We start from the raw sequence: 41,865 nt of genomic DNA, 5'->3' as shown, positions 1-41,865 counted from the left end.
ACGAGCCGTGTGCCATGAAACCCCCAACTTTGGAGCTACTGCCTGGCACGCGGGGTGCATCGACATATTTTCCGCCACGATGCGATCTTCCACGAGACGGACCACACGATCCTTTGCATCCTGGTCAAATTTTCTCGGCACGTTCCAGATTTTCCCATCTACTCAAACGGAACAAAACCTGGGACACTTCAGTATATGAGAATCAGGGAAGTATTTTCTTCTGAGTCTGATTCCGTAGTCGCTCCGCTTGAAATTGACTACATGGAGAACATGGGGCAGTACCCAGCCGCAAAGTCTGCTTGCGAAACTATTTATCGCAGCACAAATCGGTCGGTAATGGTAGTTCGACCCGGTCTGATCGCCGGCTACGGCGACGAAACAGGGCGCAGTGGTTACTATCCGTGGCGCTTCGCGCATCCCACGGGTGAGAACGTGATCGTCCCAGACCTGGCGTTTCCCGTCGCTATGATTGATGTGAAAGACCTTGCAGGCTGGATAGTTGAGTCTGCAGAAGTTGGGACTTTCGGAACCTTTAACGCTACGGGGTTTGCTACTTCCTTGTCCGATGTGTTCAAGATTTCGCGTGAGTTAACCGCATCGGAGGCTACGGAACGACCTTGCTCTGATGAACTGCTTCTCGCTAATGATGTAACCCCGTGGATGGGCCCAAAATCGTTGCCGTTGTGGGTACCAGGTGAACAGTTTCGCAACATCGCGCTACTCGATTGCGCCGCAGCCTACGAAGCTGGCCTGCGGATTCGCCCGTTGAAAGAAACATTGGCGGATGCGCTGCGATTCGAAGAAGAACATCAGGGGGAAAGACTCACTGGGCTCAGCGATGAAGAGGAAGTCGTGCTTCGCCAGCGGTTAGAAGATGGTATTTAGTTTCGGCAGGACCAGTTTTAGTTGCAGTCGGGACCGCGCTGAGTTGGTTTTCGCCCCGCGACTGACTGTGAGAATGAGTCCGAATCAGACTTGAGCGCAACTTCTGCGGTGCTAGCTCTTCGTAACGGGGAGCGATCTTGTCTTCTTTCGCCCCTCCGTGGAGTTCTGTTTCGTCATATAACCTCTGGTGTATGTGAAAGGTCGCGAGCAGACCTATTGCAGCAACCCCTTGACACCGCGCAATGGGTAAGCTGAATGAGCAAACGGTTAGAGCGATCGTGGGGAGGAGCCTCGGCATGAGTCTGAAAGATGACCTGGAGGAGTACGTCCAGAAGACCGTCGACGAACAGTGGGAACGTCGCGCAGGCCAGAAGGTGCCCGACGCCGATGACCTTCCGCTGAAGAACCTTGCTGTCGAGCTCGACGCAACTGTCCTCTACGCGGATCTTGCGTCGTCGACGAAGATGGTCAAGGGGTACAAGGACTGGTTCGCTGCGGAGGTCTACAAGAGCTATCTCTATTGTGCAGCTAAGATCATTCGAGCGCGGGGTGGTATCATCACGGCCTACGATGGGGACCGTGTCATGGGTGTGTTCATCGGGGACTCGAAGAACACCGCTGCCGCGAAGTGTGGGCTCCAGATCAACTGGGCGTCGAAGAATATCGTGGCAGCGAAAATCGCTGAGAAGTACCCGAAGAGCACCTTCGTGCTCAAGCAGCGGGTCGGCATCGATACCTCGAAGCTTTTCGTCGCCCGAACAGGCATCCGAGGCAGCAATGACTTGGTGTGGGTTGGGAACGCAGCAAACAATGCGGCGAAGCTGGCTGCGCTCGATCCTCGCTACCCGACCTACATCACCGCCGACGTCTACAACAGGCTGAATGAGACCTCGAAGCTAGGGGGTAACCCGAAGCAGAACATGTGGACTGACCTGGGGACCTCCGACATGGGCTATCGGATCTATGGGTCGACGTTCTGGTGGTCTGTCTGACGGGAGATGTCAACTGAGGGAGCTGATCCACTCGTCCATCTGCGGGATGATGGGATTTCCCTGGTACACGGTTCCGATGCCGGGCATCCCCTGCGGCCGGAGTAGGCCTTGGTTGTGATCGTTCAGGTTCGAGTAGAAGACGCCTCCGACGACAACCGGGCTCGATCCCCAACCGCGCCCCGCTAGGTGCGCTAGATGGGCTGCCCTGTTGACGACGTCGCCCATGTATACGACGTCGTTGATCGTGCTGCCGCTATAACCCGCCTTGATCATGAGGACCCGCCCGTACTCAACGCCTATGCCGATGCTGAGCTGGGTGATCCCTGCTTTCTCGTAGTGGTGGTTGAGGAGGTCTAGGAGGGTATTGGCCTGCGCTGCTGTAGCGAACACATCGTCGATGTGGTTGACCTGCGTCGTCTTGTAGGAGGCCCACACGCAGTCGCCGACGATATTGACCTCGCGCACATTAGAGTTGGAGTTTAGGACTGCGACCATTTCCGAGATAAACGACCGGTAGATCTTCGCAAGAACGGGTCTCTTGTGCTTCGATGTCAGGCCGGACGAATCTCGGATGTCAATGAAGATCGCCGAGCACATGCCGTAGAAGCCGTTAGAGAACGTGAGCTTGTCTCGGTCAGGGAGTCCGTCTACCTCCTCATACGCTCCTGCCGGCTGGTCCAGGATCGCTTGGATCCGTGCCGAGCTGGCCTTCCAGTCATACGGTCTATAGTTGCCGTCCATTTGCGTCCTAACTGTTCGTGATACCGACAACGAGGGACAGGACTGCGATAGCGGCTCCTGCAGCGAGAGCGTACCGGATGGCCCACTTTGCGGCGGATGCTTTTACCGTGGCAATCCGAGCATTGACATGTATCTGGTCAGCGAGATCTTTCGTCAGCTCAACAGGGTTAGAGGTCAGTACATGGAGCACCTCGCTGTACTCATGCCTCTTGCCCCTGAAATTTCGATCGATGCTTCCAAAAAACAGTCTGTTGATCGCGTCTCGATCTGCATCCTTGTCCTTGACTCTCGGTGTCAGTGTCCATCCGCACCAAGCGCCGGTAATAAAAAGCAACAAGCAGGTCAACCCAACGAGAGTGTCGAACAATACAGTCCGGGAAGTAACGTCCTTTGCGAGGTTGTATGTCATTGTTGCCATCACCCCGGTGAAGGCAAGTGTCACGCTGGCCTTCGCATCTGAGTGGCGAATCCACTCGTTCACCAATGCGAGTGTCTTCCATGCGTGATCTGGGTTAGGTTCGGGTGAGCTGGCGAGCGTGGTCGCGTCGTGCGGATGGCCCTCGGTGGTCCGTCGTCCACCGCGCCGAAACGGCATTCGAAACATAGCTCTAGAGTACAAAGGTTTACATAGATACTTCAGGAACGTCCATTACACGCGAGTCTCAAATGGGCCCACGAGCTGGCAGTCACGGGTAGAGCTTGAAGACGGTTTACGCTCCTGCCCCCGCAGCTGCCGGGGCGACTGCGGCGGAAGCGCTACCTATCGATTAGGAGGTTACCCTGTACTGAAACGTGGTCGAGTTCAAATTAAACGTGTAACGCGGGGCGTTGATGACGCTTCGCGTTATTGGGGGTAGGTTGAAGCGCGGTCTGTTCGTTCGCCGACGCGGCCGCCGCCGGATTCTCGGCGGCGATTCCGGCCCGAACCTCGGGGACATCCCCCATCTTCGATAGCTTGAGTGAGCACGACCATCTGATCTGGTGCGCTGGTTTTCGTTCGGCTCTCGGTCTATTCCGCCACCTCATGCGCGGCCGCGAAACCGCGGTGAAGAATCTGCATCTAGTCAGTTACGGCAACTGGAACGGCGAGGGCTCGGCAACGCTGATGAGGGTGGGGTCCTTTGTCAAACACACTGCCCAGGTAGTCGCGGGCTGTGTCGATGAGACTCGGCAGCACTCCGAATGGATGTCCGTGGTATCAAGGCCGCTGAACTATTCAAGTTGCGGGACGAAAAGAGTCTCGCAGTGACGCTTGGTCCCTGAGCAAGTTCGATCCTTCCACGATCTGCACTGGAGACGCCAAGCGCTCGGGGCCCTTGACCGGCTGGGGCACGTGCCGGGTGGTGGCTCGCCCACAGCCCCCGTGCCCACACGCACCGAGAACGGACAGGCCACCGGGTACGATCCCAATTCCACGGAGACGGACCGTGAACTCGAATGACGTGCCTGGCCCAAGGTGTGTCCGCTCGGCGTGTGGTTTAACCCCTATGAGACTTGCCGGTCACAGCCTCAGCGCTTCGCTTGCGCAGCCCGCAGGCCGTTCAAGATCACGATCACTTCGGCGACCTCGTGAACCAACACGACGGCGGCCAGACCCAGCACGCCGCTGATCGCCAGTGGCATCAACACGATGATGATGGCCAGAGACAGCACGATGTTCTGGTTGATGATCCGGCTTCCTCGGCGGGCGTGCTGCAGCGCCTTCGGGATTAGCCGGAGGTCGTGGCCGGTGAAGGCGACGTCAGCAGACTCGATCGCGGCGTCAGAGCCGGTCGCTCCCATCGCTATGCCCACCGTCGCACCCGCCAGTGCCGGCGCGTCATTGATGCCGTCGCCGATCATCGCCGTCGGCGTCTTGGAGGAGAATTCAGCGACGATGCTTGCCTTGTCCTCAGGGCGCAGCTCGGCGCGCACGTCGTCGATTCCGGCGATTCCAGCCAGCGCCCGGGCGGTGCGAGTGTTGTCGCCGGTGAGCATGCTTACTTCCACATCGTTGGCGTGCAGGGCCTGCACGGCTTCGGGCACCTCGGGCCGCAACTCATCACGGACCCCGATCGCCCCGGCGAGAGCGTCATCGACGGTGACCAGGACGCAGGTCTGGCCCTCGGACTCCATGCGCTCAACGTCTGCTTTCAGTGGCCCGGCGTCGATCCATCGGGGGCTGCCCACCAGCACCCGTCGGCCTTCGACGGTGCCGCCGATGCCATGCCCAGCTTCCTCGCTGATGTCCGAGGCGGTGGGCGCTTCGGGCCCCGCTGCCGCGATCGCTGCGGCGAGGGGGTGTGTCGATTGCTGCTCAACTGCTGCCGCGAAGGAAAGCACCTGCGGCCGATCGAATCCGTCTGCCGGGACCACTCCGGTAACCTCAGGCTGGTTGCGGGTAAGGGTTCCGGTTTTGTCCACTGCCAGGTGACGGATGCCGCCGAGCCGCTCGAACGCCGCGCCGGACTTGATGACCACTCCGAACTGGCTGGCCGCGCCGATCGCGGCCACGACCGTCAGCGGCACGGAGATTGCCAGCGCGCACGGCGACGCTGCGACCAGGACTACCAGCGCACGGGTGATCCACGTCTCAGGGTCGCCCAGCAGCGAGCCGATAACGCCGACCAGCACCGCCAGGATCATCACCCCGGGCACTAGGGGTTGGGCAATCCGGTCGGCGATCCGGGCGCGGTCGCCCTTTTCCGCCTGCGCTTGCTCGACTAGGTCCACGAGTGTGGTCAGCGAGTTGTCCGTTCCAGCTGCGGTCGTCTCGACCTCCAGCACCCCGGCGGAGTTGATCGCTCCCGCAGGCACTTCGTCGCCGGGCGCAACCTCCTCCGGAATGGATTCTCCGGTGATCGCTGAGGTGTCAAGGCTGGAGCGCCCGGACCGAATGATGCCGTCCGTGGCGATCCGCTCCCCGGGGCGCACGAGCATTAGCTCGCCAACCTCGAGGTCCTTCGCTGCGACCTCGGCCGCTGTGCCGTCGCGCAGCACCGTCGCGGTCTGCGGTACCAGCTTCAACAGTGCCCGCAGTCCGCCTTGGGCCCGGTCCATCGCCTTGTCTTCCAGTGCCTCGGCGATCGAGTACAGGAACGCTAGCGCCGCGGCCTCTCCGACGAATCCGAGGATCACCGCGCCGACCGCGCTGATCGTCATTAGCAAGCCAATGCCGAGCTTGCGCTTCGTGACAAGGTTTCGGATCGCTCCAGGCGCGAACGTGTAAGCGCCCAACAGCAGGCCAACCCAATACAGTACCGTCGCGGGCGTCTCCAAGTCGGACCAGTCCAGCGCCAGTCCTGTTATGAGGGCTACGCCGGAGAAGATCGGCAGCAGTAGCTCAGGGTCCTTCCACCATGGCCGATCGAGCTCGTCAATCTCCGTGCCGGTTTCGTGTTCGCATCCACATGCTGAACTCATGCGTTCTTTCCTTTCTCGCCGCAGTCGGGCACCGAGCACTCAGTGTCGATACAGGGGGCATTCTCGTCGACGGCCAGCGTCGCGTGGACCAGCGCTTCGAGCGCTGCCGCGAGGTGGGGATCGGCGATTTCGTAGCGGGTCTTGCGGCCCTCCGGCTCAGCTACGACAATGCCACAATCGCGCAGGCAGGATAGGTGGTTCGAGACGTTCGAGCGGGTCAGATCCAAGCTTTGCGCGAGCACGGCCGGGTAGCTCGGACCGTCTAGTAGGGTTAGCAGGATTCGGGAGCGCGTCGGATCAGCCATGGCCCGGCCGAGCCGGTTCATGACGTCGAGGCGCGAAGCAATAGTCAGCATGCGCTGAATTATACAGTATGCGATGAACTATTTAAAATGGGGTGAACTAACAGTCACGCGAAAGTCCCGCCACCTGCAAGAATTAGTCGATGGGATAGCCGATGACTGGTCCTTCGCGGTTCGGCTGCCAACCCAACGCGGGGGGGCGTGGGCGGCGAAGTTCTCCAGAATCTTCACGTGGATGTCCACACCCACCCCTGTGGGGATGGTGATGAACAGGGTGTCGGCGGACATGACGGCGGCGTAGGTGCGGCCAGCGACACTGACACCAGGTTCTCCATCAAGGGCTAGACACTCACGGACATTGCGTACGGGTCGAACCACACGTAGCGAAGCTTTCTAATAGCCAAATGACTAACTCTTTTCGCTGGTATCCGGGAATGATACTTACTTGAAGTCGGCGGTGTTGGCTACCCCGCGTACAAAGTACTGGCACTGCTGCTTGGAAACCACTTTGATCTACGAAGCCATAGCCCTTCAAGCTACATCGCAGGAAAATTCCATTTCACGGTCGGTATGGGCCTTTTGCAGTTGGTTAATTCGAAATTCGTTCACTATCTCCTTAGCCACCCGCACGATTAACGCGGTGTTTCGCCATCTTCGCGCGAGGCGAGTAGTTCCTTTAAGTGCGCATCGATGTCATCGAGCTTTTTAATAACGGCAACGGCGAAAACGATACTAATGACTAGAGCGATAATGCTGAGCATCAATGCCCTCCTTTACTCTGGCGGCCCATTACAGTGGACCTGGTTCCTTGCGAGGCGATTAAATCATGGTTCTGGTCAGGCGTAGGGGTGCGCGGTGGGAAGGGGGGACGTCGGCAAGCAAAAGCGCCGCGCCCCCAGGAAAAGGGAACGCGGCGCTACAGCCATCCGGCGGGAGGGTGCTTAGTGGTCAGCGCCCTGGATGGAGTGCTTGTGATCGCGGACTGCTTCGCCCTCAGCGTAGAGCGGCATATCCTGCTTGGCCTTGTACCACTCAGCGTGGTTTGGCTCCAGCGGGGTACGGCCGGCGATGAGGTCGGCAGCCTTCTCGCCCACCATCATGGTTGGGGCGTAGATATTGCCGTTGGTCACGGACGGGAAGACGGAGGCATCCGCAATGTAGAGGCCTTCGACGCCCCATACACCCATGGTGTCTGGGTTAACCACGGCCATAGGATCGGACTCATCGCCCATCTTGGCGGTGCAGGATGGGTGCAGTGCGGTCTCGCCGTCATTGCGGACCCACTCCAAGATTTCCTCATCGCTCTGGACCTCTGGGCCCGGGCTGAACTCTCGGGCGCCAACTTCCTCCATTGCCTTGGTATCCAGCAAGGAGCGGGCGACGCGGACGGCTTCTACCCATTCGCGGCGGTCCTGCTCGGTGCGCAGGTAATTAAAGAGGATGGAGGGCTTTTGCCGGATATCGGAGCTCTTGATGTGGACGTGGCCCTTGGTATCGGAGAACATCGGGCCAACGTGCCACTGGAAGCCGTGCTTAACGTCAGCCTTTTGGCCGTCATAGCGCACCGCCATGGGCAGGAAGTGGAACATCAAGTTCGGGTAGGCCTCATCCTCGTTGGAGCGCACGAAACCGCCGCCCTCAAAGTGCGAGGTAGCCACTGGGCCCTTCTTCGTCAGCAGCCACTGCAAGCCCATGAATGGCCAACGCCACTTATCCAGGTAGGGCTGGGAGGAAGCGGTGGACTTGGTGGTCTCGTACTGGATGTAGACCTCGAGGTGGTCCTGCAGGTTCTCACCCACACCTGGCAGGTGCTTGACCACATCGATACCGTGCTTTTCCAAGATCTCACGGTCACCCACGCCAGAGACCTCTAGGAGCTGCGGGGTATTGATGGCACCGGCGGACAAGACGATCTTGTCTGCGAAGACGCGGTGGGTACCACCCTGCCACTCGTATTCCACGCCCACTGCCTTGGTGCCCTCAAAGAGGATCTTGGTGGTAAATGCGCGGGTACGCACCTCAAGGTTGTCGCGGTCCTGGTTGGGGTACAGGTAGGCGCGGGCAGCGGACCAGCGCTTGCCGTGCTTGATATTGCGATCGAAGGGGGCAAAACCTTCCTGGCGGTAACCGTTGACGTCATTGGTCAAGTTATAGCCTGCTTCTTGTACCGACTTGAATAGCGCCTGGAAAAGCTGCGAGGTAGCCGGACCGCGGGACAGGTAGAGCGGGCCATCATGACCGCGGCGCGGATCATCGTCTTCTGCGGCAGCGGTGGTTTCCATGCGGTTGAAATACGGCAAGCAGTGGGCAAAGTCCCAGTTATCCATGCCTGGGTTCTGGCCCCACTTTTCGTAGTCCATGGGGTTGCCGCGCTGATAGATCATGCCGTTGATGGAAGAGGAACCGCCAAGCACCTTGCCACGGGCGTGGTAGATGCGGCGACCATTCATTTCCGGTTCCGGATCGGATTCATACATCCAGTCATAGTTTTTAGCCCCGATGGGGAAAGAGAAACCGGAAGGCATGTGGATGAATAGGTCCCACAGGGAATCCGGACGGCCGGCCTCAAGAACGAGCACGCGGGTGTCTTTGTCCTCGGTCAGACGAGCAGCGATGACGGAGCCAGCGGAGCCGCCGCCGACGACGACCACATCGCTGACTTCATCCGTGGCCCTTTTTGTCGAGCGCTTCTTAGTCAACTTGTCCACAATACCCATAAATCCCCTTCCTTCTGTGAGCCATCTCACGCGTAGTTCTCACCGTATTTACGGCAGATCCATTGTATGGTGCGCAAAAAATCTGCGCTTTTCCGCTTTCATTTATGCACAATGGCGACCCCAGAATACACACCTGGTGGACGTTTTCCCAGATTAATGTATATTTACGGTGTTCGGGTATGCATCTGAGTAGATGAAATCCGGGGTCTTTACGCATAGATTGCTCGCATATGATTTATGCCACCAACCTATCTCTCACCCCTCTTTTCGGGGGACTGTGGGGCACTCTTGCGAAAGATTCGGCACTTAATCGATCAAGACTAGGAGAAGTAGATGGCTAACCGTGGTCCGCACGACCATGAAGAGTCCCGCACAGGGGATTCCGACACCTCTCTCGCTCACTCCCCTGGGGAGACGCACCCGGCTGGGGACAAGGGTCATAAACCGCGCAACCAAGTACGCGCCATCGTCGGCAGCTATAAGGCCGAAACCGGCGATGATGTCGGCGCAGACGAGGTGGCTGCGCCCAAACCCAATTGGCCGGTCTTTATCATTTCCGGTGTGCTGATTATCGCCATGGCCCTGTATGCGGGCTTCGGGCAAGAATCCGCGGCGAATACCCTCGCCAGCGTCACCGGATGGATCGGCACGAACCTGGGATGGTTCTACGTCCTGACCGCCACCATCGCCGTGGTCTTCGTCCTCTACATCGCCTTTTCCAATACCGGCAGCATCCGCATGGGCCCGGACCACTCCCGGCCCAAATTCAATACCTTCTCGTGGGTATCCATGCTCTTTGCCGCCGGCATCGGCGTGGACCTCATGTTCTTCGCGGTGGCCGAGCCGGTCACGATGTACATGGATCCGCCGTTGGGCGATGGTGAAACCATGGAGGCCGCCAAAGAGGCCGTGGTCTATGCCATGTTCCACTACGGGCTTACCGGCTGGGCACTCTATGCGCTGATGGGCATGGCCTTTGGTTACTTCGCCTACCGCCTGAATATGCCGTTGGCTATTCGCTCGGCGCTGTACCCGCTCATCGGCAAGCGCGTGCACGGACCCATTGGTTCGGCGGTGGACATTGCCGCCATGCTGGGCACCGTCTTCGGCGTTACCGCGTCCCTGGGCATCGGCGTGGTGCAGCTGTCCTACGGCTTCCACCTCATCTTTGGCATCGAGCAGGGGCTGGGGCTGCAATCCGCACTCATCATTGTCGCGGTGGTCATTGCGACGCTATCGGCCGTATCCGGCGTGGATAAGGGCATTCGCTTCCTCTCTGAGCTCAACGTGTACCTGGCCATCGCGCTGATGGTCTACGTCGTGGTCTTTGGCAAGACCGCCTACCTCTTCGATGCCATCGTCACCAATATCGGTGATTACGTCTCCAAGTTCCCTTCCTGGACGCTAGAGACCTTCGCCTTTGCTGAGGACCAAGCCAGCGTGGATACCTGGATGCAGTCTTGGACCCTCTTCTTCTGGGCCTGGTGGATTGCCTGGGCAACCTTCGTCGGCCTATTCCTGGCCCGCATTTCCCGCGGCCGCACGCTGCGCCAGTTCATCCTGGGCACGCTGACCTTCCCCTTCCTGTTCATCCTGATGTGGATGTCCTTCTTTGGAAATACCGCCCTGGACATGGTGCGCTCTGGTGATTATCCGGAGTTTGCGGAAAACGCCATTAACGTTCCGGAGCAGGGTTTCTACGACATGCTCCAGGAATTCCCTGGCTCCGCCATCGTCATCTTCCTGACCACCTTCATCGGCCTGCTGCTGTATATCACCTCGGCGGACTCCGGTGCGCTGGTCATGTCCAACTTCACCTCCCGCATCACGGATAACCGGCAAGATGGCGCCCGGTGGCTGCGCATCTTCTGGTCCATTACCGTCGGCGCGCTCACCCTGGCATTGCTGCAGCTCGATGGCATTGCCACCGTGCAGTCCGCAACCGTGGTCATGGGCCTGCCCTTCGCGTTCGTGGTCTACCTCATCATGTTCTCTCTCTGGAAGTCGCTGCGCCTGGAAATCCTCCAGCGCGAGGCCCGTAAAACCGCATTGCACAGTGCCATCAGCAGCCGCACCGAGCGCGAACCGAGCGATGCCAACCTGTGGAAGAACCGCCTGGACCGAGCCAATTCCTTCCCCACCAAGCAGGACATGGATGACTACCTGCGGGGAACTGCCGCCTACGCCCTCGAGCAGGTGGCCACGCAAATGCGCACCCGCGGCTATGACGCCATCTTGCTCACCAGTGAGCTTCCCGATGCCGAACTGCCCCAGCTCGATCTCGAGGTCCGGCTGCACAACGAGCGCCAATTCCGCTACCAGCTCTTCCCGGTTTCCGCGGAGCGCCCGGACTTCTGCGAGGGCGACGGCGAGTACTACCGCCTCGAGGTCTACGACATGACCGGTTCGCTGGGCTATGACGTTTACGGCTACTCCGAAAACCAGGTCATCAATAACGTGCTGGACCTGTACGAGCGCCACCTGGCTTTCCTCTACATGCAGCAAAGCCAGCCGGGCGATTCCGATGTCTCCGATGGCGCCGAGCCGGAACGCACCTGGCGCGAAGATAGTTAAACTGGCGGGCGATACCGCCTCAATTAGAGAAAGGTTGCTTGCACTTTGAGCACCCAGAACACCTTGTTCGATCCCACCACCACCGAATTGCTCCAGGGCGTGCACTCCGGTGATGCCCCGAAGTCGCTCTTCATCAACGGCCAGTGGGAGGCCGCCCAGGATGGCGAGACCCGCACCATTGTCTGCCCTGCCGATGGCTCCACCGTCGGCGTCGTCTCCGAGGCATCCGAGGCAGATACCCTGCGCGCCATCGAGGTTGCACGTGAAACATTCGATAAGGGCGAGTGGGCCGCAACGCCGTCCGCCGAGCGCGGCAAGATCGTCATCCGCCTGGCGGATTTCATCCGTGAGCACAAGGAACTTTTCGCTCAAGCCGAATCCGCGGATACCGGCAAGCGCTACGAGGAATCCCTGGGCGATATGGACGATATTGCCAATGCTTTCGAGTACTTTGGCACCTTGGCCCAGCACCAAGCTGGCCGCGTGGTCGACCCGCAAGATCCCAACCTGCGCTCACGCATCGATGCCGAGCCGGTGGGCGTCTGCGGCCTGATTACCCCGTGGAATTACCCGCTGCTGCAGGTGTCCTGGAAGGTAGGCCCGGCCCTTGCTGCCGGCAATACCTTCGTGCTCAAGCAGGCGGAGCTGACCCCGCACACCGCCATGCTGCTCATGGCTGCGCTGAAGGAATGCGGCCTGCCAGATGGCGTGGGCAATCTCATCACCGGCGCCGGCGCTAACTGCGGCAATCCACTCTCCCAGCACCCCGACGTGGACATGGTCTCCTTCACCGGCGGCCTCGTTACCGGCAAGCTGATTGCAAAGAACGCGGCCGAAACCGTCAAGCGCACGGCGCTAGAGCTCGGCGGCAAGAACCCGAACGTTATCTTTGCTGATGCCAACTTCGACGTCGCCGTGGATAATGCGCTCAATGGCGCCTTCTTCCACTCCGGCCAGGTCTGCTCCGCCGGCTCGCGCATCGTGGTGGAAGAGTCCCTGCACGATAAGTTCGTTGCCGCACTGGTCGAGCGCGCCGAGAAGATCAAGATCGGTGGACCCACCGATGACAAGGCCGAGACCGGCCCGCTCATCTCCGCTGAGCACCGCGAGAAGGTGGCGGCCTACGTGGACAAGGCCCGCGAGCAAGGCGCCAAGATCCTCACCGGCGGCCGCGCCGCCACCAGCGAAGACACCAATGGCCAGCACGGCACCGGCACCACGGATCTGGGCCAGGGCGTGTACTACCTACCCACGATTATCGATGGCGCTACCCGCGAGATGGACTGCGTCCACGACGAGGCCTTCGGTCCGACCGTGACCATCGAAACCTTCACCACCGAAGAAGAGGCCATCGAGATCGCAAACGATACCGAGTATGGCCTGGCCGGCGCGGTGTACACCTCCGATGCCGGCCGCGCCGAGCGCGTTGCCCGCGCCCTGCGCCACGGCACCATTTGGATCAACGATTTCCACCCGTACCTGCCGCAGGCGGAATGGGGCGGCTACAAGCAGTCCGGCAATGGACGCGAGCTAGGCCCAACCGGCCTAGCCGAGTACCAGGAACACAAGCACGTGTACCAGAACCTGGCCCCTGCCGCATGGGATCAGTTCGGTCTGCAATAAGGCTCAAGCAGGAAGATAAAGCCTAGGCCCCGCCCCGTCGCCGCTCTTTTTAAGAGCCCCGCGGGGCCTTAGCTTTGCGTGCGCGGCTTAATGGTCATCGTATCCACGTTGACGTGGGCCGGTTGGGCGGCAACCCAGCGGATGGCCTCAGCAATATCCTCTGCCACGAGGTTGAGCTGGCCATCGTAAACCGCGGCCGCGCGCTTTTCATCGCCCTTAAAGCGCACCAAGGAAAAGTCCGTGGCCACGCGACCAGGATCAATCTCGGTAACGCGCACATCGTGGTTTTCTAGCCGCAGCGCGCGGGAAATCACGCGCACGCCGTGCTTAGCGGTGTTATAGCCGGAACCGCCTTCGTACACGGTCCAGCCAGCAATGGAACCGACGTTAATAATCAACCCGGACAGATCCGGCACCCGCTCTAGCTTGGGCATGAGTGCCTGAATCATGCGCACGGTGCCGAGCACATTGGTCTCATACATCCACTGCCAGTCATCGATGGAGGTATCAACCAGCGGCTCTAGGCCCTTGGCACCGCCGGCGTTATTGACCAAGAGGTCTACACGCTCGAGGTGGGAGACGAACTTGGAGACGGAGACATCGGACGTAACGTCAAGTTCGTAGGCCTCGCCACCGATTTCATTGGCAAGCTGCTGCAGGCGGTCTGTCCGGCGCGCTCCCACGACGACGTGCCAGCCGTCCTTGGCCAAAGAACGCGCGGTGGCCTCCCCAATGCCAGAAGAGGCGCCGGTTACTACTGCTACTTTCTTTTCAGTCATGCACCCCATGCTACGCAGCGCGCGGCACGGTGCAGGGCTTTTCTACTGGAGTGCGTCCTCGAGCTCAGAAAGCAGGGAGTTTGCGCGCTCGTAGGAGTCATCGCTAGGGCGGAATTCGCCATCGTTCCAATCGGTGAAGATATTAAAGTCCAGCTGGTTGCGCAGCTGTGGCATGGAGAAGTTAGCCACCACATTGCGCCATGCCTCGACCGCACGCACGCCACCGACAGAGCCATAGCCCACGAAGGCTACCGGCTTGCCGGCCCATTCCGCGCCGAGCGAATCATAGGCATTCTTGAACGGACCAGGTACGGAGTGGTTGTACTCCGGGGTCACGAAGACAAAGCCATCGCAGGCATCGACGGCCTTGGACCACTCCTGCACGTTGGCGTCATCGTACTGCTTATTCGCCGCACCCGGAACAACCTCGCTGGTGAGGATGGGGATATTGAACTTCTTGAGCTCCAACAGCTGGTACTCCACGCCGTTCTCGCGGCCTTGGGCGAGGTCGTTGACCCACTCGCCTACTGCTTGGCCTGCCGCCTTATCGCGGGTGGAGCCGATGATGATGCCAATTCGGGACATAAGAAAACCTCTTTCCTTCAACCTTTATGTAACGCGCCCTAGCCTACCGCGCTCGCCGAAACTTGTCTGATGGTGATGTTGATTCTGCCTTCCTGCAGCCCGCAACACTCCGGCAGCGTGCCATCGTTTACCCGCACCACGCCGTGGTAGGCAAAGCGCTTCGGCCCGCCAAAGACCACCAAATCACCCGAGCACAAGGTCACATCGTCCCAGGGCTTGGTGCGATTTTCGGTATGGCCTATGCGAAAAAGGGCCTCATCCCCAATCGAAAGCGAAATCACGGGTGCGGGCGATTCCTCAGAGTCATCCACATGCATGCCCATCGCCGAGCCGGGCGGATAATAATTCACCAGCGCCATCTCCGGCACGAAGTTATCCACCCATGGTTCAAGCTCCGGGGCAACCTGGGCCGCCTCCCGCAGCGCCGCCGGAGCCAATTCCCGCAGGCTCTCCGGCACCGGCGGCACCACCGTGCCTTCCATATTGTCCACATACCGGTAGCTGGGATAATGCCAATACCTGCCAAGATGCAGCTGAAATACGCTCATCTGCCCGCCCGATTTCAGCCGCGGCTGCACCATCGCCATCGGTGTATGCGCATACGCGCGAGCAATCTCCCGAGTCTCTTCTACCAGGGCCTTTTGCTTGCCGATGCCCACCCATCCCGGCACGTGCCCCACGCCCGGCGCGACGTACGCATTCGGCCGCGGCAGCGAATCAAAAAGCATTCCTCCACCCTAGCCGCTAATCGGTTAGGCCACGCTGCCGACGAAATGCGGGAAGCGATGGCATACCAAGCAGGAGTTTCTACTTTGGTGGTGGTCTGGACGATAGGTCGGGCATCGAGCAAGCTCGCACTGTCAATCCTAGAACTCAAGCCTTTACCTCGTCCAAGGTCCCACATAGCCTAATCCAGAAATCAGACAACGGTAGAAGCATTATCGAACGGAAAAGGAACGAAAGTACCCACCCGTTTGAGGTCATTCATTGGCCGGCAGCATTTTACATTAGAGCCGACAAATCTATCGGTTCTGCGGCTGTTTTTTAAGTATTGAATATTCTCCAGACATGAGATCTATTATTCCTGAGAATATTGCGATGATACCTATCCAATTCCCTGTTATATAGATGAAAAGTGTGCCGAGGAGTATGAAGAAGCAGCTAACTGCTTTTAGCTGTTTAGCTCTTCTGTCATTGGATTCGTCAGGCTGATAGATCCGGGCAACTATGAGATCAACGGCGGCAACGGCTAGAAAAATATACGAGATTTTTGTGTAACCGAGTAAAGCAAAGACCCCTGAAACCACAAGCACCGCAATCCCAGCAAAGCCAATCAAACGACTCATCAGAAAAACACTCCAAAACATGGTTTGATAAGAAACGTCTCCTTAATTCTATCGAAAGGTGAGGGGGTCAAGTCCGGTATGCTCAGCAGGAACCACGCGCCCTCTACAATGGCCACCATGGATGAACAGAAGCTGCACGACCTGCAACGCTACGGCACTTGGGAGCGGATGACCGGTGGGCAGTGGCACCTGCCGGGCATGGGGGACATCGACAAGGAGCACCAGCGCACCTTTGGGTTGATTGGGCAGTTCAACGATCTGCACAACACGGATAAGGAGCAGGCGCAGGCAATCTTGCGGGAGATCCTGCCGGAGGAATCACACGTACCGGGGGCGCACGCGCCGCTGAATATGGAATACGGCTGCAATATCGTCTGTGGGGAAGGCGTCTTCATCAACTTTGGCAGCAGCATTTTGGCCCAAGCCAAGGTCACATTCGGGGACCGCGTGCTGATTGGGCCCAATTGCTCGTTCATTACGGTGGGCCACCCCGTCAATGATGACGCGATGCGCGAGGGCGGGTGGGAAATCGCCCACCCCATCACCGTGGGGCGCAATACGTGGTTTGGGGCCAATGCCACCGTCATGCCGGGGGTTACCATTGGTGAAAACTGCGTTATTGGCGCCGGCACGCTCGTGACCAAGGATATCCCGGATAACTCCCTGGTCCTGGGCACGCCCGGCCGCGTGGTGCGCACCCTGGACGGCGATGAGGATTCGTGGGAGCGCAAGGATTTGGACGGCCCCGTGGAAGGTTTCGGGGCCGCGCAGTAAATGTTCGATCTCGCCAGCATTGGCGCGGGGCTGCCCGTAGCCAAGACCATCAATTCGCTGCCTCGCACCGGAAACGTCGTCATTCAGGCACCGCCCGGCACGGGTAAAACCACGCTCGTACCACCAGCGCTGGCCAATCACACTGCAGGGCGCGGCAAGGTCATCGTCACCGCCCCGCGCCGCGTGGCCGTGCGCGCGGCCGCCCAGCGCTTGAGCACCCTCAGCGGCACCCCGGAGAAAGTCGGTTTCGCCATCCGCGGCGAGTCCCACACGGGCAGCGAGGTCGAGTTCGTCACCCCGGGCGTGCTGCTGCGCCGCCTGCTGAAGGATCCGGAGCTCGAGGGCGTAGCCGCCGTGGCCATCGATGAGGTCCACGAGCGCCAGCTGGATACGGATCTGGTGCTCGGGATGTGCCTGGAGCTGGCAGAGCTGCGCGAAGACTTCCGCGTCATCGCTATGTCCGCCACGGTAGACGCGCAGCGCTTTTCCCAGCTCATGGGCGCGCCCATCCATACCACCGAGGCGGTGACCTATCCCTTGGATATCCAGTACGCGCCGCAATCGGGGCGCGCGGCGGGGTCGCGGGAATTTTACGGGGGCATCGCCAAGCAGGCGGCCCGCCAACACGAATCAACGCTGGTCTTCGTGCCCGGCGTGCGCGAGGTCAACCTGGTGTGCGAGGAGCTGCAGGGCCATAATGTTTTCCCACTGCACGGCAAGCAGACCACCGCGGAGCAAGATGCTGCGCTCTATACCGATGAGCAGCGCATTGTGGTGGCCACGTCCATCGCGGAATCCTCGCTGACGGTGCCTGGCGTGCGCGTGGTGGTGGATGCGGGGCTGGCCCGTGTTCCCCGGCGCGATGCGCAGCGCGGCATGTCTGGCCTGGTGACGGTCTCCACATCGAGGTCGAGCGCGAACCAGCGTGCGGGCCGTGCCGGCCGTGAGGCGCCGGGTACGGTCATTCGTTGCTATTCCCAGGACGATTACCAGCACTTTTCCCCGCACACTACGCCGGAGATCCTGTCTGCGGATCTCACCCAGGCTGCGCTGTTTTTAGACTGTTGGGGCGCCGGCCCGGATTTCCCGCTGCTCGATCCGCCGCCTGCCCAGGCCCTTGCGGCCGCGCGCGCCATCCTCGAGCGCATTGGCGCGACGCAGGAGCTCGCCCTCTTGCCCACCGATCCCCGCCTCGGCGCGGCCCTTATCCGCCACGGCAGCCAGGCGGCGCCCACCATCGCCGCGCTTGCCGATGCCCCCACCAACACCACCGATCTCACCCGCCGCCCCGCACCGCAGAAGGAAGTCAAGCGCCTGTCTTGCCTGGTAGAGGATCTCGGCCCCGCTGACCCCGGCGAGGTCGTCGCCACCGCCTATCCCGAGCAGGTGGCCAAGCGCGTGGGTGAAGATTACCTGCTGGCCAGCGGCACCCGCGCCCGGCTGCTGGATAACTCCGGGCTGGCCGGCTCGCCGTGGCTCGCCATCGCGGAGGTCACCCTCTCCAATGCCGGAAACCCCATCATCCGCACCGCCGCTCGCATCGCAGAGTCCGCCGCGCTGGATGCCATCGGCGTCACAGAAGAAACCCGCGCCTTCCTGCGTGAGGGCCGCGTGCGCGGGGTCAAGGTCCGGGCGGCCGGAGCAATTGTACTGTCCGAAACCCCGGTCAAGGTCACCGGCGATGCCGCTGCGCAAGCCCTAGCCGCCGGCATCCGTGAAGAAGGCCTCGGTCTATTTACCTTCAGCGAAAAGGCCCAAAGCTTAAAAGATAGGCTCCGCCACCTGCACGCGCATTACGGCGATCCGTGGCCGGATGTCGATGCCGCCGATCCCGCCGAGTGGCTCGGGCCCGAGCTGCACCAGATTGCCGCGGGAACCCCCACCGCCAAGATAGACATGTACCCCGCCCTGCAGCGCCTGCTTCCCTGGCCCGAAGCCACCCGCTTAGACGAGCTCGCACCTCAGCGCCTCCCAGTGCCCTCCGGCCGCGATGCCAAAATCGACTGGTCGGGCGAGCGCCCCGTGGTCCACATCAAGTTGCAAGAATGCTTCGGCCTGGCCGAATCGCCGGAGTACTGCGGCAATCGCGTGCAATTTCACTTGCTCTCCCCCGCCGGCCGCCCGCTGGCGGTCACCGATGATCTTGCCAGCTTCTGGTCCGGCCCCTACGCGGGGGTTCGAGCCGATATGCGCGGGCGCTACCCCAAGCACCCGTGGCCCGAGGATCCGTGGAATGCCATTGCCACCGCGCGGACCAAGAACCGGATGTAACCTAGCCCCACTGCTGCCAGGATAGATAGCAACTCATGACCACTACCAAGGTAAGCAGGGCGTAGCGGATAAACTTCGTCCCGCCGCTCAGCACCGTCCGCGCGCCCACTTGGGCGCCGAGGATATTGGCGGCGGCCAACGCGATACCAAGGGTCCACCACACGTGGCCGCCAAGGATGAAGGTCACCAGCGCGCCGAGGTTCGTGGCAGTATTGACCACCTTGGCCATCGCCGCAGATTTTAGGAAGTTCTGGGAGAAGATGAAGGTAAAGGCCATAATCAGGAACATGCCGGTACCCGGGCCAAAGATCCCGTCATAAAAGGAGATGGCCGCGACCGCCGCAATCCCCGCCCAGGTGCGCCATCCGCCGCGGATCCCGGGTGACTCGGTGGTACCAAAGCTCGGCTTAAAGGTCACGAAAACGCCCACCACCACTAACAACACGATGATGAGCGGGCGCATGATGGCGCTATTTAGATTCGCCGCCACACTCGCGCCCAGCCCAGCGCACACGAGCGCGATGAGGGCGTAGCGAACGAGCTCCCCTGCCGGCGGGCGCACCTTGCGTACCAAGGTCACGGCGGCCGATGCCGTGCCGGATACCGCCGCAAGTTTATTGGTGGCCAGCGCCGTTGCTGGTGCAAGCCCCGGAACGACGGCAAGCAATAGCGGAATAAGCACGAGGCCTCCCCCGCCGATGACCGCGTCGATCCAGCCTGCCCCCGCCGCGCCCACAAGGAGCACCGCCCACTGCGCCACGTCGATATCCATGAGGAGATCATAAACCCCGCGGCGGGGAGGTCTAGACTCGATCGAAGACGAGCAGAAGATGGGAGAATACGTGGCAAAGCGGCACTGGGGAATGAGCGTAGACACCCACACCATCCTGCGGTGGGGCATCGTCGTGCCCGTCTCCGTCCTCTTGGGCTGGCTTTTTAGCATGTGGCGCGTGCCGGCCGCGTGGATTTTGGCCGCGATCATCGCCTCCGGCGCCATGGCCCTTATCACCGGCGAGGACCTCAAGGTCAACCGCAAATTTTATGGCCTATCGCGCGGATTCATCGGCATCATGGCCGCGCTGCCGCTAACGGTGGTCTCGTTTGGCCAATTGGTGGGATACCTGCCGGCGGCCATAACCATGTCCTTTGTCACCATCGCGCTGGGCATCTTCTGCGGCGTCATGCTGCACCGGCAGCAGCCACGGGACGTCTCCTCCGAAACCGGCATCCTGTCTATGCTTCCCGGCGGTGCCTCGCTCATGCCCGCGCTTGCCGATGAACTCGGTGCCGACTACCGCTACGTCGCGCTCACCCAATACCTGCGGTTATTGATCGTTTCCGTATCCCTTCCCGCCGTCGTGACCTTCCTCGATACGCCTGCCGGAAGGGGCGGTGGCTTAAGGCTCGAGGCGGAAACCACCTGGTGGATCATCGCACTAGTGCTCGTTATCGCGCTGGTCGGCGAAAGCCTTGGCAAATTCCTGCACCTGCCCGCAGCTGCCGTGCTCGGCCCGCTGATCTTGACGGTGCTGGCCTCCTTCTTCCTGCCGGAAGGCCATACGTTAGAGCCCATCTACGCTTTTAAGGTCATCGCCTTTTTATCCATCGGGTGGGTCTGCGGCGGCGGGCTATCGCTCCCCGCGCTCAAGGCCTTTGCCAAACAACTTCCCGCGACGATTCTTTCCATCGCCGCGGTCCTCGGCCTGTGCGCGGCCACGGCGTGGCCACTGATGCACTGGCTCAATATCAGCTACTTCGAGGCCTACCTAGCTACTAGCCCCGGCGCGCTAGAGACCGTGCTCGCGCTTTCCGCGAAAGGCGGGGCTGGCCCGGTGGTTATCGCGGTGCAGCTCACCCGCCTCATCGCCGTGCTGGTCATTGCGGGGTACCTGCCGCAGCTCATTAGGGCCGTCGGCAAGTTTGCTAAAAGGCGCTAGCGTGCGCGGCTAGCCTGCGCGTTTAGTTATTGAGCACGGCCTCGCGCAGCACCGACATGGGCACCGAGCCAAGAGCCAGGGCCTCGGAGTGGAATTCGCGGGCGCTCATGCCCTGCTCCTCGGCGGCGGCGCGGGTTTCTTGCCACAGGCGCTGGCCCAGGGCATAGGACGGGGCCTGGCCCGGCCAACCCAGGTAGCGGTTGACCTCAAAGTTGAGGTTCGCATCATCCATGGCGGTGTTTTCGCGCATGTAGGTCTTCACGTGGGCCTTATCCCACACGCCGGATACGGTGCAGTCCGGTAGCTTCTTGCCCAGGTGCAATCCGATGTCCACCACGACGCGGGCCGCGCGCAGGCGCTGGGCATCGAGCAGCCCCATCCGCACGCCAGGATCGTCCATGTAGCCCAGCTCGGCCATGAGCTGCTCAGCGTACAGGGCCCAGCCCTCGCCGTGGCCGGAATTCCACGTCACCGCGCGGCGCCACAGGTTCAGATCCTCTTGTACCAGGGCAGAACCCAGCTGCAGGTGGTGGCCCGGTACGCCCTCATGGTGCACGGTGGTCAGCTCCTGCCAGGTGTGGAAGGTGTCCTGGCCCTCCGGCACGGACCACCACATGCGGCCCGGGCGCGAAAAGTCATCGCTGGGCGGGGTGTAGAAGATGTCACCGGTGCCCGCTGGGTCGATGCGGCACTCGATCTCTTCTACTTCTTCCGGAATGTCGAATTCCTTGCCATTGAGCTCAGCGATGACCGCATCGGCCTTGCTCTGCATCCACTCCACCAAGGCATCGGTACCGCGCAGGGTATAGCGATCCTCGTGGTTCAGCTTGCGCATGGCAGAGCGCACCGAGCACTCCGGGCCATAAAGATCGTGCGCAATCTTTTCCTGCTCACCGCGCAGGTAGCGCACCTGGTCAAGGCCCCATTCATAGGCCTCGTCCAAGTCCACGGAATCGCCGACGAAAAGCTTGGAAAAACGCTCGTAGCGCTCGCGGCCCACCGCGTCCTTATTAGAGGACTGCGGCTGCAGATCATTAGACAGCCAATCCGAGAACTCGCCAAAGGCCTCCTTGGCCTTCTTCACCTCGGCGGAGTCGGGGTCGAGCCCGAGGTCCTCGAGCATAGAGTCGGCATCGGCAAGCCGCTCGCACTGCACAATGACCTCAGAGATCTGGCGGTGCGGTGCCACCATGCCGTGGGAGGCCGCTTCCTTCAGGGACTCGCGGTAGCCATCGAGGGAGCCCTTGACCTTGGACAGGCGGGAGCGAATGGCCTCGCGGTCTTCCTGGGTCTCCTGCGGCATAAGCAGCAGGGAATCCCGGATGGTCTGCACAGGCGAGGCAATATTATTAAGGCTGCGAATATCCTCGCCGTGGTGGTGCAAATCCAGATCTAAGCAGAGACGATCCCGCAAGACGGCGGCGGTGACATAATCCACGTCATCGAAGTCATCCTCATCATCGGATTCATCGGTGGTGTCATCCAAGGCATCCAGATCCGCAACCATGTCGCGGGTGCGATCAGCGACAGCCTCAAAATAGTCGGGGGAAAAATCCTGCAATTCGCCTTCAAAACCGTCAATGCCCCACGCGGTTGCATCTGTTGGGGATAGCTCGGCTAGGTCGTGAACGAAGTTATCGCACGAAGCGTCCAGTAGAGAGGGCTGGCGCTTAGCGGTCTGCTCAGAACTCATAAGAGGGAAGTCTAACCCTTTATCTTGTTGATAGGCCACCCAGCCCCACCCAAATGTTGCAAACTTGTTAGCTAATCGTTGTTCCACTTCGTGCCCGGGTAGTGCCACTGGGCAAAACCATCCAGCACGGCCGCGGGATTTTCCTCTATGACCAGTGCTTTTACAAAACGGGGCAGGATGAAGCCCGCCTCAGCCATGGCGGCATACATGTCATAAAAGGGCTGCCAAAAACCTTCCACATCAACCAAGCCAACGGGCCCGCGAATGCTGCCCAGCTGTTGTTGGGTCAGTACCTCTGTTACCTCCTCCAACGTGCCTACGCCGCCGGGCAAACAAATAAAGGCATCCGCCAGCTGCTCCATCCGGGTTTTCCGCTCGGCCATAGAATCCACGACCTCGAGGCGGGTCAAGCCTGGGTGGGAGATTTCTAAATCCACCAAAGATTGCGGCATGACGCCAGTGACGGTGCCGCCAGCATTCAGGCAGGAATTGGCAACCTCGCGCATGAGGCCGATATTTCCGCCGCCATAAACCAAGTTCAGCCCGCGACGGGCAAGCTCGCCGCCCAAGTGTTGCGCCGCTGCACTATACGCGGGCGAATTGCCCACGGCGGAGCCGCAATAAACCGCTACTGATCTCATGCGCCCCAGCATAGGGAATTTTTGGCCTACCTCCACCTTTAGACCATTCGGTACGTACACCCATGAATAGATTAGACAAAGCAGTCTGTGACACATATACTTTCTTTCATGATCAAACCTGGCCCCGTGTTCACGCGCCCCCGTACACCGGCTGCTAAGTGCCTTCACCTGGTGCGCCTGAACCCGATCATTACCCGTAGTGAGCTGGTAGAAGCCACCGGGCTCTCCCAGCCCACCATTACCCGCGCTACCACCGCACTCCTGAATGCAGGACTCATCCAAGAGCGCACCGACCTCACCCAATCCCAGGGCCGAGGCCGCCCTACGGTCCCCCTCGAGGCCGCGGATAATAACTGGGTACTCGGCGGCATCGCCGTCGGTACCTCCGAGACCTATATCGGCCTCTATGACATCAAGGGCCGCACCGTTGCGGAGGAAGAAATCACCACTCCTGTCGCCCGCCTGACGGAGGAAGACTTTCTTGAACACATCATGGCCGGCATCAACCGCATGATGACGGGCCTGGATCGCCGCCTCGTGGCCTTGGGAATTACCACCTCGGGCACCGTGGATGAAGAGGGCCTAGTCACCGCGGACAATCTGGGCTGGCACGGTGTGGATATCGCGGCGCGCCTGCGCTTCCAATTTAGCGTCCCCGTGGTGGTTACCTCCGCCATTTCCGCCATTTTGGGCTCAGAGACGCAGGCCGCCGAGATTGGTACGAACGAGCGCGTGCTCCTGCTCTTCGCGGACGATTCTTTAGGTTCAGCGCTATCCGCCGATGACGAGGTAAATTCCATCATCCCGCTGCCACAGACCCGCTCTGACCTACTGGGGCACGGCGCTTCCGAACATCTCTTGGCCACCCAGTCCATTCTGGACGCCGTGCGCCGCCACGGCATCGAGGCCAATACCCTGCCCGAGGTCGCGACCATCGCCGAATCCAATTCAGCCGTGCGCGCCATTTTGGATGAGCGGGCCCGCCAGTTGGGCCAGATTACGGCGGAGATGGTCCACGAATACTCGCCGAAGACCGTGGTGATTGCCGGCGGGGCCTTTACCGGTGATTCCCGCGCGCCCCAGCTTTTTGCCTCCACTGTCCGCGATTCCACCTCGGAGGACCTAGAGCTGCGCATGATTCCAAGCCACAAAGAAATCGTGCGCGCCGTCGCCCGCACCGTGGCTACCGATCAGCTATTGCGCGAGCCGTTGGAGCTCGGCCGCTCACTCCAGACCGCGTAAAACCTCGCGCGCGGAGTCGATGCCGGTAAACAGGTGGGATTGCAGGCCGCAATAGGTAGCGCCCTCGATGTAGTCGATGCGGTCATCGAAAAAATGCGTGTCCTTGGGCTGCGCCGCGAGCGCGTCCACCGCCACCCGGTAAGCCTCAGGATGCGGCTTGGCCACCCCGATATCGCAGCTCAGCGTTACCGCCGCGCACTCTGCCAACCACGGGTGCTGCGCGCGCACCTGTTCCGCCAGGGTCGTGGGGATATTGGATAAAATCCCCACGCTAAAGCCCTCCCCGATGAGCCCTTTGACCAGCGCTACCATCTCTGGGTCCGCCTCGAGCAGGTACTGATTCTCGCAGGCAACGGCCCCAGTGCAGTCGATGGGTGCCATGCCCGCACGGGTGGCTATCTCGTTCCAGTAGTGGCTATCGCTGAAAATTCCGGCATCGTAATCCGGCCGGAAATAGTTATAGGCCTCCCAGAATGCCTCCGGGTTCGCAGGCGCGAGGAAGCGTTCCAGTTCAGCGTGCGCTTCCGGCGTGGCGGGGCGCAGCAGCACGCCGTACAGATCAAACAGCAACTTCGGCATAATGCGTCCAGTTTATGCGCGCCTAGTAGCTTGGGTCTGCAGTGCCACAATGCCTACCGCGGTACCGGCGATAAAAATCACCAGCGCCGCCGTCGCCTGCGCCATCGGTAACACGATGAGCACGGCCAACGAGGCCAGAATAAGCATTCCACTCAAGGAATATAAGGAGCGGTTGACCAGCCCGCGCTTGCCGATGACCCCACACGCCAGCATCACCACCCCCGCAAACGGGCTCAGCATGAGCGCCGCGGTGGTCAAAAAGATGCCGAGGGTCACGTGGCTTGAGATGACCGCAGCACCGATGATGAGGCTTAATGCCAATACCGCCAGGGTGGCAGAGAGGGTTGCTTTAAGGTGTGCAGACATACGTCAATCCTCCCACAGCAGCGCAGTGCCATGGGAGGATTGATTTAAATCTTGATGGGTTTGTTATTCACAACTTAGGAGTTGCGGTTAGCCAAACGGGAATCGATGCGCAGCAGGCCAGCACCATCGTTGCCCACCAGCTTGATCTGGTCAATAATCTCAGAAACGGTGTCCTCTTCCTCGATCTGCTCAGCCAAGAACCAGTCAATGAGCTGGCGGGAGTCCAGATCCTGAATATCAAGGGCAACGCGGGCGATCTCGCGAATCTGCTCGGAGACCTTCTGCTCGTGTGCCAAGGAAGCCTCGAACGCATCCAGCGGGGTGGCAGCCTTGATGGAGCCAACCGGGATATCGTTGAGCTCTACGCGGTAGCCGCGTGCCAAGAGGTGATCCGCAAGCTTCTGTGCGTGGACGCGCTCTTCGCTAGCCTGAGCCATGAACCAGTCGCGCATGCCCGGGAAGGACAGGTTGTCCATCTCGTAGGCCAGCTGGGTGTAGACCATAGCGGCGCCGTGTTCGTTAATGACCTGATTGTTTAGCAGAGTTTGCAGCTTCTCATCCATTGCTAAATCCTTTCTGTAGGAATCAATTAATTGGTTGTAGGCACTACAATACCCAAATAAAATCTCCCGTCTAGCAAGGTATGCTTAATCAAACCCGCACCTCAGGGGCATTTTTCAGGTTGGATCACCTAAGTTAGTTAAGACAAAGCTGCTCCACGGCACGAAGTTACTATCGCCTAATAGTTCGAGGTCATTGCCCTAAACGGTCAATCTCGCCGCGCTAGTCCACTCCATCCAACGCTTCTCAGCCGGTACGCTTACGCACATCACGCCCGCAATGTGATATTAATCACCCAGTTGCCCACTCAGGCGCTCCAGGCGCTGCGCGCTCGCCCCATCGAGGCCCCGAAACTCCACCTCAATGCCGCGATCCGCGTACTTTTTCTGCACCGCATCCAGCGTCGCCACCGTCGAGGCATCCCAGACCTCGGCATCGGAAAGGTCCACCACCACGAAGTCCGTATCAAGCGTGTAATCAAAGGCGTAAACCAAATCATTCGAGGAGGCGAAGAAGAGCTGGCCATGCACCACGTAGGTATATCCATCTACCAACTCAACCTCCACGAGGTGCGCCACCCGGCGGGCAAAGCCAATCGATGCAGCCACCACGCCTAAGACCACTCCTACCGCCAGGTTATGCGTGGCCAGCGTGCCCGCGACCGTCAGCAGCATGACGAGGATTTCAGAAAGCGGCATCAGCTTGAGCGTGCGCGGGCGGATGGAATGCCAATTCACCGTCGTCGCCGCCACGAGGATCATCACCGCGACCAGCGCGGCCATCGGAATGCGGCCTACCGCCTCGCCGAAAAGCAGGCACAGCACGAGGAGGAAGGCGCCGGCGAGGAACGTCGACAAGCGCGTGCGCGCCTGGGATACCTTGACGCCGATCATCGTCTGGCCAATCATCGCACACACACCCATGCCACCAATGGCCGCGGCCAATATATTGCCAATGCCCTGGCCAAAGGACTCGCGGGTCTTATCGGAATGGGTATCCGTGATGTCATCGACAAGCTTTGCCGTCAGCAGCGATTCCATCAGGCCCACCAGCGCCATCCCAAAGGCATAGGGCGCAATGACTTGCAGAGTCTCCAGGTTCCACGGAATATCCGGAATGAACAGCCCCGGCAGCGTCGTGGGCAGCTCGCCCTGGTCCGCCACATCCGGGACCTTCCACCCAGCCGCGACGGCGATGAGGCTTACCACCACGATGGTCACCAACGGCGCCGGAATTGCCTGGGTAAACCGCGGCAAAACAATCATGATGGCCAGGCCTATAGCCACCAGCACATAGACCATCCAGGGGACATCAATAAGGTGCGGCAGCTGCGCGGTAAACATCATTATGCCCAGCGCATTGACGAATCCCGTCATCACCGAACGCGGGATAAAGCACATGAGCTTGGCGATGCCCACCCACGCCAACAGCACCTGGATGATACCGGCCGCAAGCACCGCCGCCACCACATAATCATGCCCATACTCGTGCGCGAGCGGTGCCACCACCAGGGCAACCGCGCCCGCCGCCGCGGAAATCATGGCGGGCCGGCCGCCGGTAAAGGCGATAGCCATCGCCATAATCACCGAGGAATACAGCCCCACCCGCGGGTCGAGGCCGGCGAGAATAGAAAAGCTTAAAACTTCCGGGATCAAAGCAAGCGCCACCGCCAGTCCGCCAAGGACCTCCTTGCGCAAACGCGCAGGTGAGGAAAATGCAAAGCGGAAACTGGCGATGACGCCGGTGGGTGCAGGCTGCTCGTTAATCACGCCTGCACATACTAGTAGCTACTACGAGCCTTCCTGAAAGGAGCCATCCGCCGTGATGACCGGCAGCACCGACCAGGCAAAGTTGATCCACTTATCCGTCTTCTTCCACGAATAATCCGGCTCAAAGATGGTCTTCGGCTTGGTATAGACCACAGCGGAACGCACCTCATCGGCAGTTTCTTCCAAGAAGTTCACCACCAGATCCAAGGTCTTGCCGGAATCGGCCACGTCATCAACGACGAGCACCTTCTTGCCCTTGAGGGAATCCGTATCCAATTGCGGGGACAAGATGATCGGCTCGTCCAAGGTCTGGCCAATATCGGTGTAGAACTCCACATTGATAGCGCCCATGGCCTTGACCCCGATGGCATAACCAATGGCACCGGCTGGGATCAGGCCGCCGCGGGCAACGCCCACGATCAAGTCAGGAAACCAGCCGGATTCCACGATTTGCTCCGAAAGATTCCGGCTCGCTTCGCCGAAGACTTCCCAGGTGAGGTTCTCCCGGTCCGGGTGAATCCAATTCTCAGTCACGATTGCGCGGCTCCTTTTGCGTCATGGGCTTTCTTTGTAGTTTAACTAGCGATACCTACCAAGGGAAAGCAGCTACCGGAAAGGAACCTCTCCCAACGTGCGCCGCAGCTTGCGCGTGCGCAGGCGCTCCGGGTTTTCTGCCAGCTGTTCCACCGCGCGCACGGCGCACATGACGTGGGCTTCCTTGGAGTTGGAATAAAACGCCTGGGCCTGTGCCGGCAGCTTCGGCACGGCGTGCAGGGGAAGATCCGATACGGATAGCAGTGTGCCATAGGGCACGCGGTAGCGGTACCCATTCGCCGCCAAGGCGCACGATTCCATGTCCACCGCTACCGCGGTAGAAGTGCGCAACCACTCCCACAGATCCCGGCTGGTGCGCCATTCCCAATCGCGGTCATCGGTCGATAGCACCGTGCCGGTGCGCATGAGCGAATTATCGCTGCCGTAGACCTCATCCACGGATGCCTCCAGCATGCGCTGGACCTCTGGAATGGCCGGAATCGGTGTGGAAGAAACCACCTGCCGGTCCAAGATGTGGTCGTGGCGCTCGTAGGCATTGCCCAAGATCAAGTCACCGATGCGCATGCGCCCATCCATGCCGGCGCAGTGGCCAATCATGATCCAGGCCTCCGGCCGCAGCACGGCCAAGCAATCCGTAATCGTCTTGGCATTCGATGGCCCTACACCAATGTTGATCATCGTGATGCCATCGCCGCCCGCGGTAATGAGATCGAACCGGGGCATCTGAAAGCGCGAGGTCAGCGTCAGCCCATCCAGGTCGAGGTCCACCGCATCATTGGGATGAATGGTCTCCCCATTGGGCAATACGAGCGCCGTATACCGCGAATCCTCCTTGGTCAGCTCGCGCAGGCCGAATTTCACGAATTCCGTGGTATGCATCGCGTAATTGGTAAACAGAATGTATTTCTGCACCGTATCAACCTCGATGCCGGTGTAGTGCTCAATGCGCGCACAAGCAATATCGAAGCGCTGCGCCCCGAAGTGAAAGAGCGGCTTTTCCCCGCCGTGGAAGGCGTCCCACTCGCCATCAATAATCGCATCGTTGACCTCATCCAAGGTCGGGCGCGGGATGGGACCGCGCTCCTGCGGCGCCGCCGGGGCATCCTTGATGTATTCCGGCGGAATGCGCTCATCCGATTGGCCGACGAAGATATCGCACGGATAATTGTTAGTCAGCCGAGTCAGCTGCTCGTGCAAGTACTCTCGGATGATGTGCGGCTTGGAGACGACCGCAGAATACTTGCCGGCCTCGTCCACATAGCCAAAGGGCTCGGAGCGGTCGATCGGCTGCCATTTACGGATCTCCACGGTCACCTTGGGATAGACCACGTGGCGATAATCATCGAGGGTGCCGGAGGCAAGGGCCTCGCGCGCCATCTCGCACGAGGTTTCATAATGCTCAATTAAGCGAGTCACCGCTTCATCTACGGAGTGGACATGCTGCAGATCGGTCATACCGGCGAGTTTAGCGGGGACCGAGCAGCACGGCAGAGCTCCGTGCCATACATTGTTTATTCCGAGATAGACTGAGTTAAAGCACTGCCGATATCATCAGCGAAGAGGCAGGGCTTGTCGCCTTTCAACCACCATCGGCGTCGACCTAATCTCTGAAGCCATGAAACTGGAACCCGTTGAACAGATAGTGGAACGGTTTCAAACCACAATCGAACCTACTGCAAATACCGCAGTTCTCATCCGAGTTCTACCCCGGAATCATGCTTCTCTGGCTGGATGGCGAACAGATCGGACTCTTAGTAGCTCTCCGCTGCACGATTAAAGGAAAAATCGTACCGTTCGACGCCACAGTGGCAAAAGAATATGGCGAAGTACTCACATTACGCCGTGCACTCAGAAATCCGAATGACACATTTAATGCGCGAGAACCAGCATTATGCGCCACAAAAAGCGTTTAACTTTTGCCTATATGGGAATAAAGTTTGGTAGTCCTTGGGGTGCCTAATCCGCATCCCCGCCGAACCGAGCGCGAGTAAGGGTGCCGACCCCAACATTGCATGCGATTCCTAGTAAAACTGCGAACAGCGCAGCAAGCAAAAGTCCCGTGGAGGAAGGAAGCAAAAGGCCCCCGACCGCGGAACCAACAGCTGAGCCCAGATAGTTTGCAGACGCATTCGCAGCAACTGCAGTCGCACCTTCATCAGGGTTCGCGCTGAGCATGATATTTTGTTGCGGCGCCATAGAAGCCCAGCCCAAAAGCCCCCATGCAAATAGGCACACCGCTGCCACCACGTGGCTCGAGGGGAAGAGCAGTAATAGCGCGAAATCAGCTGCAAGTAAAGCAATGATTATCAACGTTAGCGTGCGAGAACTATTTACCTTATCGAGCACCCGCCCGATTCCAAATGCGCCCACTGCGCCACCGATACCCCAAATCCACATGCCCGCAATGGTGTCTACCTGCACACGACCGAGCACGACAGAAATATAGGTGTACAAACCTAACGATCCCACTCCCACAAAGAAAGTAACTAGGACCGTCAGCAAATTATCTACTCGGCCGATGACTCGGACTCGCTGTCTCAGCGAGGAAGAAGGCACAGCCGGTACGGCACTCGGATTGCGCAACGCTATACCTACCATGCCACTATGCCAACTAGCGAAACCAACCCAATAGTAGCCCGCCAACCTAACTGCTCGGCGACGCCCAACCCCACCGGCACACCCACGACAGTTCCCACCGCCAATCCAGCTAGGACCAATGACAGTGCGCGCCCGCGACGCTCTGCTGCAACAGACACACCCGCAACCGCTGAGGACAACGGCGAATAGACACCCGCCGCCACACCAGCAATTAGCCGCGAGACGATAAAAACTCCCACCGTAGGTGATACGGCAGTCATAATATTCGCCAGAGAGAATACAGCGATTGCGCCAAGCAGGCCGCTACGCGGATTCTTGCCCGCTTTACCCGATAACAGCGGACCAGATACAGCGTACGCACCGGTAAAAGCGGTGACGCCCAAGCCAATCATGCTGCCGTTCGTGCCCAAGTCTTCCGCAATCTGCGGCAGCAAGCCAGCAATAACATATGCATCTAAGCCGAGCGCCACACTACCTATGACAAACGGCCACAGCTGCTTAAGCATTGTCAATCACCGCATCAAGCAAGCCCGGAAAACGTTCATTCAAGTCTTGGCTCCGCAAAGATATCAAACAGGTTCGCCCCTTACCCCTTGTCCACGTCACTCCCGCTTCACGGAGCTGTCGGGTGTGATACGTCAGGGTAGATCTCGGGAGGTCATCGGCAAGCCTCAAGCTATCGTGCTCTTGGCCGTCCGCCATGCGCTTAACCATTTCCAACCGGATGGGATCGCTTACTGCAGCCAGAACACGGACGAATTCTAGTTCTTCGATGGCTGGATGCTCATACTTTCGCGGGCTCATCCTCACTCCAATCGTGCAAGAAATCCTGAACGATTAGTAAGACTAAGCGGCCAGCGATAATCGTGCAAGTTTTCTTGCATAAACGAAGGCCCGCCGACTGCGCATCGGCGGGCCCTCTCCCCATGACTAATCTCTGGCACTTAGCGGCAAGGAGTGGAGCGCCCTACGCCGTAAGCACCGCCCGTGATTAGGCAAGCCTAAGTTTACAAAGATTATGGCGTGTGGTCAAGGGCTTTCTCCATAAATTTCTTCAACTTTTCTAAAGAGGCCATTTACCTGCATTAACGCGTATGATTGGAAGGCATGGCTGTCGAATCTCTTGCAGAGTTGAAAAGCATTATTTCTGAACAACTCCTCAAATTCGGGCGCGTGAACGAGGAAGATGCACCCGAAGAAAAAGATTCGCCACGCCTTGGCATCGCCTCCCCGGCCGCGGCCAGTGCTTTGCAGGATGACGTCGCCGACGAGATCGTTGACCGCCTCAAGGCCGAAAAGGACAAGTCCAGTCCCGGCGATTCCGCCCTCGATGCCGATGCCGCAAGGACCCTGCCCCTCGGCGCACGCACGAAGCCGCGCGGCGTTTTCGAAGACGATTGGGGCGCCCGCCCACGCGACGAGCGCCCCTGGCCGGTCATCCTGATCCACGGCACCTGCGATACCAAGGGCGTCTGGCAAATTATGGGCAATATCTTGCGCCAAGACGGCTGGGCGGTCTTTGCCCCTGACTACGGTCACCGCGCCACGCAGACCATCCCGGAATCGTCGCAGCAGCTCGGCGCGTATATCGATACCGTGCTCGCCGTCACCGGAGCAGAAAAGGTCATCTTGGTAGGCCACTCCCAGGGCGGACTGCTCGCGCGGTACTGGATGCGCATGGACGGCGGCGCCGAAAAGGTCGTCCACCTCATGAGCATTAGCGCACCTAATCATGGGACGACCCACGGGGGCATCGCCAGTCGCCTCATTCGCACCCAACGCCAAGAGGCGGTGATCCGCTCCATTATCGATGGCTGGTTTGGCCCCGCCGGCATGGACCAGGTGGTGGGCAGCGAGGTGCTTCGCGATGTCAACCGCGACGGCGACCTCGAATCCGGCGTGAGCTACACCTGCATCGCCACGCGTTCCGATGCCGTCGTTGTCCCGCCCGAGACTTGCTTCCTCGACCCAGAGGGCGCTCCTGAGGGTGCGGTGCGCAATATCTATATCCAAGATTTTGACCGCCATGCCGTGGTCATGCACGAAGATATGCCCATGGATAGGCGCGTGCATGCCATCGTGCGCACGCTGCTCAGGATGGTGGAGCACACGCCGCGTTGATTAAATCTCCAGCTCATCGAGCAGGGCATCAAAAGCCGGGCCCACCTGCGTGCGCCACAGCGTATCCACCTTCTTATCCCCGCGGCCTGGCCCGCCATTGATAACGGCCACGCGCTTGCCCTGCTTCTTGGCCTCAAGCACAAAGCGATAACCGCTCATCACCGCCAGCGAAGAACCGGCGACCAGCAGCGAATTAGCCTCATTCAATAGCGCAAAGGCGGCATCCCGCCGCGTGGCTGGCACGGGCTCGCCAAAATACACCACGTCCGGCTTGAGCAGCTCCGATCCGCAGCGCTCGCAGCCCGCCATCCGGAACGCCGCAACATCTTTCTCATCCAGCGTCACGTCACCATCCGGATTAACTTGGCCCCTTTCCACGACTAGGCGCTCTAGGTACCCCGGGTTCGCGGCCGCTAGGCGCGTATCGAAGTGCCCGCGATCCTCATAGTGACCACACAGCAGACACACCACGGTTTCCATATCACCGTGCAGCGTCACCAACCTCTCCGTACCCGCTCGTTTATGCAGCCCATCCACGTTTTGGGTGACCACACCATTAACCAGCCCGGCGCGCTCCAACTCCACGAGCGCATAATGCGTGCGATTCGGCGCCGCGGAATCCATCACGCGCCAGCCCACGAAGCTACGCGCCCAATACCTATGGCTAGCAGCCGGATCATGGCGAAATTCCTGATACGTCATTGGTCGGTGCCTGCTCAGCGAGCCCCGCGGCCCGCGATAATCCGGCACCCCCGATTCCGTCGATACCCCCGCCCCAGTGAGCACCATGACCGGCCCGTTACGCAGCTGCTTGCCGATGTCCCCCAAAGCCTTCCCCGCCTCCGTGTGCGGCGCCGTCTCCTCCACGACACGCGCAATCGATCGCAGCGCGGACTGATGAGCATGGGCTACAGCGGGATCCATACCCACCAATCTAATCAAGCGATTGCAAGTTTTTACCAAATTTCGCAAGTAGGACGTACCAAATCTCTAAAGTAGAGCGCACCAAATTTCGCAAGTAGATTTACCTATACCCAGGTCAGAGCCATTTTTCAATAGAAAAAGGAGCCGCCTGCCTTGCGGCAGCGGCTCCCTATCTTAGTAGTGCTAACTCTCTGGTAGCTGCTCTACATATAACCACTCAGAATCTAGCTCCCCGTGGCGCGAGCACTTGGTGTGCCAGCCATCGGGACGCACCTGGGCTACCATGCGGCGGCCGCAGATCTGGCAGTAGCGCGGTACGTCGAGGCCAGCAGCTGCAGCGGGGTGCAGCTTGAAGACCTCTTCGATCGGCTTGCCGGTATTGGGGTGGAAAATTGGCTCGTCCCCGGCCAGGACGGCGGTTGCCAACTCAGAGTTCGGCTCGGACACTACAGAGCCTTGATCGGGAGATCGATGCGGCCCAGCATGTCCACATCCTTTTCGATTTCCTGACCCAGGGTGGTCAAGTAGTTGCCGGCAATGATGGCGTTGATGCCGCCGAGCAAACCGCGCTCGGTGCCGTCATCGCCAAGCGAAAGCTCGCGGCCGCCAGCGAAGCGGAGGGTGGTGGAGGGCATCGCCAAGCGGAATGCAGCAACGGCACGCAGGCCCTCACCCAGCGGAACCAGCGGGCGATCAGCGAACGGGGTGCCCGGGCGAGGGTCGAGGAAGTTCATCGGAACCTCGCACGGATCGATCTCTGCCAGCTGGGCTGCGAACTCGGCGCGCTGCTCCAGGGACTCGCCCATGCCGATGATGCCGCCACAGCAGACTTCCATGCCTACCTCGCGCACGTAGTCCAGGGTCTTCTTGCGCTCTTCCCAGGTGTGGGTGGTGACCACGTTGGGGAAGTAGGAGCGGGAGGTCTCCAGGTTGTGGTTGTAGCGCTGTGCGCCCATGTCCTTCAGGCGCTGTGCCTGCTCGCGGGTCAGGGTGCCCAGGGAGCAGGAAATCTCGATGTCAACGGCATCGTTAATGGCGGCGATGGCCTCGCCCACCTGGTCCAGCAGGCGGTCATCCGGGGACTTCACCGCAGCAACGATGCAGAATTCGGTGGCGCCGGTCTTGGCGGTCTTCTGTGCCGCCTCCACCAGCTCAGGGATGTTCAGGCGCACTGCGCGCACTGGGGACTCGAAGAGGCCGGACTGGGAGCAGAAGTGGCAATCCTCTGGGCAACCACCGGTCTTGATGGAGATAATGCCTTCCACCGATACGTCCGGGCCGCACCACTTCAGGCGGGTCTGGTGGGCGATATCAGCAATCTCTTCCAGCTGGGAATCTGGAACCTGCAGTACTTGTAGTAGTTCTTCCTGGTTAAGGCCTTTGCCTTGCTCCAGAGCTTTCTCACGGGCGATGTCGATGATGCTCATGCAGTGAACCCTACTTGAACGCCGTTCAACTTTGGCCAAAATCACAAATTTTTTTTCTCGGGATTACCCTAAGGGGCATGACGCTTTACGATGACACCCTCGAACTCCTCCAAGAACTCATCCGCAATGCTTGCGTAAACGACCTCACCCCGGATTCCGGCTTTGAGGTGCGCAATGCCGATACGCTAGAGAACTTTTTTGCCGGTGAAGACGTCTCCATCGAGCGCTTTGAGTCCCACCCAGGCCGCGTGTCCATCGTGGTCACCGTTCCCGGCGATCCCGCCAAGGAGCCCCTCACCCTTATGGGGCATACCGATGTCGTCCCCGTCGACGAACCCAAGTGGACCAAGCCACCCTTCGAGGCCCTCATTGAAGATGGCAAGCTCTACGGCCGCGGTTCCGTAGACATGCTCTTTATTACCGCCACCATGGCCGCCGTCACCCGCGAGGTAGCGCGCGCCGGCAACCCCGGCGGAACGCTTGCCTTCGTGGGCATGGCCGATGAAGAGGCCCGCGGTGGCCTGGGCGTGCGGTGGATGGCAGAAAACCACCCCGATGCCTTCTCCTGGAAGAACTGCCTCTCCGAGACCGGCGGTAGCCACCTGCCCGGCGCGGTGGGCTTCAACGTAGGCGAAAAGGGCGCCGGTCAGCGCCGCCTCCACGTCACCGGTGATGCCGGGCACGGCTCGACTCCCTACGGCAAGGACTTTGCCATCGTAAAGATCGGCGAGGTCGCCCGCCGCATCGCCGAAGCCGAGCCACCCACAGCCTCCAACGAGATCTGGGAGGGCTTCGTTCGCACCTTCAAGTTCGATCCTGAGACCGAAAAAGAGCTTATCGATGGCACCGGTGACTACACCAAGTTCGGCAACCTCGATGCCTACGCCCACGCCTTTAGCCACACCACCATCGCCGAGACCGTCCTGCGTGCCGGCGGAGCCATCAATGTGCTGCCTTCCCACGCCTACCTCGAGATGGATATCCGCCCCTTCCCTGGGCAAACCCAGGAAGACTTGGACGACTTCCTCCGCAGCGCACTGGGCGATCTCGCCGATGAGGTAGAAATCGAACACCTCATCACCGAAAATGCCACCCAGTCCTCCACCGATACCGAGCTCTGGCGCACCATTGAGGCCACCGCCAAAGAGTTCTTCCCCGATAAAGACGTCGTGCCCGTCCATGCCACCGGTGGCTCCGACCTCCGCTTCGCTCGACGCAAGGGCGGCAATGCCTACGGTTTCGCGATGCATGCCGAGGGCCGCGATATGGCCAGCGCCAACTCGCAATTACACAGCCACGATGAGCACCTCTACCTCGAAGACCTGGATCTCACCGTGCGCGCCTACCACAGCCTGGTCAACCGCTTCTTGGGCCTGAACCAGTAGCACTCTCCCCTCGCTTTTACGCGGTGACCTGAAAATAGATCCCGGCATGCGCACTGCAGCCGGGATTAAACATATGCCCACACTTCGGGCATGCCTCGACAGAAGAATACAGCTGGTAATCCATCTCGAGGCCACAGGAACCGCAGAGGGCAGCGGGGGCATCGACAAGCATGGGCCCAAACTCATGATCCGTCAGCTCCGCATGGCACAGCGCGCACGCAAAGTACTCGCCACAGGTCGCGCACTTATTGGCCACCACGTCGAGCGGGGAATGCCAATGCTTGCACCTGCCCTCCGCATCAATCGCGCCGCGAATCTTCATGGTTCTGCCACTCCTTCTTCTTCGCCTCCGATTTCTTTGCATTGCGCACCGCCATCACCCCAAAGGCAATGGCAATAACTATAGGCATCCACACCCTGCTGTAATCCATAAGGAAAACCACCCATTCCGGCGGTACAAAGTGCATCGCAAACTGCGGCGCGGGCAAGGTAATCTGCGGTGGCTCCGGCAGATTCGGCAGATTTGGCAGCGGAAGGTAAATCTCCGGAAAATCTACATCTGGCAGCTCCCAATCCGGCAGCAAACGCGAGAGGATGCGGCTAATAATAGGAGCCAAAACAATCATCGCAATGGCCCACCCGGACTTCCCCAGCCCACCGAGCAGCGGATACAGCACGCGCTTGAAGGGGCTTTCTTCCATTGCCCGGCGCCGCTTTTCACCCAAGGAGCCCGGCGGCGGATCAAAGGCCACGGCCTCCTCCCCATCGCGGTAGTAGACATCCTGTATCTCCCCAAAAGGAGTGGCTTGGATATCTACATAAGGCTTAGTCCGCGGCGCACTATTCTCACTGAATGAGAGATCGTTTTCCAGCTTCTTCTGCAATGAATAACGGCCGCCACGCGGCTTGTCGTGCCGGCTACGAACCTCGTGGTCGACCACGATCTGCATGCGGGGTGTGGGATTCTTCCGCCAGAGCTGGATGCGGTGGATAAAGGGGGCATCGCCAAGCACCGGCGTAAATTCCTCCGGTTCCTTGGGCCATTCGCCCCGCTCGGCGAACTCGGCATCGTAGCCGCGCTCAACCTCGAGCAGGCCGGCCTCAGGGTGGTTCAACCGCCAGATTTCCATCAGCGCTTCCCCACCTTGGCGCCCAATTTGCTAGCACCCAACGCCAAAAGGACCATTACCGGCAGGTAAATCCATGTCCCCTCGTTGAAGTACATCGCCATGGCTGCGAAATAGGCGATGCCCGCCACCCAGAAGATGGTCCATGAGTAGCGGAATGTGGCGGCATCGATAAAAGCAATAAGCACGGTAAGCCCACCCATAAGGCCGAGCAATACCGTGCCGGAAACCGCCTGGTAAATCGCCGGCGGGAGCACCAAGAAGACAGCGATCATCGCCAAGGGCGCCCACCACTGCCACCACGCACGCCCGGGTTCTTCCTGCGTTTCCTGCTCCTGACTCATACCTGCCTTAAACTAGCACATAATTTTGCTTTTTAAGCTGTTTATTTTGACGAAAGAATATGCAGTCCTACCTGCAGAAACGCCGTAAAACAGGCGAATGTCCGGTGGGTGTTCTATAGTGTTTTTCGTACACACGTTCACACCACAAATTTAGGTTTTAAGCGCCATGGAAGATCCCTACTTTTCCACGACCAACACCAAAGACCCCACTACACGCGTAGCTTTTGAAATGCGAAAGACTGAATATGAGTTCTGGACTGAGCAGATCCCCGATCTCGATTCTGATTTCGAATTAGTCACCCAATCTCTCTACCGCACCACCGGAGTTAATCAGGGGCGAATCGGCCATATCCTGATGGCCCTGTACCGCCTGGAAGAGCTCCCCCAGCTGAAAGAACTGCAGCACCAGCTCTATCACCTAGATTTAGACCGCCTCATTGCCATCAATAAATCCCTCAACCGCCTGGGCAACCCGACCCCGGAGGTAGTCGCGCGCATCGATGAGCAGCTCACCGCCTACCTCACTCCCACCCGCGCCAACCAGTCCATGCGGACGCAAGCACAGATTAAAAGGAAGATTAATGAGCTCATCAACCTCGAAGATGACACCCTTGCGGTCAAAAAGGGACCGACCCAGCCGCGCTACACCATGGAAAATTGGGGAAACAATACCGCGGCGATGACGCTGAGCGCGGAGCCTTCGGTGATGGCGTGCGTAGATAAGTGCATCAAGGAGACTGCGCTCAAGCTAGATTGCTCGCTTGCCGATGCCGCCATTTCCCTCCTCACCGGCAATACCGAAGCACCCCAGGTCATCCTGAATGCCTACAAGGCAACCGATGTCCCCAACTCCCCCGCCTTCATCGAATCCGTTGGATGGCTCGACCCAGCGCGCTCCAACGCGCTGCCCTACTCCAAGATCCGGGAAATGAACCCGGATAAGGAGGTAAAAGGATATGTGACTCCGCCGGATATGGCAGCCTTCCTCGAAGGATTCGACGGCACCTGCCGCTACCCAGGCTGCAACCGCCCTGCCACGGTGTGCCAAAAGGATCACCGCGTCAACCACGCGGATGGCGGGCCGACGACTCCCGCAAACCTTGCCTGCCTGTGCCAGCACCACCACAACATAAAGACCGATGGCCGCGCCTTCTACGTCATGGATCCGCACACCCGGGACATTATTTGGCTCTTCGAGGACGGCACCTGGACCGTCACCGAGCCCTCCGGCCCGCTGGCGGAAAAGAATAAGAATTGGGTGCAGACTTTTGCACAAACCATGACCGCTCACCGCGCGCGGGCCTACGAAGAGGCCCACGAAGCACAGGAAAAAGCAAAAACCACCCCTAGGGAGGAGGATTAAAAACGTTCGACGAGCTGGTTATTTCCTAAACCAGGTCCTTGACCCGGTGTTAAATCCTCCAACACCTTGGAGGTCGCACTCACGGATGCGCCGAATTTTATGCGAGATACCTACGAGGTGCACCTACAGGGAATTGAACAGCCCATGGCTGTTATCACCAAGCATTTCTCCATGTTCAAAACCAAGATTGAACGAAAGATGGAGGACTTTGGCAATGTCTCCAATAAGTGGACACATCGGGGGTTAGGACCGAGTACTATTATCATAATCATTCTCGGACGATGACATTGCATATCTCAGCTGCTTTAGTAACGTCCGCCATAAATCTAGGCCGTTTCGTTGTCGATTGAAAGGCGTTAGGGCATGTCAGAACTCGTGCGACTAGAGCGTCTCTGTAAGGCCTACCCTAATCAAGAAAATCCAGCAGTCGACAATGTTTCGCTGAGCATCGACAAAGGAAGTGTCTACGGTTTGATTGGGCGTAACGGTTCGGGAAAAAGTAGCTTAGCCCGAATCCTGACCGGCGTACTACGCCCGAATTCCGGTCACGTCTGGATAAACGAAGGCAGAGATGCGGCGGCGACCGCCGACTGGCAAAGGTCAAATGTCGCATATTTGTCGCAATCTCCCTTGGCCCTAAACACCATGACCGTAAAAGAATCGATGACTTACTTCGGTCGGCTGTACGGGACGAAGTCATCGAAGAAACAGCAGAAACGACTCCTAGAAAAGCTGGGCATTCTTCGTTTCCACAATCAAGAAGTGAGATCACTATCCGGTGGACAAAGTAAACTTGTCCAACTTGCGATCGCTATCTCCTCCAACCGTCCATTCGTCATTCTCGATGAGCCTACGAACGAGCTGGATACCCTAAACCGCCGCCTAGTATGGAACGAAATTGCAAACCTTTCCCAAGAGGGAGTTACCATATTAGTAATCACTCACGCAGTTTCCGAAGCTGAATCTTGTCTAACCCATCTCGGAGTCATGGATAAGGGGCGACTCATTGCCAACGGTACGGTTGACCAGATAATGCAGGAGATTCAAAATAGACGAACCATTGCGTACCGTACTGAATCCAATACCGATAAAGGATCAGCACCTTGGGAACAGATAGTAGATGTCGACCAAGTTCCGAGAATTATCTCGAAACTATACCTCGAAGGAGCCGAAGACATTACTATCAGTTCCCCCAGTCTTGAGGATGTTTTTGTCAACCTAGTCGCATCCAAAACTAATAAAGCATGAGTAACACCATTACGTTTACCCGCATACAGCTGACCAATTGGCGATGGTCTTGGCCGTCAATGCTGCTTACTGGGATTGTCGTACCTGTTCTGATGTCCTTAGGACTTGGTGTATACGCACAAAATTTAGGTGGTACCGCCGTTGAGTACGCTGTGATAAGCGGGCTAGCGTTTTCTTTACTGTTTGAGCTGCAGGGAAAAATTGCCACCAACATTTCCTTTATGAAAGCGAATGGAGCCCTAGATCAACTAGCGGCTACCGGAGCGAAGCGCCTCCAGTTTGTTATCGGAAGTTTTATAGCCTTTGGTCTTTTAGCTACCCCTTCACTGCTCATAACTCCGATAGTGGTAGTTAAGATTCTCGGTCTCTCTTTATCTCCGTCTTTCGCTATCGTGCCTGCCGTAATTTTTGCTGGTTGTGCTTTCCTTTCTGCCGGAATGATAATCGGAGCATTAAGCACCAGTCTTGAGCAGGCGTCTTCAATCTCATTATTATTGGCTATTGTTCTACTAAGTTTCGGTCCGGTTGCCGTTCCGGAAGACTTATTGCCGCCGTGGCTTCAGATAGCGGGAGAAACCAACCCAGCTGTCCATATAAGTAAAGCAATTAGATACGGCATCTTTGGCGGCGAGGCTATCTCTTGGGGATCGCTAGCATATTTAGTAGGTGCGACTTTCGTCTTGCTTTTTAGTGCACTGTTGTCTCTACCTTGGAGATATAAACGAGTGTGAACGTTGTTTCCCCACGCTCTAAGTGCCCCGAGTTTTGTTCTTGAGAATTTGCCGTGATTTCCATTTTATCCTGTAGCGGGGTCTGTTCTCACTATCCTGTTTCAACCTCGGACGGGGTTCGGTATCCCAAGTTTGGGAGAGAGTCCTAGCCCCGGAAATTGGATACATCCGAGGGTTAGGCCGTATGAGAGTGTCTAATGGTTTGTGTGTGGGAACCCAACCCGCATAAGGAGATGAACCAGAATGACTACTATGGCGAGACG

40 protein-coding genes and 1 pseudogene are annotated in these 41,865 nt (G+C 59.1%); 13 read left to right on the top strand and 28 right to left on the bottom strand.

Going from position 1 to position 41,865, the window contains the following annotated elements:
• Positions 1–187: pseudogene (locus ABRP88_RS09510) on the bottom strand (hypothetical protein); the annotation flags it as partial.
• An 8-nt stretch (positions 188–195) separates the two neighbouring features.
• Between ABRP88_RS09510 and ABRP88_RS09505 the strand changes: the two are divergent.
• A complete protein-coding gene (locus tag ABRP88_RS09505; RefSeq protein WP_237792276.1) occupies positions 196–885 on the top strand; it encodes a Rossmann-fold NAD(P)-binding domain-containing protein in 690 nt (229 codons plus the stop codon).
• 296 nt (positions 886–1,181) lie between these two features.
• Entirely contained in the window at positions 1,182–1,877 is a 696-nt protein-coding gene (locus tag ABRP88_RS09500) for an adenylate/guanylate cyclase domain-containing protein (protein ID WP_035108229.1), read from the top strand.
• 9 nt (positions 1,878–1,886) lie between these two features.
• On the opposite strand, the gene ABRP88_RS09495 is transcribed toward ABRP88_RS09500, so the two are convergent.
• The 6 genes from ABRP88_RS09495 to betA all read right to left on the bottom strand — a co-directional run bounded on the left by ABRP88_RS09495 (position 1,887) and on the right by betA (position 9,039).
• Entirely contained in the window at positions 1,887–2,474 is a 588-nt protein-coding gene (locus tag ABRP88_RS09495) for an adenylate/guanylate cyclase domain-containing protein (RefSeq protein ID WP_237792314.1), read from the bottom strand.
• 151 nt (positions 2,475–2,625) lie between these two features.
• A complete protein-coding gene (locus ABRP88_RS09490) occupies positions 2,626–3,213 on the bottom strand; it encodes a Pycsar system effector family protein (RefSeq protein ID WP_474898658.1) in 588 nt (195 codons plus the stop codon).
• 914 nt (positions 3,214–4,127) lie between these two features.
• Complete coding sequence (locus ABRP88_RS09485; protein WP_349837054.1) at positions 4,128–6,020, bottom strand: heavy metal translocating P-type ATPase; 1,893 nt, start codon at positions 6,018–6,020, stop codon at positions 4,128–4,130.
• A complete protein-coding gene (gene cmtR, locus ABRP88_RS09480; RefSeq protein WP_005276226.1) occupies positions 6,017–6,376 on the bottom strand; it encodes a Cd(II)/Pb(II)-sensing metalloregulatory transcriptional regulator CmtR in 360 nt (119 codons plus the stop codon). Before cmtR ends, ABRP88_RS09485 begins: the two co-directional genes overlap by 4 nt.
• Before the next feature lie 578 nt (positions 6,377–6,954).
• Positions 6,955–7,083 carry a hypothetical protein gene (locus tag ABRP88_RS09470; RefSeq protein WP_005276220.1) on the bottom strand — a complete coding sequence of 43 codons (129 nt, stop codon included), beginning with the start codon at positions 7,081–7,083 and terminating at the stop codon, positions 6,955–6,957.
• Positions 7,084–7,263: 180 nt separating this feature from the next.
• The gene (gene betA, locus ABRP88_RS09465; protein ID WP_284630626.1) at positions 7,264–9,039 is read right to left on the bottom strand and encodes a choline dehydrogenase; all 1,776 of its coding nucleotides are present in this window, start codon (positions 9,037–9,039) and stop codon (positions 7,264–7,266) included.
• 333 nt (positions 9,040–9,372) lie between these two features.
• Between betA and betT the strand changes: the two genes are divergently transcribed.
• Positions 9,373–11,613, top strand: coding sequence for a choline BCCT transporter BetT (gene betT, locus ABRP88_RS09460; RefSeq protein ID WP_349837053.1), 2,241 nt, complete (start codon positions 9,373–9,375; stop codon positions 11,611–11,613).
• A 45-nt stretch (positions 11,614–11,658) separates the two neighbouring features.
• Entirely contained in the window at positions 11,659–13,236 is a 1,578-nt protein-coding gene (locus ABRP88_RS09455) for an aldehyde dehydrogenase family protein (protein WP_349837052.1), read from the top strand.
• A 68-nt stretch (positions 13,237–13,304) separates the two neighbouring features.
• Here the strand turns inward: ABRP88_RS09455 and ABRP88_RS09450 are convergent, their stop codons facing one another.
• The 4 genes from ABRP88_RS09450 to ABRP88_RS09435 form a co-directional block, all read right to left on the bottom strand.
• Positions 13,305–14,024, bottom strand: coding sequence for an SDR family oxidoreductase (locus tag ABRP88_RS09450; protein ID WP_349837051.1), 720 nt, complete (start codon positions 14,022–14,024; stop codon positions 13,305–13,307).
• A gap of 33 nt (positions 14,025–14,057) precedes the next feature.
• Positions 14,058–14,600, bottom strand: a complete 543-nt coding sequence (locus ABRP88_RS09445; RefSeq protein WP_349837050.1) for an NADPH-dependent FMN reductase — start codon at positions 14,598–14,600, stop codon at positions 14,058–14,060.
• Between the two features lie 38 nt (positions 14,601–14,638).
• Positions 14,639–15,328, bottom strand: a complete 690-nt coding sequence (locus ABRP88_RS09440; protein ID WP_349837049.1) for an alpha-ketoglutarate-dependent dioxygenase AlkB family protein — start codon at positions 15,326–15,328, stop codon at positions 14,639–14,641.
• A gap of 294 nt (positions 15,329–15,622) precedes the next feature.
• On the bottom strand, positions 15,623–15,946 hold the full coding sequence (locus tag ABRP88_RS09435; protein WP_302521596.1) for a hypothetical protein: 324 nt from the start codon (positions 15,944–15,946) through the stop codon (positions 15,623–15,625).
• A gap of 108 nt (positions 15,947–16,054) precedes the next feature.
• On the opposite strand from ABRP88_RS09435, the gene ABRP88_RS09430 reads away from it, so the two are divergent.
• Together ABRP88_RS09430 and hrpB are read left to right on the top strand one after the other, a co-directional pair.
• Complete coding sequence (locus tag ABRP88_RS09430) at positions 16,055–16,720, top strand: sugar O-acetyltransferase (protein ID WP_349837055.1); 666 nt, start codon at positions 16,055–16,057, stop codon at positions 16,718–16,720.
• Positions 16,721–18,991, top strand: coding sequence for an ATP-dependent helicase HrpB (gene hrpB / locus ABRP88_RS09425; protein ID WP_349837048.1), 2,271 nt, complete (start codon positions 16,721–16,723; stop codon positions 18,989–18,991).
• A 1-nt stretch (position 18,992) separates the two neighbouring features.
• On the opposite strand, the gene ABRP88_RS09420 is transcribed toward hrpB, so the two are convergent.
• Positions 18,993–19,763: a TSUP family transporter gene (locus tag ABRP88_RS09420; protein ID WP_349837047.1), complete on the bottom strand. Its 771-nt coding sequence runs from the start codon at positions 19,761–19,763 to the stop codon at positions 18,993–18,995.
• A gap of 58 nt (positions 19,764–19,821) precedes the next feature.
• Between ABRP88_RS09420 and ABRP88_RS09415 the strand changes: the two genes are divergently transcribed.
• The gene (locus ABRP88_RS09415; protein ID WP_349837046.1) at positions 19,822–20,928 is read left to right on the top strand and encodes an AbrB family transcriptional regulator; all 1,107 of its coding nucleotides are present in this window, start codon (positions 19,822–19,824) and stop codon (positions 20,926–20,928) included.
• Positions 20,929–20,950: 22 nt separating this feature from the next.
• On the opposite strand, the gene ABRP88_RS09410 is transcribed toward ABRP88_RS09415, so the two are convergent.
• Positions 20,951–22,621: a DUF885 domain-containing protein gene (locus ABRP88_RS09410; RefSeq protein ID WP_349837045.1), complete on the bottom strand. Its 1,671-nt coding sequence runs from the start codon at positions 22,619–22,621 to the stop codon at positions 20,951–20,953.
• A 71-nt stretch (positions 22,622–22,692) separates the two neighbouring features.
• A complete protein-coding gene (locus ABRP88_RS09405) occupies positions 22,693–23,262 on the bottom strand; it encodes an LOG family protein (RefSeq protein ID WP_296089970.1) in 570 nt (189 codons plus the stop codon).
• 108 nt (positions 23,263–23,370) lie between these two features.
• Between ABRP88_RS09405 and ABRP88_RS09400 the strand changes: the two genes are divergently transcribed.
• Entirely contained in the window at positions 23,371–24,504 is a 1,134-nt protein-coding gene (locus ABRP88_RS09400) for an ROK family transcriptional regulator (RefSeq protein ID WP_349837044.1), read from the top strand.
• Here the strand turns inward: ABRP88_RS09400 and ABRP88_RS09395 are convergent.
• The 8 genes from ABRP88_RS09395 to ABRP88_RS09360 all read right to left on the bottom strand — a co-directional run bounded on the left by ABRP88_RS09395 (position 24,487) and on the right by ABRP88_RS09360 (position 31,438).
• The gene (locus ABRP88_RS09395) at positions 24,487–25,083 is read right to left on the bottom strand and encodes an HAD-IA family hydrolase (protein ID WP_349837043.1); all 597 of its coding nucleotides are present in this window, start codon (positions 25,081–25,083) and stop codon (positions 24,487–24,489) included. The genes ABRP88_RS09400 and ABRP88_RS09395 overlap by 18 nt on opposite strands.
• 12 nt (positions 25,084–25,095) lie before the next feature.
• Positions 25,096–25,449 carry a hypothetical protein gene (locus tag ABRP88_RS09390; RefSeq protein ID WP_349837042.1) on the bottom strand — a complete coding sequence of 118 codons (354 nt, stop codon included), beginning with the start codon at positions 25,447–25,449 and terminating at the stop codon, positions 25,096–25,098.
• A gap of 74 nt (positions 25,450–25,523) precedes the next feature.
• The gene (locus tag ABRP88_RS09385; RefSeq protein WP_005276181.1) at positions 25,524–26,012 is read right to left on the bottom strand and encodes a ferritin; all 489 of its coding nucleotides are present in this window, start codon (positions 26,010–26,012) and stop codon (positions 25,524–25,526) included.
• A gap of 285 nt (positions 26,013–26,297) precedes the next feature.
• Entirely contained in the window at positions 26,298–27,779 is a 1,482-nt protein-coding gene (locus tag ABRP88_RS09380) for a SulP family inorganic anion transporter (protein WP_349837041.1), read from the bottom strand.
• Positions 27,780–27,800: 21 nt separating this feature from the next.
• Positions 27,801–28,313 carry a phosphoribosyltransferase gene (locus ABRP88_RS09375; RefSeq protein ID WP_005276176.1) on the bottom strand — a complete coding sequence of 171 codons (513 nt, stop codon included), beginning with the start codon at positions 28,311–28,313 and terminating at the stop codon, positions 27,801–27,803.
• 72 nt (positions 28,314–28,385) lie between these two features.
• Positions 28,386–29,789: an AMP nucleosidase gene (amn, locus tag ABRP88_RS09370; RefSeq protein WP_349837040.1), complete on the bottom strand. Its 1,404-nt coding sequence runs from the start codon at positions 29,787–29,789 to the stop codon at positions 28,386–28,388.
• Between the two features lie 501 nt (positions 29,790–30,290).
• Complete coding sequence (locus tag ABRP88_RS09365; RefSeq protein ID WP_349837039.1) at positions 30,291–30,932, bottom strand: MFS transporter; 642 nt, start codon at positions 30,930–30,932, stop codon at positions 30,291–30,293.
• Entirely contained in the window at positions 30,926–31,438 is a 513-nt protein-coding gene (locus ABRP88_RS09360; protein WP_349837038.1) for an MFS transporter, read from the bottom strand. Before ABRP88_RS09360 ends, ABRP88_RS09365 begins: the two co-directional genes overlap by 7 nt.
• 601 nt (positions 31,439–32,039) lie before the next feature.
• Between ABRP88_RS09360 and ABRP88_RS09355 the strand changes: the two genes are divergently transcribed.
• The gene (locus ABRP88_RS09355; protein WP_349837037.1) at positions 32,040–33,053 is read left to right on the top strand and encodes an esterase/lipase family protein; all 1,014 of its coding nucleotides are present in this window, start codon (positions 32,040–32,042) and stop codon (positions 33,051–33,053) included.
• On the opposite strand, the gene ABRP88_RS09350 is transcribed toward ABRP88_RS09355, so the two are convergent.
• The 3 genes from ABRP88_RS09350 to bioB all read right to left on the bottom strand — a co-directional run bounded on the left by ABRP88_RS09350 (position 33,054) and on the right by bioB (position 35,404).
• Complete coding sequence (locus ABRP88_RS09350; protein ID WP_349837036.1) at positions 33,054–33,977, bottom strand: Sir2 family NAD-dependent protein deacetylase; 924 nt, start codon at positions 33,975–33,977, stop codon at positions 33,054–33,056.
• A gap of 183 nt (positions 33,978–34,160) precedes the next feature.
• Positions 34,161–34,424: a biotin synthase auxiliary protein BsaP gene (gene bsaP / locus ABRP88_RS09345; RefSeq protein ID WP_023016459.1), complete on the bottom strand. Its 264-nt coding sequence runs from the start codon at positions 34,422–34,424 to the stop codon at positions 34,161–34,163.
• Entirely contained in the window at positions 34,424–35,404 is a 981-nt protein-coding gene (gene bioB / locus ABRP88_RS09340) for a biotin synthase BioB (RefSeq protein WP_005276160.1), read from the bottom strand. The genes bsaP and bioB overlap by 1 nt, the downstream gene beginning before the upstream one ends.
• Before the next feature lie 77 nt (positions 35,405–35,481).
• On the opposite strand from bioB, the gene ABRP88_RS09335 reads away from it, so the two are divergent.
• Positions 35,482–36,789: a M20/M25/M40 family metallo-hydrolase gene (locus ABRP88_RS09335; protein ID WP_284609905.1), complete on the top strand. Its 1,308-nt coding sequence runs from the start codon at positions 35,482–35,484 to the stop codon at positions 36,787–36,789.
• Between the two features lie 16 nt (positions 36,790–36,805).
• On the opposite strand, the gene ABRP88_RS09330 is transcribed toward ABRP88_RS09335, so the two are convergent.
• From ABRP88_RS09330 to ABRP88_RS09320, 3 genes are read right to left on the bottom strand one after another with little or no spacing between them, the layout of a single operon-like run.
• The gene (locus tag ABRP88_RS09330) at positions 36,806–37,111 is read right to left on the bottom strand and encodes a CHY zinc finger protein (protein ID WP_349837035.1); all 306 of its coding nucleotides are present in this window, start codon (positions 37,109–37,111) and stop codon (positions 36,806–36,808) included.
• A complete protein-coding gene (locus ABRP88_RS09325; RefSeq protein ID WP_349837034.1) occupies positions 37,089–37,919 on the bottom strand; it encodes a hypothetical protein in 831 nt (276 codons plus the stop codon). Before ABRP88_RS09325 ends, ABRP88_RS09330 begins: the two co-directional genes overlap by 23 nt.
• Positions 37,919–38,260 (bottom strand): heme transporter, encoded by a 342-nt coding sequence (locus ABRP88_RS09320; protein ID WP_349837033.1) that lies wholly within the window; start codon positions 38,258–38,260, stop codon positions 37,919–37,921. The genes ABRP88_RS09325 and ABRP88_RS09320 overlap by 1 nt, the downstream gene beginning before the upstream one ends.
• 229 nt (positions 38,261–38,489) lie before the next feature.
• On the opposite strand from ABRP88_RS09320, the gene ABRP88_RS09315 reads away from it, so the two are divergent.
• From ABRP88_RS09315 to ABRP88_RS09305, 3 genes are all read left to right on the top strand, one after another.
• A complete protein-coding gene (locus tag ABRP88_RS09315) occupies positions 38,490–39,623 on the top strand; it encodes an HNH endonuclease signature motif containing protein (RefSeq protein WP_349837032.1) in 1,134 nt (377 codons plus the stop codon).
• Positions 39,624–39,986: 363 nt separating this feature from the next.
• Entirely contained in the window at positions 39,987–40,871 is an 885-nt protein-coding gene (locus tag ABRP88_RS09310; protein ID WP_284864641.1) for an ABC transporter ATP-binding protein, read from the top strand.
• Entirely contained in the window at positions 40,868–41,602 is a 735-nt protein-coding gene (locus ABRP88_RS09305) for an ABC transporter permease (RefSeq protein WP_284864642.1), read from the top strand. The genes ABRP88_RS09310 and ABRP88_RS09305 overlap by 4 nt, the downstream gene beginning before the upstream one ends.
• Positions 41,603–41,865 lie beyond the last annotated feature (263 nt).

Origin of the sequence: Corynebacterium sp. KPL2734 (genome assembly GCF_040225595.1) — a bacterium.
Lineage (GTDB): Bacteria > Actinomycetota > Actinomycetes > Mycobacteriales > Mycobacteriaceae > Corynebacterium > Corynebacterium rhinophilum.
The sequence above is the reverse complement of the archived record's forward strand: the minus strand, read 5'-3'. Positions and strand labels throughout refer to the sequence as shown.

Excerpts from the sequence above, each read along its gene's own strand:
- ABRP88_RS09505 (WP_237792276.1), top strand. The coding sequence starts at position 196 with ATGAGAATCAGGGAAGTATTTTCTTCTGAGTCTGATTCCGTAGTCGCT.
- ABRP88_RS09500 (WP_035108229.1), top strand. The coding sequence starts at position 1,182 with ATGAGTCTGAAAGATGACCTGGAGGAGTACGTCCAGAAGACCGTCGAC.
- ABRP88_RS09495 (WP_237792314.1), bottom strand. The coding sequence starts at position 2,474 with ATGTGCTCGGCGATCTTCATTGACATCCGAGATTCGTCCGGCCTGACA.
- ABRP88_RS09490 (WP_474898658.1), bottom strand. The coding sequence starts at position 3,213 with ATGCCGTTTCGGCGCGGTGGACGACGGACCACCGAGGGCCATCCGCAC.
- ABRP88_RS09485 (WP_349837054.1), bottom strand. The coding sequence starts at position 6,020 with ATGAGTTCAGCATGTGGATGCGAACACGAAACCGGCACGGAGATTGAC.
- cmtR (WP_005276226.1), bottom strand. The coding sequence starts at position 6,376 with ATGCTGACTATTGCTTCGCGCCTCGACGTCATGAACCGGCTCGGCCGG.
- ABRP88_RS09470 (WP_005276220.1), bottom strand. The coding sequence starts at position 7,083 with ATGCTCAGCATTATCGCTCTAGTCATTAGTATCGTTTTCGCCGTTGCC.
- betA (WP_284630626.1), bottom strand. The coding sequence starts at position 9,039 with ATGGGTATTGTGGACAAGTTGACTAAGAAGCGCTCGACAAAAAGGGCC.
- betT (WP_349837053.1), top strand. The coding sequence starts at position 9,373 with ATGGCTAACCGTGGTCCGCACGACCATGAAGAGTCCCGCACAGGGGAT.
- ABRP88_RS09450 (WP_349837051.1), bottom strand. The coding sequence starts at position 14,024 with ATGGGGTGCATGACTGAAAAGAAAGTAGCAGTAGTAACCGGCGCCTCT.
- ABRP88_RS09445 (WP_349837050.1), bottom strand. The coding sequence starts at position 14,600 with ATGTCCCGAATTGGCATCATCATCGGCTCCACCCGCGATAAGGCGGCA.
- ABRP88_RS09440 (WP_349837049.1), bottom strand. The coding sequence starts at position 15,328 with ATGCTTTTTGATTCGCTGCCGCGGCCGAATGCGTACGTCGCGCCGGGC.
- ABRP88_RS09435 (WP_302521596.1), bottom strand. The coding sequence starts at position 15,946 with ATGAGTCGTTTGATTGGCTTTGCTGGGATTGCGGTGCTTGTGGTTTCA.
- ABRP88_RS09430 (WP_349837055.1), top strand. The coding sequence starts at position 16,055 with ATGGCCACCATGGATGAACAGAAGCTGCACGACCTGCAACGCTACGGC.
- hrpB (WP_349837048.1), top strand. The coding sequence starts at position 16,721 with ATGTTCGATCTCGCCAGCATTGGCGCGGGGCTGCCCGTAGCCAAGACC.
- ABRP88_RS09420 (WP_349837047.1), bottom strand. The coding sequence starts at position 19,763 with ATGGATATCGACGTGGCGCAGTGGGCGGTGCTCCTTGTGGGCGCGGCG.
- ABRP88_RS09415 (WP_349837046.1), top strand. The coding sequence starts at position 19,822 with ATGGGAGAATACGTGGCAAAGCGGCACTGGGGAATGAGCGTAGACACC.
- ABRP88_RS09410 (WP_349837045.1), bottom strand. The coding sequence starts at position 22,621 with ATGAGTTCTGAGCAGACCGCTAAGCGCCAGCCCTCTCTACTGGACGCT.
- ABRP88_RS09405 (WP_296089970.1), bottom strand. The coding sequence starts at position 23,262 with ATGAGATCAGTAGCGGTTTATTGCGGCTCCGCCGTGGGCAATTCGCCC.
- ABRP88_RS09400 (WP_349837044.1), top strand. The coding sequence starts at position 23,371 with ATGATCAAACCTGGCCCCGTGTTCACGCGCCCCCGTACACCGGCTGCT.
- ABRP88_RS09395 (WP_349837043.1), bottom strand. The coding sequence starts at position 25,083 with ATGCCGAAGTTGCTGTTTGATCTGTACGGCGTGCTGCTGCGCCCCGCC.
- ABRP88_RS09390 (WP_349837042.1), bottom strand. The coding sequence starts at position 25,449 with ATGTCTGCACACCTTAAAGCAACCCTCTCTGCCACCCTGGCGGTATTG.
- ABRP88_RS09385 (WP_005276181.1), bottom strand. The coding sequence starts at position 26,012 with ATGGATGAGAAGCTGCAAACTCTGCTAAACAATCAGGTCATTAACGAA.
- amn (WP_349837040.1), bottom strand. The coding sequence starts at position 29,789 with ATGACCGATCTGCAGCATGTCCACTCCGTAGATGAAGCGGTGACTCGC.
- ABRP88_RS09365 (WP_349837039.1), bottom strand. The coding sequence starts at position 30,932 with ATGGTAGGTATAGCGTTGCGCAATCCGAGTGCCGTACCGGCTGTGCCT.
- ABRP88_RS09360 (WP_349837038.1), bottom strand. The coding sequence starts at position 31,438 with ATGCTTAAGCAGCTGTGGCCGTTTGTCATAGGTAGTGTGGCGCTCGGC.
- ABRP88_RS09355 (WP_349837037.1), top strand. The coding sequence starts at position 32,040 with ATGGCTGTCGAATCTCTTGCAGAGTTGAAAAGCATTATTTCTGAACAA.
- ABRP88_RS09350 (WP_349837036.1), bottom strand. The coding sequence starts at position 33,977 with ATGGATCCCGCTGTAGCCCATGCTCATCAGTCCGCGCTGCGATCGATT.
- bioB (WP_005276160.1), bottom strand. The coding sequence starts at position 35,404 with ATGAGCATCATCGACATCGCCCGTGAGAAAGCTCTGGAGCAAGGCAAA.
- ABRP88_RS09335 (WP_284609905.1), top strand. The coding sequence starts at position 35,482 with ATGACGCTTTACGATGACACCCTCGAACTCCTCCAAGAACTCATCCGC.
- ABRP88_RS09330 (WP_349837035.1), bottom strand. The coding sequence starts at position 37,111 with ATGAAGATTCGCGGCGCGATTGATGCGGAGGGCAGGTGCAAGCATTGG.
- ABRP88_RS09325 (WP_349837034.1), bottom strand. The coding sequence starts at position 37,919 with ATGGAAATCTGGCGGTTGAACCACCCTGAGGCCGGCCTGCTCGAGGTT.
- ABRP88_RS09320 (WP_349837033.1), bottom strand. The coding sequence starts at position 38,260 with ATGAGTCAGGAGCAGGAAACGCAGGAAGAACCCGGGCGTGCGTGGTGG.
- ABRP88_RS09315 (WP_349837032.1), top strand. The coding sequence starts at position 38,490 with ATGCGAAAGACTGAATATGAGTTCTGGACTGAGCAGATCCCCGATCTC.
- ABRP88_RS09310 (WP_284864641.1), top strand. The coding sequence starts at position 39,987 with ATGTCAGAACTCGTGCGACTAGAGCGTCTCTGTAAGGCCTACCCTAAT.
- ABRP88_RS09305 (WP_284864642.1), top strand. The coding sequence starts at position 40,868 with ATGAGTAACACCATTACGTTTACCCGCATACAGCTGACCAATTGGCGA.